Source organism: Plantactinospora sp. CNZ321, assembly GCF_004217235.1.
Genome location: NZ_SHKQ01000001.1, coordinates 4379532 through 4437044, shown reverse-complemented (window position 1 = coordinate 4437044; position 57513 = coordinate 4379532). Strand labels below are relative to the sequence as shown.

Sequence of the window (57513 nt, the reverse complement as noted above, 5' to 3'; positions counted from 1 at the left end):
TGGCTCATCGCAGTGCCTCGGTCGGCTGCCAGACGCTGCCCCGGACACCCTGGAACGATCCGACCGGCGGGGTGACGCCATGTTCCTCGCACCAACGGCCCGGCGGCTGCTCGGCGGGGCGGGGCCGACCGTCGGTGGGGGCGAGTTGCAGCGGGATCGGTGGCAGCGGCGGCAGTTCCACGCCCGCTTCCGCCTCGGCCCGCAACTCGTCGGAGTCCTTCTCCTCGGCCATCCCGATCGGGCCGATCCGCTGCGCGTTCAGGAACTGCCGGACCACCGGCTCGGTGCTGGAGAGGAGCATCTCGCGCGGACCGAACATGGCCAGCCGGCCGTGGTAGATCAGACCGATGTTGTCCGGCACCGTACGGGCGGTGTTGATGTCGTGCGTGACGATCAGGAACGTCGCCCCGGTCTGCTGGTTGAGGTCGATGATGAGCTGGTTGAGGTACGCGGTGCGCACCGGGTCGAGCCCGGAGTCCGGCTCGTCGAAGAGGATGATCTGCGGGTCCAGCACCAGCGCCCGGGCCAGTCCGGCGCGCTTGCGCATGCCACCGGAGATCTCGCCCGGCAGTTTCCGTTCCGCGCCGAGCAGCCCGACCATCTCCAGCTTCTCCTGCACCACCGCCCTGACCTCGGACTCCGACCTGCGGGTGTGTTCGCGCAGCGGGAAGGCGACGTTGTCGTAGATGCTCATCGAGCCGAACAGCGCGCCGTCCTGGAACAGCACCCCGAAGAGCCTGCGAACGTCGTACAGCGCGCGTTCGGAGAGCCGGGTGAGGTCCCGGCCCTCGATCCAGATTGCTCCACGGTCCGGTTTCAAGAGCCCGACCAGGGTCTTCAGGAACACCGACTTGCCGGTGCCGGACGGGCCGAGCAGCACCGAGATCCCGCCCGCCGGCAGCGTGAGGCTGACGTCGGACCAGACCGGTTGGCCGCCGAAGGACTTCGTCAGCCCTTCGACCCGTATCTCGACGCCCATCCGTCCACCGCCCGCCGCCGCTCCCGGTGGACTCCGCCCACCGCCGTCTCTGGTGGACATCGCGGCGGGCACCCCGGGCGTAACAGCGAAGTCCGGTAATTCTTCGACCACTTTCCGTGGTGCGAGTTTCCGTGGTCCGACGTCGAGCCGTCCCGCGGTGCCGGCGGACCGCCCCCGTCGGTGGTGCGATCCGACGGCTCCCGATACGGTGCCGTTGACCCGCCGGTAACTCCGGGCGTGGTGCCGGACGAAGGCGTGCCCCGACGAAGGTGTGCCCGACGAAGGTGCGACCGCATACATGACCGCAGCACCAGAGAATGAGCTCGTCGCCCGCGCGGCCCGACGCGACCCCGAGGCGACGGCGGCGCTGCTCGCCGAGGTCCGCCCCGGCCTGGTCCGGTACTGCCGCGCCAGGCTCGGCCGGGTCGGCGGCGCGTACGCCACCGCCGACGACGTGGCCCAGGAGGTCTGCCTGGCGGTGCTCCGGGCACTGCCCCGGTACCGGGACCAGGGCCGGCCGTTCGCCGCCTTCCTCTACACCATCGCCGCGCACAAGGTCGCCGACGCGCAGCGGGCCGCGATCCGCGACTCGGCCGTCACCACCGACGGTCCGCTGCCGGACGGGCCGGACTCCGCCCCCGGTCCCGAGCAGCGGGCCGTCGCCACCGACCTGGCCCGGCGGCTCTCCGCGCTGCTGGCCCGGCTGCCCGAGGTACACCGGGAGATCGTCCTGCTCCGGGTGGCGGTCGGCCTCACCGCCGACGAGGTCGGGGTCATCGTGGGGATGTCGGCCGCCGCCGTCCGGGTGACCCAGTCCCGGGCGCTGGCCCGGCTCCGCGCCCTGGCCGGCACGGCCCTGGACGAGGTTGCCGCATGAGTACCCTGCGAGGCGGAGCAGAGCGAGACGACGACACGGACGCGCGCGGCGACGCCGTACCGGGGCGGGATGGGGTGTTGACCGGCCGGGAGGACCTGAACCCGGATCCGACTGCCGAGCCGGATCCGGCGGTGGTCGCGGCCGACGACAGGTTGCTCGACGCGTTGGGTCGGGCCGAGTCGGCACCCGGTGACGACCCGCTGGCCGGGCTGCTCACCGCCTGGCGGGCGGAACTCGACGCCGACCTGCCCGGCTTCGACGTCGATGCCGCACTCGCCGCGACCGTGCCGCGCCAGCCCGCGGCGATCCCGCGCCAGCCCGCGACGATCCCGCGCCAGCCCGCGACGATCCCGCGCCAGCCCGCGACGATCCCGCGCCAGCCCGCGGCAGTGCCGCGTCGGCCCGCGGCCCCGAATCAGCCCGCGACATTCCCGCGTCGGCCGCGCGCCGGCCGGCTCGTCCGCCGGCTCGTCCTGTCCAGCGTGGTCGGTGTCGTGCTGACCGCCCTGCTCGGCCTCGGCGTCAACCATGCCGGGCCGACCAGCCCGCTCTGGCCGGTCGCGACGGCGGTCTATCCGGACCGGTCCGCGGTCCGCGCCGCCGAGCACACCATCCAGCTCGCTCGGGAGGCGCTGGCGGATCACCGCCACACGCAGGCGCGGGCGGAACTGGACCGAGCAGCCGTCCAGGTGACGGCGATCCGTGACCCGGCAGAGGCTGGCCGGCTGCGTGCCGAGATCGAGCGGCTCCGGCGCGGGCTACCCGGATCGGCGGACCGCTCCGAGGTACCTGCCGGCGAGCAGGCGCCCCCGGTCCAACCGGCCCCGACCACCCCCACCGCGCCGCGTACCCCTGGCGTTGCTCCACCGCCGACGGTGGGATCCGATCCGGCGCAGCCGGCACCGGCGACGCCGGCGGACCAGGACCTGCTCCCGGTGCCGCTACCCGTGTTGCCGTCGCTGCTGCCGTCCGGGCTGCCGCTGCTGCCGAGCGGCGGCTGTGTACTGCTCTGCCCGCCAGACTGACCAGGGGCACGTGCCACTCGTCCGGCGGACCGCCATAAGCAGTGTGGCGCGGCGGCCGATGGGCCGCCGCGCCACTGGGGCGATGCTTCAGGTGTTCGGGTCAGTCCGCGCCGCGAGACACTGTCGGCACCGCATCCCACCCCACCCAGGGTTAGCCGGTCGAGCAGCTCGCGGTGGGTGTGGTGTTGTTACCGTTCTTGTAGAGCGTGATCCCGAAGTTGTTGCCGTTGCCGTTCGGGCGGGCGGTGAGCGTGCCACTGCTGCCGCTGATCGAGGCATTCCAGCTGTTCTGCAGGCTCTGGCCGCCGTTGGTGCGGATGGTGACGACCCAGTTGTTGGTGCCGCTGACCGAGAAGGTCGTGTTGAACCGGTCGTTCCACTCCTCGGCACGGCTCACGCTGACGTTGCAGCTGCCACCGGGCGGGTTGGTCGGGCCGGTGGTGGGGCCGGGGCCAGGGTTCCCGCCGCCGCCTTCCCGGACGGTGATGTCGGAGCTTCCCTGGCTCTGGTAGCCCTCGGTCGCCATGACCTGGTAGGCCCAGCTGCTACCGAGGTTCAGGCCGGCGCGCGCCCAGGCGTCCATGTGGTTGCCGAAGGTGATCGTGCCGCTGCTGCGCTTCTGCTGGCGGACGCTCCAGAACTGGTAGAACGTCGCGGTGCCGTCGATCGACGGCTGGTTGACCCGCTGGCTGCGCAGGATGTCGTAGGTGCCACCGTCGGTGGTCACCGTGCCCATCCGGGTGGCGCCGCTGCTCGGGTTGTAGCTGCCGAAGTTCTCCACGACGTAGTACTCGATGAGCGGGTTCCGCGTCCATCCGTACAGGGCGAGGTAGGTGTTGTTGTTGCCCGGGTTGTAGGTGCCCGAGTAGCTGACCGTCCGCCGGCTACCGCTGGACCAGCCCTTGCCGCCGACCCAGTTGTTGGTGCTCCTACTCCACGAGCTGGAGTACCGGCCGTTCTCGCGCAACACCATGCAGGCGTCGCCACTGTCCTTCCAGAACGAGAAGTAGAACCCGTTGTGCGAGCCGGTGGTGTTCGAGCAGACTTGCCGGTCAGCCTCGGCGTAGGCGTTGGGGGCCAGCGCGGTGCCGCTGACCGCCAGCACCACGGCGCAGGCTGCACCGAAGAGCAGCCGTATGCTGCGTTTTCTCGATCTGGTGGGGGTGTGGTGCGTGTCGTTCATCTAGCTGCTTCCTCCTCGTGGTGGCTGGCGGGGGCCAGCGGCGCGGTACGACCCGGCAGGGCTGTCAGCCCCCGGTAACGGGCACCGGGCGCCAGCGTCGTACGGCGCGGTGGTGGTGGGCCGGTCGTCGCGCGGTCGACAACCGGAGGAGCGGAACGTGGTGGTAAGCCATCGACAGTGGTGGAGGTCTGCCGATGGCGACAGTATTCGTCGGGTTCCGGTCACATGTCAACGCTTCCCGGAAATATTGCGGAAACCGTCTGCTGGTAGCGATTCGCTCCGAGGTTGTTTCCGCAGGTCAGTGTATTGACTGACCGGTCGGGACGGCGGCTCGTCGGCCGGAATGACCGCTGGGTACCCGAGATCCGGAGGGACGTGACCGAAAGTTACGGAGAACTTCCGGACCATCTCGGGGGTCGGACGGGGGCCGGGAAGGGCTCGGAAAGGACCTCGCGGGTGGCGGCCCGGCCGCCACCCGCGAATGCTGGTCAGGATCGACGATTGCGCGGTCAGCCCCAGTTCTGCGGGGCCGGCTGCCGGGTGGTGACGTTGATCCGGTTGAAGAGGTTGGTGGTGGCGATCCAGAGTACGAGGGCCGCCAACTCCCGTTCGTCGAAGTGCTTGGCCGCGTCCGCCCAGATCTCGTCCGGCACGCCGTCGGCCCGGTCGGCCAGCCGGGTGGCCGACTCGGCGAGCGCCAACGCCGCGCGCTCGGCGTCGGTGAAGTACGGCGTCTCCCGCCAGGCCGCCACCGCGAAGAGTCGCTCGTCGGTCTCGCCGTTCTTCTTCGCGGCCCGGGCGCCGCTGTCCACGCACGCACCGCACCCGTTGATCTGGCTGGTCCGCAGGTGTACGAGTTCCAGCGTGGACGCCGGCAGTCCGACGGAGTGGATCTCCTTGTAGAGCAGGTTGACCGCCTTGACCGCCTCCGGCAGGAGCGCGGCGGGGTTGTTGATCCGTGCCTGCATGACTGTCTCCCTTGCGATCTTGAGTTCGGGCCGGTGTCGTTGTCACGCCGGCCCGTCCTCGTCCGTCGCTGTAGTGACGATCCCGGTGACGATGCTGTGACAAAAGTGGCATAGCTCACAATCTGGACAAGGACGACGAAGTGAGGGTTCTACCGTGAGTGACAAGGACCTGCTGGCCGAGCGGTTCGAGCGGAACCGGGCCCAGTTGCGCGCCGTGGCGTACCGGATGCTCGGGTCGTCGACCGAGGCGGACGACGCGGTCCAGGAGGCGTGGCTACGGCTGAGCCGGACCGACACCACCGGAGTCGACAACCTCGGCGCCTGGTTGACCACGGTGGTCGGCCGGATCTGCCTGGACATGCTCCGGTCGCGCGGCTCCCGCCGCGAGGAACCGCTCGATGCCCGTACCGTCGAACCCGTCGCGACCGGCGAACAGGCCGATCCGGAGCGCGAGGCGATGCTGGCCGACTCGGTCGGGCTGGCCCTGCTGGTGGTGCTGGAGACCCTCACCCCGGCCGAGCGGCTGGCCTTCGTCCTGCACGACCTCTTCGCGGTCTCCTACGACGAGATCGCCCCGATCGTCGGGCGCAGCCCGGCCGCGGCCCGGCAGCTCGCCAGCCGGGCCCGTCGCCGGATCCAGGCGGAGGCCGCTACTCCGGAGGCGGACCTGCCGCGCCAGCGCGAGATCGTGGATGCCTTCCTCACCGCCGCGCGCGGCGGCGAGGTCAGCACGCTGCTCGCCCTGCTCGACCCGGACGTGGTGATCCGGGCCGACCGCGTCGCCGCCCGGCTGGGCGGCCGCGCCGAACTGCGCGGCGCGGAGCAGGTCGCCGGCTTCTTCGCCGGCCGGGCCCAGGGCGCGCGGACCGCCGTCATCGACGGCGCGCCGGGTGCGGTGGTGGTGGCCGGCGGGCGGGTCCGGATCGCCATCAGCTTCGTCGTCGGCAACGGTCGGATCATCGCGCTGGACGCGGTCGCCGACCCGGAGCAGTTGCGCGAACTCGACATCGCGATGGTGGGCGACTGACCCGAGCCCTCGGGCGGCGGGGATGTCGTCGCGGTGCGCGCGGGCTCACCCCGTCGAGGGTCGCCCTGAACACAGCCGGGTGCGGCCGGGCTCGGTGAGCGCGTAGGTTACCAACAGGGATCAACAGGGGAGCCGTGATGAGTCTGACCAGGCCGGAGGCGGAGTTGGCGGCAGCCGGGTCGGCCGCTCGACCGCCCGCCGGACCGGACGAACCAGGTGACGAGCCGACAGACCCGGCGCCGCTTCCGGCGGTACCGGGTCTGGTGATGCTTACCGCCGACGAGGACGCCCCGGTGTGCGCGGACGGAACCTGCCGGTAGAACCGAGGAGAAGATCAGTGCAACTCGAAGTGTGGTCCGACATCGTCTGCCCGTGGTGCTACCTAGGGAAGCGACGGCTGGAGACGGCACTCGGGCAGTTCGCGCACGCCGACGAGGTCGAGGTCGTCTGGCGCAGCTTCCAGCTCGACCCGTCGTACCCGAAGGGGAAGCCCCAGCCGGTGCCGGAGGCCCTGCGGGCCAAGCTCGGCGCCTCGCCGGCCCAGGTCGCCGCGATGCAGGAGCACGTGACCTCGCTCGCCGCCGAGGAGGGACTGGACTACCACCTCGACCGGTCGATCATGGCCAACACCTTCGACGCACACCGCCTGACCCACCTGGCCCGGCAGTACGGGCTCGGCACCGAGCTGCACGAGCGGCTGATGCGGGCGAACCTGGTCGAGGGGGAGAACGTCGACGACGCCGAGACCCTGGTCCGGCTCGCCACCGAGGTCGGGGTACCGGCCGAGGCGGCCCGTCGGGTGCTGGCCGGCGACGAGTACGCCAAGGACGTCGAGGCCGACATCGCGCAGGCCCGGGCGTTCGGTGCCAGCGGCGTGCCGTTCTTCGTGCTCGACCGCAGGTACGGCATCTCCGGCGCCCAGCCGGTCGAGGCGTTCCTCTCCGCGCTGCGTACCGCCCACCAGGGCTCGGCGGCCGGCAGCCGCTGACCCGACCGTCCGCTGACCCGACCGTCCGCGGATCGGATCGGATCCGGCCGGCGGTGGCCGGCCGGAGCGGCACGGTGCCCGTCGGTTAGGGTCACCGGGCATGGGCGCTCTCAAGCCGTGGCATCTTCTACTGACCCTCGTCTGCTGCCTGGTGCCGCTTGCTGCCGTGGTGGCCGGCGCGGCTTGGTACGCCATGCGCCGCCGCTGACCGCCGCACCCGCCGGGAGCCGCTGCCGCCGCGCCCCGCCGAGAAGTCGCCGCGGAGCCGTCCGGACGCCGTCGCTGGCGCGTCTGGCCCGCCGGGGAAGACCGCCGAGAAGGGTGGCCGGTCAGCGCGCCGGCGGCGGTGGCAGCGGGCCGACGATCCGCTCGTAGGTCCGGGCCAGCCCGTCGATCAGGGCATCCAGGCCAAGCGCGAACGCACCCTCGTCGACGCTGCGCTGATGCTCGGCGAGCCGGTGCGCCTGGCCGAGGTGTGGATAGCGGGCGGTGTAGAGCTGCGGATCCCCGACGAAGCCCCGGGCGAACGACCCGAGCGCCGAACCGGTCACGAAGTAGCGCATCAGCGCGCCGATATGGGTGGCCCGGGCCGGTGGCCAACCGGCCTTGACCAGCCCGCCGTAGACGGCGTCCGCCATGGCCAACGCCGCCGGCCGCCGCCCCGGCCCCTGGGCCAGGTACGGCACGATGTTGCTGTGTGCGGCCAGCGCCCGCCGGTAGGAGTGACCCCACAGCCGCAGGGCGTCCCGCCAGTCGTGGGTGGCGAAGTAGGAGACGTCCACCTTCGCCGTGATGGTGTCGGCGACCGCGTCGAGGATCTCGTCCTTGGTCGCGAAGTGGTTGTAGAGTGACGGACCGCGTACCCCGAGTGTGGTGGCGAGTCGGCGGGTGGAGAGCGCGTCCAGTCCCTCGGCGTCGATGATCGCGGCTGCGGCGTCGACGATCCGCTGCCGGCTCAACAGGGCCTGGCGGGGGCGGGGCATGCTCGGTCGTCCTCCTCCTCGGTGGCCGCGATCCGCCGCCGGACCGGACTCGTGTGCCTCCCGCGCCGATCGGGGGTGGCGGGGCAAAACTTCCAGCGATAGTTTAACGGGCAACGGCCGGGACACCCGCCGGCCCAGGGATCCGGGAGCCCCGTCCCGCGCGGAAGTCCTCCCAGGTCACCCGCATCCACCCAGCGAGGAGTGCAACGTGGGCAGATTCGCCGACCGGGTCGCCGTCGTCACCGGGGCGGCCCAGGGGATCGGTGCGGCCACCGCCCGGCGGCTCGCCGCCGAGGGAGCCGCCGTGGCCGTCCTGGACCTGGCCGCCGACCGGGCGCGGCAGACCGCCGACGAGATCGTCCAGGCCGGTGGGAAGGCCAGCGGGTACGGCTGCGACGTCACCGACAGCGCGGCGGTGTCGGCCACCTTCGACGAGGTCGTCGCGGCGTACGGCCGGCTCGACGTGCTGGTGAACAACGCCGGGATCACCCGGGACAACCTGCTGTTCAAGATGCCGGCCGACGACTGGGAGGCGGTGATCACCACCAACCTGACCAGCATGTTCCACTGCTGCCAGGCGGCACAGCGGCACATGGTGCCGGCGAAGTACGGCAGGATCGTCAACCTGAGCAGCCGCTCCGCGCTCGGCAACCGGGGCCAGGTCAACTACGCGGCGGCCAAAGCCGGGGTGCAGGGGCTCACCGCCACCCTCGCGATCGAACTCGGCCCGTTCAACATCAACGTCAACGCCGTGGCCCCCGGCTACATCGCCACGGCGATGACCGCGGCCACCGCCGAGCGGGTCGGCGCCACCCCGGCCGAGCACCAGAAGTACTTCGCCGAGCAGACGCCGCTGCGCCGGGTCGGCCAGCCCGAGGAGGTCGCGGCGGTGATCGCGTTCCTGGCCAGCGACGACGCCTCCTACGTCAGCGGCCAGACGCTCTACGTCAACGGCGGTGCGAACTAACCCCACCGATCCGACGGAAGGACGACACCGTGGACTTCTCGCTCGGTGAGGAGGAGCGGGCGATCCGGGACACCGCCCGGGCCTTCATCCGCAACGAGGTGATGCCGCTGGAGTCGGAGGTGCTGCGCCGGGAACGGGCCCACCAGCCCGGGCTGCGCCGCGACGAGCTGCGGGAACTCCAGCTCAAGGCGAAGGCGTTCGGCTTCTGGGGCCTGGACACCCCCGAGGAGTACGGCGGGATGGCCCTGCCCGCCGTCACCCAGTCGCTGATCTGGACGGAGACCGGACGCAGCTTCGTACCGTTCCGGTTCGGGGGCGAGGCGGACAACATCCTCTTCGAGGCCGACGCCGCCCAGCGGGAGGAGTTCCTGATCCCCACCATCCAGGGTGACCGGATCTCCTGCTTCGCCATCACCGAGCCGGGGGCCGGCTCGGACGTGGCCAACATCCGGTTGCGGGCCAGGCGCGACGGCGACGACTGGGTGCTGAGCGGCGAGAAGACCTTCATCACCAACGGCAACGAGGCGGACTTCGCCATCGTCGTCGCGGTGACCGACCCGGATCGCGGGGTGCACGACGGCGGAGCGACCGCGTTCCTGGTCGACCGGGCGATGGGCTGGAAGTCCGAACCCATCCAGACGATGGGGGAGGGCGGACCGGCGTCGCTGGTCTTCGACGACGTACGCGTGCCGCACCGCAACGTCCTCGGCGAGCTGGGCCAGGGCTTCGCCCTCGGCATGCGCTGGATCGGCAAGGGGCGATACCTGATCCCGTCGCACGCCCTCGGCATCGCCGAACGCGCCCTGGGGATGGCCATCGAGTACGCCAACACCCGGCAGACCTTCGGCCGGCCGATCGGCGCCAACCAGGCGATCGGGTGGATGATCGCGGACTCGGAGACCGAGCTGGAGGCGGCCCGCTGGCTGGTGCTCCGGGCCGCCTGGACGGTCGACACCGGACACGACGCCCGGCACGCCACCTCGATGGCGAAGCTCTACGGCGCGGGCATGGTCAACCGGGTGGTCGACCGGGTGCTGCAGATCCACGGCGGCATGGGTTACACCCGGGAACTGCCGATCGAGCGCTGGTACCGACAGGTCCGGCTGCTGCGCATCTTCGAGGGCACGGACGAGATGCAACGACTGATCATCTCGCGGGACCTGCTCCGCGGTTACACGAAGCTCGGAGGCCACCTGGAATGAGAACGTTCGCCTCGCTCACCGAGCTCGCCGGGGCGGTCGGCGAGCGGCTCGGCCCCGGCCCGTGGCATCGGATCGAGCAGGACCGGGTGAACGCGTTCGCCGACGCCACCGGTGACCACCAGTGGATCCACGTCGACCCGGAGCGCGCGGCCGCCGGCCCGTACGGGACGACGGTCGCACACGGCTTTCTCACGCTGTCCCTGCTGCCGGTGCTGGTGCGCGACCTCTACCGGGTCGAGGGGATCCGGCTGGCGATCAACTACGGGCTGAACCGGGTGCGGTTCCCGGCGCCGCTGCGCACCGGTGAGGCGGTCCGGGTCGGCGCGGAGCTGCTCGAGGTCGCGCCGGTGTCGGACGGCGCGGTGCAGGTGCTCACCCGGGTCACCGTCGAACCGGAACGGGCCGGCAAGCCGTGCTGCGTCGCCGAGACCGTCACCCGGCTCTACAGCGAGGAACCACCGGGTTGAAACACCGGGGATCACTCCAGGATCACGACCTCCAGTGCCCGCAGTCGGGCGGGGTCGCCGAGGATGTCGATCGTCCGGATCCGTCCGTCCCGCACCGCGAAGAGCATCGCGATAGCGAGGCGCCCGTTCGGGACCACGGCGATGGCCGCCTGCCCGCCGACCCGGGCCACCCGGGCGAGCGGAGTGCGGTGCGTGAAGGTGAGCGCCTGCCGGGCGACGTCCCGGGCGCCGTGGACCTGCTGCGCCGCCCCCTCGGGCACCAACCCGGCGTCCGCCCTCGCCGTGACGTCCGGGTCGAGCACCGAGAGCAGCGTGTCGAGGTCACCACCGCGGGCCGCGGCGAGGAACGCCTCGACGATCTCGCGCTGGCGGGCGAAGTCGGGGTCGGGCACCTGAGCCGCCTGGACCCGGCGACGCGCCCGGCTGGCGAGCATCTTGGCCGCGCCCGAGGAGCGGCCGAGAATCGTGGCGATCTCGTCGAACGGTACGGCGAACATGTCGTGCAGCACGAACGCGATCCGTTCGGCCGGTGCCAGCGTGTCGAGCACCACGAGCAGCGCGACGCCGACCGAGTCGGCCAGCAACGCCGTGCGCTCAGGGTCGGGTACGTCCTCGTCGACCGGTAGCGGATCGGACCCGTACGCCTCCAGCGGTTCCTCCCGGCGCGCCCGACGAGCGCGCAGCATGTCCAGGCACACTCGCCCCACCACCCTGGTCAACCAGGCACCGAGGTTCTCGACGTCCCTCCCGTCCGAGCGGGCGAGGCGGAGCCAGGCCTCCTGCACGGCGTCGTCCGCCTCGCTCCGCGAGCCGAGCATCCGGTACGCCACCGCGCGAAGATGACCGCGATGCGCCTCGAACCGCTCCGCCAGCCGTTGATCGTCCATGGTTACCTTTCCGCTCCGCCAGCCGTCATAGCACCGACGGACGAGACCGAGCCAAGGTAACGAGGAGGCGTTGTGGCGGCAATCCTGTCCACGATTGAGATCGAGCGGCCACCGGACGCGGTGTTCGGCTACGCGACCGATCCCTCGCGATTCCCGGAATGGCAGCGGGACGTGCTCAGTGTGCACCTGGACCAGGAAGGTCCGATCGGCGTCGGGACGCGGTTCACGACGATCCGTCACATCGCGGGCGCGGAGCGCGGGCAGATTCAGGAGGTCACCGAGAGCGACTTCCCGCACCACTGGGCCTCGCGCGGCATCGACGGCCCGATCAGGGCCCACGCCAGCATCACGATCGAACCGGTCGACGGCGGCGCCCGGTCGCGGGTCACCTTCGCCCTCGAATTCGAGGGGCACGGGGTCGGTGTCCCGATCCTTCCACTCGTGCGGCGGCAGTACCGCAGGGCGTCACCCCGGAGTTTCCAGAATCTCAAGGACCTGCTCGAAGGCGGTCGCGTGCGGTAACCCAGGCCCGTCGGAAATGGGTGACCGGAATCAGTCGGACTCCGCGAGCAGATGCACGATACCGGCCGGATTCTTGATCCAGTGGGTTCTGGAGCCGGGGTTCTCCAGCGGTTCCACCTCGTCACACGGCTGAATGCCGATGTCGGCCAGCCTGCCTGTCGCCGCGTCCAGATCGTCGGTGTGGAGTTGCAGCCACAGATCGGGCTGACTGTAGTTGTCGACACAGTCGAGCCAGAGGGTGTTGGGACCGAACCGCACCGAATGGGTCCTCGAAACGGTCGGCGCGGAGGAGGCATCCTCCTCTTTGACCTCGAAGCCAAGGGTGTCGCGGTAGAAGTCCACCGTGGCCTCGTACTGCGCCTTGGGGATCTTCATGGCGATGTTGACTCCGGCGGTGATGGCGGGCTTGGTCATTCGACTCCTTCCGTGGATACCCCCGCAGGATCCGGGTGGCGTCCGGCGGGCTGTCGGGCCGTCGGGCGGTCGCGTTTCGGCAGCCTGGCGACGATCGCGGAATGGGAGGCGTCGACCGCCTTCCGGTTCGGGCCGCACTTGACGCCGACGCTCGACCGCGACTCCTGGCCGAGAAGGGCGAAGATCCTCGGCCCGACCTTGACCACCACGTCGCCCTCCCACGGCTCGCCCTGCCAGGCGCCCGGCTTGGCAAGGCAGTAAGCGAGCATCTCCGCCCAGGTCACCCGGCGTCCCCCTGTGCATCGGTCGGGTGTGACGGTCCCATCTTGGCAGACGGCCTGGCCGTACCTGCTCCTCGCGGTCGAGGTGACGGATGGCGCGGCGACCGGGCGGCCGGCTGGTCGCGCCCGCCGCCGTCCCGGTCGGAGGTGCCGACCTCAGTCGAGGAGCTTGTCCAGCGTGATCGGCAGCTCCCGGATCCGCCGCCCGGTGGCGTTGTAGACGGCGTTGCCGATCGCGGCGGCGACCCCGACGGTGCCGAGTTCGCCGATCCCGCGCGCGCCGAGCGGGTTGAACAGCAGATCCGGGTGGTCCAGGAAGTGCACGTCGATCGGCGGGATGTCGGCGTTCACCGGCAGCAGGTAGTCGGCGAAGTTGGCGTTGGCGATCCGGCCGGTCTCCGGCTCGACGATGGCGCTCTCCAGCAGTGCCTGGCCGATGCCGAAGATGACCCCGCCGATGATCTGGCTGCGGGCGGTCTTGGCGTTGATGATCCTGCCACCGTCGACCACCGTGGTCATCCGGTGCAGCCGGGGCTCGCCGGTCCACCGGTTGACCCGTACCTCGCAGAAGTGCGCGGCGAACGAGGTGAAGGCGTGCTGACGGTGCTCCGGGCCCGGGCCCGCGCTGCCGGTCGCCTCGACGCCCGGCGATCCGACCGCGCGCAACAGCTCCGGGAAGCCGATCCGCCGGTCCGGGGCGACGAGATCACCCCGGTCGTACCGGACGTCGGCGGCGGGCAAGCCGTGCAGGGGCGACCGCTCGTCGGTCACGGCGAGCGTGATCAGCGCGTTCGTCGCGGCCTCCGCGGCGGCGGCCACCGCCGGGCCGGTACTCGCGGTGGAGGCCGAGCCGAACGAGCCGATGTTGGCGGCGAGGCTGGAGTCGCCGAGGTCGCTGCGGATCCGGGAGACCGGCAGGCCGAGCGCCTCAGCGCCGAGCACGGCCAGCACGGTCCACATTCCGGTGCCCAGGTCGGCGGTGGCGCTGGCCACCGAGACATCCCCGTCGGGCTGGAACCGGACCGTCACCGAGGCCGGGAACCGCTCGCCGGGATAGTTGGCGGTGGCCATCCCCATCCCGACCAGCCACTCGCCGCGTACGACGGCTCCGGGTGTCGGGTTGCGGCGGGCCCAGCCGAATCGCCGGGCGCCGACCCGGTAGCACTCGTCCAGGTGCTTGCTGGACCACGGCACGTTCCGGCCCGGGTAGACCGTGGCGTAGTTGCGCAGCCGCAGCTCGACCGGGTCCATCCGCAGTTCGGCGGCGAGTTCGTCGAGCGCGGTCTCCACGGCGAACGAGCCGGACTCCTGGCCGGGCGCCCGCATCCAGGTCGGCGGCGGCACGTCCAGCGTGACGATCTTCTGGTCCAGGTGCAGGTTCTCCGTCTTGTAGAGATAGCGCGAGGTGGCGTGCGCCGAGCCCTCGAAGATGCCGCCGGAGGCGGACTGGCTGGCCCAGACCTGGTGCTTGAGCGCGACCAGGGTGCCGTCCCGGCGGGCGCCCAGGCGCACCGTCTGGCGTACGGCGGAGCGGTTTCCGGTGATCGTGAAGGTCTGCTCCCGGGTCAGCACGACCTTGACCGGCCGGCCCAGCGTGCGCGCGGCGGCCGCGGCGAGCAGCGGATGTGCCCACGTCGCGATCTTGTTGCCGAAGCCGCCGCCGACGTGCGGGCTGACCACCCGGACCCGGGCGGCCTCGACGCCGAGCGCCGCCGCCATCGCGCCGACGGTCAGCGACGCGCTCTGGGTGCCGGTGTGCAGGGTGAGCGCCCCGTCCTGCCAGACGGCGACGCAGGAGTGCGGCTCCATCGCGCTGTGGTGCTTGCCCGGCTGCTGGTAGGTGCCGGAGATGGTCACCTCGCTGGCCGCCAGCGCCTCGTCGATCGAACCGACCCCGTCGGCCAGGAACTCCAGCCGGGCCGGCTCCCCCGTGATCGGGCCCGGGTCGGTGGCCCCGGCGATGCCATCGGCGAAGGAGATGGCCGCCGGCCGTACCTCGTAGTCGGCGGTGACCAGTGCGGCGGCGTCCCGGGCCTGCTCGAACGTCTCCGCCACCACCAGCCCGATCGCCTGGCCGTGCCAGCGCAGCTCGGCGTCCTGCAACGGCAGCCAACTGTGCCCGACGCTGAACGGCGTGCCGGTGCCGACCAGCGGCAGCGGGTGGAACGGGGTGTAGACCGCCAGTACGCCGGGGGAGGCTTCGGCGGCGGCCACGTCCATCGCCCGAATGGTGCCCCGGGCGACCGTACTGAGGAGCAGGTAGCCGTGTGCGAGCCGCTCGACCGGCTGGTCGGCGGCGTATCGCGCGCCGCCGGTGACCTTGAGCCGGCCGTCGACCCGGTTGACCGAGACCGTTCGTGCCGCGCCGCTCATAGCGACTCCACCAGGTTCGTCAGGGCGCGCACGATGGTGCGCCGGACCAGCGTCGTCTTGAACCGGTTGTGCGCCAGGGGCCGGGCGCCCTGGACCGCCAGCTCGGCGGCCGCCTCGAACACCTCCGGCCGGGCCGCCCCGCCGCGTAGCGCGTCCTCCACCGCAGGCAGGCGCCAGGGCCGGGTGCCGACCCCGCCGACCGCCACCCGTACGTCCCGGACCACGCCGTCACGCAGGTCCAGCGCCACCGCCGCCGAGGCGAGGGCGAACTCGTACGACTGCCGGTCCCGGATCTTCAGGTATCCCGACCGCCTGGCCCAGGGCAGCGGCGGCACGGTGACCCGGGTGACAAGTTCGCCCGGCCGCAGGTCGTGCTCCCGGTCCGGGGTGTCCCCGGGCAGCAGGTAGAAGTCGGCGAGCCGGACGTCCCGGGTACCGCCCCGGCCGACCAGCCGGACCCGCGCGTCCAGCGCCACCAGGGCTACCGCCAGGTCGCTGGGGTGGGTGGCGACGCAGGAGTCGCTGGTGCCGAGGATGGCATGGCCTCGGTTCTCACCCCCGATCGCCGGGCAGCCGGAGCCGGGCCGGCGCTTGTTGCAGCCGGTGCCGGTGTCCCGGAAGTAGCCGCAGCGGACCCGTTGCAGCAGGTTGCCGCCGATGCTCGCCATGTTGCGCAGTTGTGGCGAGGCGCTGCGCAGCAGGGCCTGGGCGAGCATCGGATATCCGCCGGTCACCAGCGGGTGTTCGGCGACCTCGCTCATCCGTTCCAGCGCACCGACGTGCAGCCCGTCCCGGTCGACGTGGACACCGCGCAGCGGCAGGCGGTTGATCTCCACCACCTGGCGCGGGGTCATCACCTCCAGCTTCATCAGGTCCACCAGGGTGGTGCCGCCGGCCAGGTAGGCCGTGCCGGCGCCGCCGCCGGCCAGCGCCTGCGCCACGCTCTGCGCGCTGGTGTAGCCGAAGGGCCTCATCGTCCGGCCCCGCCGCGCCGGGCCGTGCGGACGGCGGCCACGATGTTCTCGTACGCCCCGCAGCGGCAGATGTTGCCGGACATGTGCTCGCGGATCTCCTCGTCCGAGCCGGCGTGCCCCTCGTCGAGCAGCGCCACCGCCGACATGATCTGTCCGGAGGTGCAGAACCCACACTGGAAGGCGTCGCAGTCGATGAACGCCTGCTGCACCGGGTGCAGCCGGTCGCCGTCGGCCAGCCCTTCCACGGTGCTGACGCGGCGGCCCGCGGTGGTGGCGGCCAGGGTCAGGCAGGAGAGCACCCGGCGGTCGTCGACGTGCACCGTGCAGGCGCCGCACTGCCCCCGGTCGCAGCCCTTCTTGGAGCCGGTCAGCCCGAGCCGCTCGCGTAGCGCGTCCAGCAGGGTGACCCGGGCGTCGAGCCGCAGCCGCTCGGTGCGTCCGTTGACCACCAGGGTGATCTCGACGGTTGCCGCGCCGGCCGGCTCGGGTGCCGGCGCCGCCCCGGCCGGCTCGGCCAGCCCGGCGCCGATCGCGGGCCCGGCCGTCGCGCCGACGGCCAGCCCGGCGGACGCGACCGCCGTCCGGTGCAACATCCCGCGCCGGGACACCCCGCAGGGTGGGGCGTCGACGGGGGGCGAGTCCGATCCGGACCCACTGCTCATGACACACCTCCGGACGTGCCGCCGGCCGGCGTGGGGCGCGGGTGTGCGCGGTGCGGTGGGCACCGGAGCGCGGCCGGGGCCCTCCAGTAAACCAAAGAAGATCTTCAATGTCGATGGATCGCTGGCAACGCGTGTCGGTTGGGGCGGGTGGCGCTATTCATCGATATCTGTCATGCTCTTGCGCCATGGTCCGGCTGACGAAACGGTTCCCCCTGATCCTCCTCGCCACCGTCGCGGTGATGGCCGGCGGCGGCGCCGCGCAGGCCGGCGGCGGCCCGTCCGGGCACGGTGGCGGGCCCGCCGGCTGCGGTCCCCGTAAGCTGCTGTTCTGCGAGGACTTCGAGCGGCTGCCCACCGGCGGCGCCGCCTCGCTGGCCTGGGGCATCGACACCAAGGACGGGATGCTGACGGTCGAGCGGCACCGGCGCGACAAGGTGCTGCGGGTGCACACCGAGGGGAACGGCCGGGCCTTTCTCAAGGTCGACGACTTCACCGCACCGGGCAACAGCTTCTACGGCCGGATGCGGCTGAAGGTGGACGCCTTCCCGACCGCACCCGACTGGGCGCACTTCACCCTGGTCGAGGCGACCGGTCCGGGCAGCGCCGAGATCGTCCGGCCAATCGGCGGCCAGTGGGCGCCACCGCTGGGCGGGTCGTACTGGGGCGTCGGCGCCGACGGTGGCCCGACCGGCGACTGGACGAACTGGCGCGAGTCCGCGCCCACCGTGGAGGACCGCTGGCAGTGCTTCGAGTGGCAGTGGGACGCCACCGACAACCGGATCGCGGTCTGGATCGACGGGATCGCCCAGCCGGAGATGACGGTGAGCACCACCGAGCACGGCGGCAACCCGGTCGACTTCGTCCTGCCCCGCGCGGACACGGTGAAAATCGGCTGGCAGCTCTACCAGGGTGGCCCCACACCGGACCACTTCGACCTCTGGCTGGACGACATCGCCCTGGCGACGAACCGGGTGGGCTGCGGCCGCTGAGAGCGGCTCCCTCTGGGATCGCTCCCAGGGGAGGGTCGACGGAGCGCTACTCTGGTGCTCCGTCCCCTTGAGATGTACGGAGAGCTGATCACGTGACCGCGCCCCAGGACGGAGGCTACCCCGCCTTCCCGATCGACGTCCCGACCTCGGCCCGGATGTACGACTACTCGCTTGGCGGCAAGGACAACTTCCCGGCGGACCGGGCGGCCGTCCAGTTCGTCAACTCGCAGTACCCGGCCAGCCTGGACGTCACCCGGGAGAACCGGCTCTTCCTCTACCGGGTGGTCCGGTTCATGGCCCGCGACCTGGGCATCCGGCAGTTCCTCGACCTCGGCAGCGGGCTGCCGACCCAGGCGAACGTGCACCAGGTGGCGCAGGAGTTCCAGCCCGGCGCCCGGGTGATCTACGTCGACGTCGACCCGATCGTGCTGGCGCACGGGCGCGCCCTGTTGGCCAACGACGAGACGACCCGGGTGATCGCCGCCGACGTCACCGAACCGGAGCAGATCCTCGCCGACTCCGACGTCCGCGAGATGCTCGACTTCTCCCGGCCGGTCGGGGTGCTGCTGCTCTCCGTCACCCACTCCATCGTGGACGACGACAAGATCCACCACCTGCTCGCGGTGCTGCGCGAGACGATGGCCCCGGACAGCTATCTGGGCTACTCGCAACTGGCCGGCACCGACCGGGCCGGGGTGGACGCCGGTAACGCGATGGTGGAGAAGATGGGCATCACCTGGAAGAACCGGATGGTCGACGAGGTGGCGGAGTTCGTCCGCGACTTCGAGCCGGTCGAGCCAGGGCTGGTCAACGTCAAGAACTGGCGCCCGGACCCGAGCCAGCCGCCACTGGCGCCGGTCGACGAGGCGCTGCGGCCGTACCTCGGCAAGGGCGCGGACGAGACCCGGTTCTACGAGTACGGCGGCGTACTGCGGCGACCCTGAGTCCGCCGCGTCTCGTAGACTCCGGTGCCGTGACGGCCCTCAGCTTCGCGCTCTCTGTCGACTACGGGACCTCACACACCGTCGGCATGCTGCGGTGGCCGGACGGCCGGGTCCGGCCACTGGTGTTCGACGGCTCGCCGCTGCTCTCCTCCGCGGTCTTCGCCACTCCCGACGGCCGGATACTCGTGGGGCGGGACGCGGAGCGCAGCGCGCGGATCGACCCGTCCCGGTACGAACCAAACCCGAAGCGGATGGTCGACGCGGGTGAGTTGCTGCTCGGCGAGCGGGCGTACCCGATCGCCGAGCTGGTCGCGGCCGGTTTGCGGCGGGTCTACGCCGAGGCGGTCCGGGCGGCCGGGCAGGCGCCGGCGACGGTGACGGTCACCCACCCGGCGACCTGGGGGCCGGCCCGCCGGCAGGTGCTGCACTCGGCCGCCGCTCTCGCCGGGCTGCCCCGGATCGGGCTGGTGGACGAGCCGTCCGCCGCCGCCGCGTACTTCGTCCGGGTGCTCGGGCGGCAACTCGCGCCGGGCCAGGCCATCATGGTTTTCGACCTGGGCGCCGGCACCTTCGACGTGAGCGTCGTACGCCGCACGCCCCGCTCCTTCGAGACGGTGACGACCGGCGGCCTGGACGCGTTCGGCGGGGTGGACCTGGACGCGATCGTGGTGGAGCGGATCGGCGCCGCCGTGGCGGCGGGCGATCCGGAACGCTGGCGTCGGCTGACCGTTCCGGCCGGACCGGAGGACCTCCGCGACTTCCGGCTCTTCTGGGACGACGCCAAGGCGGCCAAGGAGATGCTCTCCCGCCAGCCGACGGCCTCGGTCCACCTGCCCATCCTCAACCGCGACGTGCACGTGACCCGGGAGGAGTTCGAACAGGCGGCCCGACCGGTGCTGACCCGAGCGGTCCGGTTGGCCGTGGAGACCCTCGACGGCTACCACCGGGATCACCAGGTGCGGGTCTGCGCCGTCTTCCTGGTCGGCGGATCGACCCGGATCCCACTGGTGGCGACGTTGCTGCACCAGCGGTCGGGGATGGCGCCGGTCGCGATCGAGCAACCGGAGTTCGTCGTGGCCGAGGGTGGGCTGCACCTGCCGGCGACGACGACCGGCGAGCCACCGGGCGTCGCCGGCCCCGCCGTGGCGGCGGAGCCGCACGCCAGGGTGACTCCGCCGGAGGCGCCCGCGCCGCTGCCCGCCGGGGCCACCGCGCCACCCGGTGCGTCCGCGCGGGTGTCACCGTCGCCCGGTGCGTCCGCGCCGGTGCCGGGTCCGCCCGCTGCGTCCGTGCCGTCGCGGGGTGCCGGCCCGATCGGGCCGCGGCGACGCCGCCGGGTCGTGGTGGCCGTCGCCGCCGCGGCGGCGGTGCTGGTGCTGGCCGCCGTCGGCGGCGTGACCTGGTGGCGGGCCGCCGCACCCGGACGCGCCTTCGGCGGCGACGACGACCTGCGCGAGTTCGCGGGACGGTTCGTCAGCGCCGCCGACGGGTGCGAGCGGCTCGACGACGCGGCGCGGCACCGGGACGAGACCGGGCTGGCGATGCCCGACGAGAAGTTCCGAGCCGTCGTGCGTTGCCAGGGCGGCGACTGGATCGGCTACTTCTACAACTCCGGTGCGCCCCGTGGGCTGCCGGGCGGGTCACCGGACGACCACCGGACCCAGATCTCCGAGGGCGTCATCGACCGGTACAGCGGGGTGGCGGAGCTTTCCGGCGAGGTGACCCAGCTGGCCCGCAGCGGCGCGTTGCAGGCGTACGTGGAGTTCCGGGCCGCCGACGACCGGCCCGGCATCTACTGGGAGCCCACCGACCGGTACACCTACCGACTCGGTGCCGTGGTGCTCAACCTCGACCCGGCAGCCGGGATCGAGCCGCTGCGGAAGATCTGGCGCGACCACGCCTGACGGCACGCCCGACCACCGGGCGGTGCTGGGGGAACAGCACCGTCCGGAGCGGGTCCCGGGCCTTGCCGCCGTCTACCATCTACCGGTCGAGCGTGCGAACCGCCGGAAGGACAGATGAGCCAGTACGCATTGTTGATCTCCCCGTCGTCGAACCGGGTCTACGCGGACGCCTCGGTGACGCTGACCCGGGCCGAATTGGCGATCTTCGACCGGGCCGTGCTCGGCGGCCGGCTGCACGACATCACCGAGACCGTGTTCGGGGGCGTCCGCTACGTCACCTTCACCGCCGACCAGCTCGACGGGCGTGACGTCGCGTACCTGGCCAACCTGTCGTCGGTCTACGTGTTGTTCGAGGTCGTCGACGGGCTGCTCCGGCCAATCGAGCTGCGCCGGCTGGACCGGTTCGACGACGACCTGCTGACCATCCCGAAGTATCCGGGCAAGACGAACGAGCAGTTCACCAAGCTGCTGCTCAACGTGACGATGCTTGCCTCGGACTTCGCCCCGCAGATGCTGGACCGCAAGTTCCGGGTGCTCGACCCGCTCTGCGGCCGGGGCACCACCCTGAACCAGGCGCTGATGTACGGGTACGACGCCGCGGGGGTGGACCACGACCGGACGGACTTCGAGGCGTACGCGACGTACATCCAGACCTGGTTGAAACGCAAGCGGGTGAAGCACCGGGCCGAGTTCGGGCCGGTACGCCGCAACCGGCAGGTGGTGGCCCGGCGGTTGCAGGTCGACCTCGCCGCCGACAAGGAGTCCTACCGGGCGGGCCTGACCCAGCGGCTGGACGTGGTACAGGCGGACACCGTCCGCAGTGCCGAGTTCTTCCGGCCCGGCACCCAGGACCTGTTGGTGACCGACGCCCCGTACGGCGTACAGCACGGTAGCCGCAGCGCCGGCCGAGGGCTGGCCCGGAGTCCGCTCGCGCTGCTCGCCGAGGCGGTGCCGGTCTGGGTCGAGCTGCTCCGGCCCGGTGGGGCGCTCGGCATCGCCTGGAACACCCAGGTGGCCCGCCGGGACACCGCGGCCGAGATCCTCGCCGATGCCGGCCTGGAGGTGCTGGCCGACGGCCCGTACCTGGAGTTCACCCACCGGGTCGACCAGGCGATCGTCCGGGACGTGCTGGTAGCCCGCAAACGCTGAAGGGATGTGCCGGTCGCCCCAGAACGCTGAAGGGACGTGCCGGTCGCCCGCGACCCTGCGGGGGTGTGCCGGTCGGGCAAGGGCCCCGGCTCCACCGGGAACTGTGGAGCCGGGGCCCTTGCCCCCTGGTTCAGTAGCTGCAGCCGCTGGTGGGCAGGCTGCTGGCGGCGGGCGGGGTGACGCCGTCGTAGAGGGCGAGCAGGAAGGGCTGCGGGCAGCGGCGGGTGCTGCCGGTCCGGATGCCGAAGTGCAGGTGCGGACCGGTCGAGTTGCCGGTGTTGCCGGTCGAGCCGATCCGCTGCCCGGCGGTGACGGTGGCACCGGTCGACACCGACCAGGCGGAGAAGTGGCAGTACGTGTAGATCGCCCCGTCGGTGCCGGTCAGGTTGATGCCCCGGCCACAGCTGCTGTCGTCGATCCGGACCACGGTGCCGGCCCGGACGGCGTACGCGGCCGTACCGGTCGGCACCGGCAGGTCGATCGCCGCGTAGTCGTGGTGCGGGTCGTCGTACTCGCTGCGCGGCAGCGCGGTCCGGGGCAGCGGCAACGAGAAGCTGGTGCCGCCATCGGTGGCGGTGGTGATCCGGACCGCGTCGGCGACGACGTATCCGGTGCCGCTGGTCCACCGGCTGACCCCGACCGCGTTGTAGTCCCCGGCGGCGAGCGAGAAGGTGCCGAGGCTGACCCACTGGCCGCCGTTGACCCGCTGGTTGACCGGGACGGTCTGGTTGCCGCTGGTCGTGGCGACGACGAACGGGGTGGCGTTGTTGTAGCCGGGGTCGGCCGGGTAGAAGACCTCGACCAGGTAGCTGCCGGCGCTGGGCACGTCGACCTTGAACCAGGCGGCGTCGCTGGCGGTGGTGTCGGGGGTGGCGTACCGGTAGTCGGGGCCCTGCCGGTCGGCGGACCAGGTGGAGGTGCCCCAGTTGGCGCTGGCGGTGAAGCGGTCGGCGCTGGCGTTGTCGACGGTTACCGTCGCGGCGCTGGCGGGGGTGGCCGTCAGCAGGATCGGGGCGGCGAGCGCGGCCGCGGCAAGGCTGGCCAGGCTTCGTACGTATCCGGTCTTCATCGAAGAGTCCTTCGGCGCAGGCGGGCGAAAGTTGAAGGTATTTAACCAATCACGAGCCCTCTTGGAAAGACTTCTACATCGATGTGCGGCTGTGTCCTTCGATTCGGTGGCGACTGGTCCGGTGATGTCCAGGTAAATCCGGCTATTCAAGCATTCAGCCCAGTAGTTCGGCTTACAGTGGCGGGGTGGTCGAGCCGGTCGCCGGCTCGACCGGCCGGTGTGCGGGCGGGCCACGGGGGGTGCGGATGAGCGACGAACTGACCAGCGACGAGCCGCTCGGCCGACTGGAGACGGTGCACACCTTCTCCGGTGCCATGCCGACCGGGGTGACCGTCTCCCGGCAGGGAAGGATCTTCGTCAACTTCCCGCGCTGGGGAGACCAGGTCGACGCCACCGTCGCCGAACTGCGCGAGGGCACCTGCGTGCCCTATCCGGATCGGGACTGGAACAATCCGGCCGGCGACGACGACGCCGGCTCCTTGGTCTCGGTGCAGAGCGTCGTCGTTGACCCGACCGACCGGCTCTGGATCCTCGACACCGGCAGCCCGAAGTTCCAGCCGACCCGCCACGGTGGTCCCAAGCTGGTCTGCGTCGACCTCGACACCGACCTGGTCACCCAGACGATCGTCTTCTCCGCCGACGTGGCGCTGCCCACCTCGTATCTCAACGACGTCCGGTTCGACCTGCGCCGCCGCTCAGCCGGCGCGGCGTTCATCACCGACTCGTCCACCTCCGGCCCGAACGGGATCGTGGTGGTGGACCTGGCCAGCGGGACGGCCTGGCGCCGGCTGCACGACCATCCCTCCACCAAGGCCGAACCGCTGACCACCTTCCGTCCCCTGGTCGAGGGGCGGCCGTTCCTGGTCTGCCCACCAGACGGGCCGCCGAGCCCGGTCGCCATGGGCTCCGACGGGATCGCGATCTCGGCCGACGGCAGCCGCCTCTACTACTGCCCGCTCGCCTCCCGCCGGCTCTTCAGCGTCTCGGTGGACGCACTCGTCGACCGGTCCCTGGACGACGCAGAGGTGGCGGCGACGGTCCGCGACGAGGGCGACAAGGGGTCCGGCTCCGACGGTCTGGAGAGCGACGACGCGGGCCGGCTCTACCTCACCGCCTACGAGCAGAACGCCATCCTGCGCCGGCACCCGGACGGCCGGTTCGAGACCGTGGTACACGACCCGCGCCTGCTCTGGCCGGACACCCTGTCCGTTGGCGCCGACGGGTACCTCTACGTCACCGCCAACCAGCTCCACCGCCAGCCCGACTACTCCGGCGGGGTGGACCGGCGCCGCCGTCCGTACGCCCTGCTCCGGATCGGTATCGACGCCGGTCCGGTGGCGCTGCTGCCCATGCCGACATGAATCCGATCAGCTACGAGTGATCAACGACAATGTCTGCCGCCGAACCGGCCATCATCCGACGCCGAAAGATCGTCCGGTGACGATATGAAGTTTTCCGTTCCCTGCCGACCTGATCGGGTTGCGGTAACGAGCTGTTCGGTTGGCGTGAACAAGCTATTCGGTCGCATCTCCAGCGATTCCCGCGTCGTTTCCTTCCTGGAAAACTTCACTGTGAGCCCACCCGCAAGTTCCACGAAACGTGGCGAGCGGTGATCGGGAAGGGAGCCGGACTTGGCGCAGCGAGACAGGGTGTCGACCGCCGTTCTGCGGGACCTGGCGGCAGAGATCTTCGAGGTCGACCCGGACGAGATCACCGAGGGCGCGGCCTTCTACGAGGATCTCGGAATCGACTCCGTGCAGAAGGTCGAATTCGTCGTGCGGATCGAGCGGCAGCTCGGCGTACGGCTGACCGACGAGGAGGCGGCCGGACTCCAGGACTTCGGTGACACCCTCGCCGTACTCCGGGATCGGGGCATCTCCGTTGGCCCGTGACCGGACCCGGCCCGGACGCCCGGCCGTGGTGATCTCCGGAGTCGGTGCGGTCTCCGCCGCCGGCCTCGGCGCGGACGCGCTCTGGACGGCGGTGACCGAGCGGCGGGTGCTGACCGGCCCGGTGGCCCGGTTCGACATGTCCCGCTACCCGGCCCGATGCGGCGCCGAGGTGCCGGCCGGCGCGGTCGTGGACCTCGACGCGATGGTTCCCGGCCACGAATCCCTGGCCGCCCGGTTCCTCGCGGTCGCCGCACTGGAGGCGCTCCGGAATGCCGGAGTGCCGGAACGGAGCCGGGCGCACCGGTTGGGCGTCTTCGCCGGCACCGTGATGGCCACCCGGCCGATCCTGGACCGGGGGATCGGGACGCGCCGGCTCGACGTGCCGGGCCAGGGCTGGGCCCGGCCGGACACACTGCTGGACATCCTGCGCGAGGTGGTCACGGTAACCGGCCCGACGGCGCTGTTCGCACCCGGCTGCGCGGCCGGAAACAGCGCGATCGCCGCCGGAGCCCGGGCGGTCGCGGCCGACGAGGTCGACGTAGCGGTCTGCGGCGGCGTCTCCGAACTCTCCCTGGAGATCCTCGCCATGTTCACCTCGCTGCGCGCGCTCGCGGTCGACACCGTGCGACCGTTCGACGTGCACCGCCGGGGCACCATCCCGGGCGAGGGCGCCGGAGTGCTGGTCCTGGAGCGGGCCGACCGGGTGGCGGCCCGGGGCGGGCGGGCACTGGCCCGGCTACTCGGCTGCGCCGCCGCGGCCGACGCGCACAACCCCACCCAGCCGCACCCGGACGGCAACGGCCTGGTGTCGACCATCCACGGTTGCCTCGACCGAGCCGGGCTGACCAGCGACGACGTCGACTGGGTCTGCGCACACGGCACCGGCACCCAGGCCAGTGACGGGATCGAGGCGCGGGCGGTGGCCAAGGCGCTGGCCGGCCGCCGCCGACCGGTGGTCTCCTCGGTGAAGGGGCAGCTCGGGCACGCCGAGGGGGCCGCCGCCGCCCTGGAGGCGATCGTCGCGGTGCACGCGCTCGGCGCCGACCTGGTGCCGGGCAACGTCACCCTGATCGAACCCGACCCGGCCTGCGGCGGCATCGACCTGGTCGAGCCGGCCGGCCGGCCGGCTCCGGTCGGGGTCGTGCTGAGCCAGGCGTTCGGCTTCGGCGGCGGCGTCTCGACCGTACTGCTCGGAAAGGCCGACCGTGCCGCCGGTTGACGCCTGTCTGGCCGTACGCGGCCTGGGGCTGCGGCTGCCCGGCGTGGCCGACGCGGCGGAGCTGGCCCGGGTGGTCGACGGCGCACCCCTGCCGCCGGCGCCGGTACGCCGCTTCACCGCCCCGGACACCGACCTCGCCCCGCTCGACCGGCGGACGCACGCCCCGGTCCCGCCCCGGATCCCGACCGCCGTCGCCGGGCGGGGCCTGCGGGCCGTCCCCGCCGAGTCCCTGCTCGCGCTGGCCGCCGCCGCCGAGGCATATCCAACCCCGCCCGACCATCCGCCCGACCCGTGGCTCGCGACGTCGCCGGACGACCCCGTCCAGACCGGTCCGGCCGCGGTGCTCTGGGCCAGTTCGAGTGCGGGACTGGCCGAGTACGCCGCCCTCTGCGTCGAGGCCGCCACCCTGGACCCGGGGCTGACCAGCCCGACCCTCGGTCCCGCCTCGGCGTTCAACGGGCCGGCCGCGACCGTCTCCATCCGGCTCGGACTCGACGGGCCGAACGAAACGACGACCGGCGGTACGGCGGCCGGCCTGACCGCCCTGGTCGAGGCGACCCGGCTGCTCGCCGACGGCGAGGCGGCCCGGGCCCTGGTCGGCGGCTCGGCGACGGTGAGCCGGTGGACTCTGCCCGGGCTCGCCGACGCCTTCGTCGCGGCCGAGGGCGCCGCCTGCCTGGCGGTGTCGCCGTGCCGGGACGATGAGCCGGGCATCCGGCTGGGGCGGTTCCACCGGATCACCCTCGACCGCTCCGACCTGGCGGCCCAGTGCCGCGCCCTGGTCCGCGCCGCCCGCCCCGCGGGATCGGGCAGTGCGGCCGGACCGTCCGCCGGTGCACCGTCCGTCCGCCGCGCCTCCGAGCGGGACGCGGCGGCCGGCGGTACCCCGGCCGGAACGGTCGGCACCATCGTCTCCACCGTGGACACCGAGCTGGCCGAGGCACTCGCCGAGGTCGGCGGCCGACCGGCCTGGCACCTGGAACGGTCGCTCGGCGACTTCGGGGCGGCCGGCGGCCTGCTGGCGGCGGCCTGCGCCGTCGCGTACTGCGCCAGCGCCTCGGCCCCGACCAGCCTGCTCGCGCTCGCGATCGAACCATCTGGCAACGCAGCCATCCTGGAGGTCTCATCATGGGGAGCGCCAACCTCGTCGAGCGGCTGGTGGGGCGAGCGCTCGCGTCCGGTCGGGGCGAGCGGGTCGCCTACCTGACCGGCGCGGGCGGGCAGCTCAGCTACACGGAGCTGTACCGGGCGGCACGCGGCTACGCGGCGCGGCTGGCCGAGGCGGGGGTCGGCCCCGGCACCCGGGGTCTGGTGGTGGCCGACGACGACCTGCCGACCGCGGTGGCGATCCTGGCACTGTGGTGGCGGGGCGCGGTGGCGGTACCGGTCAGCCCGATGCTGACCGAGACGGAACTCGGGTTCATCGCCGAGGACTGCCGGGCCGGATTCCTGCACGCCGACGAGGCGGGCGGCGCCCGGGCGGACCGGGCCGGCCTCGCACTGCCCCGGGGCGGCCCGGAGTGGCTGGTCCCGGGCGCACCACCGTCACCGCCGCCGGTGAGCCAGCCGCCGTCCGAGGTGGTGGTGATCCAGTACACCTCGGGCAGCACCGGCAGGCCGAAGGGGGTACTACACACCGGGACCGGCGTGACCGGGGTGCTGGAGGGCTTCGGCCGGATCCTCGACCTCGGCCCCGACGACCTGGTGCTCTCCACCGCCAAGCTCTCCTTCGGGTACGGCTTCGGCAACTCGCTGATCTTTCCGCTCGCCGCCGGCGCCGGGGTACTGCTCAACCAGGGACCGCCGGACGTCTACCGGCTGGCCGCGACGATCGCCCGGCAGCGCCCGACCGTGCTCTGTGCGGTGCCCCGGGTCTACGCCGCGCTGCTCGACCGGGCCGGGCAGGGCGACCCGAGGGACCCGACCGGCGTACCCGACCTCACCTCGCTGCGCCTCGCCGTCTCGGCCGGGGAGCACCTCCCGGCGTCGCTGTGCGCCGACTTCACCGCGACATTCGGGGTGCCGCTGGTCAACGGCCTGGGCGCGACCGAGGTGTTGCACATCGTGCTCGCCACCCGGGGTAGCCAGCCCGGCTCGACCGGCCGGCCGGTACCCGGCACCACGGTGACCGTCCGGGACGACATCGGCCGGCTCGTGCCGGACGGGACCGAGGGGCGGCTGCACGTGGCCGGCCCGTCGGTGGCCGCCGGATACCTGGACCGTCCCGAGTCGGCGGCGCGGACCTTCGCCGACGGCGGGGCGTACACCGGCGACATCGTCCGGCGGGAGCCGGACGGCGAGCTGCGGTACCTCTGCCGGCACGACGACCTGATCAACATCGGTGGCTACAAGGTCTCGCCGCTCGACGTCGAGGCGGCGGTCCGGGACCTCGACGGCCTCGCCCAGTGCGCGGTGGTCGGCGGCCGGGACCGGGCCGGGCTGGAACAGGCGGTCGCCTATCTGGTGCCGGCCGCCGGCGTCGACCCGGGGACGCTGCGCCGGGCGGCCCGGGCGGCGTTCCGGGCCGGGCTGCCGCCGCACAAGCGTCCCGCCGTCGTCGAGGTGGTCGAGGCGTTGCCGACCACCTCGACCGGCAAGCTCGCCCGGTTCCACCTCCGGAACCGGGCCAACGGGCCGGCGGCGGTCCGGATGCGGGTACTGCGCGACGGCCCCGGCCGGACCCTGATCTGCATCCCGTACGCGGGCGGCTCCTCCGGGGCGTTCACCCGGCTCGCCCGACACCTGCCCGGCTCGTGGCGGGTGGTGGCCGGCGAGGCGACCTACTCCGACGGCGCCACCATCGTCGACGCGGCCGACGCCTGGTGGCGGGCGGGCACGCCGTACCTGTCGGACGGGGCGGTGCTGTTCGGACACAGTCTCGGTGCGGTGCTGGCCGCCGCGGTGGCCGACGCTGCCGGGGACGGGCTGGACGGCACCCAGGTGGTGCTCTCCGCCCCGCCGATGGTGCCCGGCGCGCAGCGGTCGGCGCTGGTCTCCGACGACGACGAGACGCTGCTGGCCGGGCTACGCAGCACCGGGCTGCTGCCGACCAGCGGGCTCACCCCGGAGGAGATCACCCGACTGCTGCTGCCCCGGTTCCGCCGGGACATCGCACTCGCCCCGGACGGTTTCCAGGGCGTACGGTCCCGGGCCGTGCACGTGCTGCTCGGCACCGACGACGGGCTCTGCACCCGGGACGCGGTGACCGCGCGGATTCCCGTCGACCGGATCGCCAGCCTGCACATGGTGCCCGGGGACCACTACTTCGTCGCCACCAACCCGGCCCGGACCGCGGAGGTGCTCGCCGGGATGTTCCGGGACTGACCGTCGCGGTACCTCAGACGTCCTCCCTGACCCGGGCGACGAGCTGGGTCGGATTGACGAACCGCAGCGCGATCACCAGCAGCACCAGCATCATCGTGGTGTACATGACCGCCATCGCGTCGATGGACTGCTGGGCCCGGATACCGGCCGCCGACATCGAGTAGTACAACGCCACCACCAGGGTCTGCGAGTCCGGGCCGGCGGTGAGGAAGGTCAACTCGAACATCCCGACCGTCCGCACCAGCACCAGGATCGAGGCGGCCAGGATGCCCGGGGTGAGCAGCGGGGCGAGGATCCGGACGAAGATCTGCCGGATGCCCGCCCCGCACATCCGGGCGGCCCGCTCCACCGCCGGGTCGATCTGCTCGATGAACGGGGTCATCGTGAGGATCACGAACGGCACCGACGGCACCAGGTTGGCCAGTACCACCCCGGAGAGGTGCCCGGCGAAACCGTACTTGTAGAGCACCGTGGCCAGCGGGATGCCGTAGGTGATCGGCGGCATCAGGATCGGCAGCAGGAACAGCAGGTAGAGCAGTCGCCGGCCGGGGAAGGAGCGGCGGGCCAGCACGTACGCGGCCGGCACCCCGATCAGCACCGAGATGCCGACCACCAGCAGCGACACCTCCAGGGTCACCACCAGCACCTGGAACAGGCCGAACTCCTGCCACGCCTGCCCGTACCATCCGGTGGTGTAGCCCTGCGGCAGCCAGCTGTCGTACCAGCGGTCGCCGAAGGAGCTGACCAGCACCGAGCCGATCACACCGGCCAGGTTGACGAAGAAGAACGCCACCACGCCCCAGATCAGCCAGGCCGCCGGCCGGGCGACCAGGCGGCGCCGGCGAGGCGCCGGGATCGTCACCGAGCTCATCAGCCCTTCCCTGCCGCCGTCGATCCGGTGTAGAGCAGGGTCCGCCAGCCGAGCACGGCCGCGATCACCAGCAGCTCGACCAGCCCCATCAGCATCGCGATGGCGGCGGCCAGCGGATAGTCGTACCGGACGTACGCGGCCTCGTAAGCGGCGATCGAGATCACCCTGGTGGTACCGGCCGGATCACCGACCAGGATCGCCGACGGGAAGACGCTGAACGCCAGCACGAAGGTCAGGCAGAACGTGGTGGCCAGCCCGGGTGCCAGCAGCGGCAGGGTGATCCGGCGGAACCTCTGCCACCAACCGGCGCCGAGCGTCGCGGCGGCCCGCTCCAGCGTCGGGTCGATGCCCGACAGGTACGACAGCACCAGCAGGAAGGCGAACGGGAAGCCGGTGATGACGATGGAGAAGAACACACCCCAGTAGTTGTTGGTCAGCCGGACCGGTTCGTCGGCCAGCCCGACGCCCAGCAGGATCCGGTTGAACCATCCGGTGGGGCCGAGGAAGTTGAGCAGCCCCTGCGCGGTGAGCACCGTGCCGAGGGTGATCGGCACCACCAGGACGGTGGTGAGCAGCCGCTTTCCCCGGAACCGCCCCCGCATCCGGTACGCGATCGGCACCGACGCGGCGACGTTGAGCAGGGCCGCCGGCAGGGCCAGCTTCAGCGTCGTCCAGATGGTGTCCCGCTGGTACGGATCGGAGAAGAACTCCTGGTACGCCGCGAACGGACCGCCCTCGGTCGGCTGGAACGACAACCCGGCGCCGTATCCGAAGGGATAGATGAAGAGCACCAGGACGAAGAGCGCGGCCGGGACGAGCAGCAGGAGCTGCTTGTCGATGCCACGCTCGGCCAGCCGGTGCCGCAACGCCACCCGGGTCCCGCCCGGCGGACGCGGCTCGGCCGGCCGGTCGCCGACCCGGGGTGGACTCGCGGTGGCGCTCACCGGGAGCCTCCGGCGGCCGGTCCGTCCAGCGGGAAGACCAGCAGCCGGGCCGGATCCACCCCGATCCCGATCGGGTCGCCCGGCACCGGACGCTGGTCGGTACGGAGGTTGAACTGCACCCCCTCGGCGGTACGTGCCTCGACCGCCACCTCCCGCCCCTGGTATTCGACCACCTCCACGACGGCCGGTACACCGTCAGTCGGCCCGGTTATCCGCAGGTCCTCCGGGCGCACCCCGGCGACCACCTCGGCACCGGGCGGCACCGGCCCGACCGGGGTGCCGGCCAGCCGCAGGCCCTGGCCGGTCACCACCACCTCGTCCGGGCCGCCGCCCCGCTCGGCCCGCAACCGCAGCAGGTTGCGGTAGCCCATGAAGTCGGCGACGTGCCAGTTCGCCGGTCGGGTGTGCAACTCCTCCGGGGTGCCGACCTGCTGCACCCGGCCCTCGCGGAGCACCACCAACCGGTCGGCCAGGGAGAGCGCCTCCTCCTGGTCGTGGGTGACGTAGACCGTCGTCAGCCCGAGCGACTGGTGCAGCCGGCGGATCTCGGTACGCATCTCCAGCCGCAGCTTCGCGTCCAGGTTGGACAGCGGCTCGTCCATCAGGACCAGCACGGGCTCCAGCACCACCGCCCGGGCGATGGCGACCCGCTGCTGTTGTCCGCCGGAGAGCTGCCCGGGCAGCTTGCCGGCGTGCTCCTCCAGCCGGACCAGCCGGATGGCCTCCTCGGTGCGCCGCCGGATCTCGGCTCGGGGCAACCGGCGCATCTGGAGGCCGAACGCGACGTTGCGGCGTACCGACATGTGCGGGAAGAGGGCGTAGTTCTGGAACACCATGCCGAAGCCGCGCTTCTCGGCCGGTACGGTGTCGAGCCGGCTCTGGTCGGCCCAGATGCTGCCCCGGGTCAGCGGGAGCAGACCGGCGAGGCAGTTCAGCGCGGTGGACTTGCCGCAGCCGGAGGGGCCGAGCAGGGCGATGAACTCTCCGCGCCGGACCGTCAGGTGCAGGTCGGTCAGCGCGTCCTGGCCGGCGAAGCTCCGCGTCACGCCGTCCAGCCGCAACTCGACGAAGCTCCTCGCACTCGCACTCACTGGTACGTCTTCCGTTCGTGACTGCGGGGCTCGCAGACCCGGCTCACTCCTCGCACTCACTGGTACGTCTGCCGTTCGTGACTGCGGGGCTCGCAGACCCGGCTCACTCCTCGCACTCACTGGTACGTCTGCCGTTCGTGACTGCGGGGCTCGCAGACCCGGCTCACTCCTCGCACTCACTTGCGCACCTTGGCGCCGCCGATCTCGCGGTCCCACCGGCTGAACGCCTCGACCAGTGCCTTGGCGTCCAGCGGCACCTCCAGCGGGTTGTTCGCGATCAGTTGCTCGTACTCCGGGCGGCCGTACCTCTCGATCGCGTCCCGGCTGGCCTGCGGCGCCATCGACAGCGGCACGTCCCTGATCGCCGGGCCCGGGTAGAAGTAGCCCTGGTCGTACGCCTTGGCCTGCTGTTCCGGCGTCAGCATGTGGTTCAGCAGGGCCAGGATGGCGGCCTGCTTGTCCGTCGAGACCCCCTTGGGCACGACCGCGTAGTGCGCGTCGGTGACCCAGTGGAAGCCGTCCAGCGTGCCGATCCTGGCCTCCTCGGGCACGGTGCCCAGCACCCTCGGGTTGATGTCCCAGCCGGTGGTCGTGACGATGATCTTCGCCGACCCGTTGGCCAGGTTCTTCATCGTCTCGCCGGTTCCGGACGGGTAGAGCCGGACGTACTTGTTCAGCTCGGCCAGGTAGGCCCAGGTCTTCGCCCAGCCGTTGACCGGGTCCTTCGGGTTCGAGTCGCCGAGCAGGTACGGCAATCCCATCAGGAAGGTGCGGCCGGGGCCGGAGTTGGACGGGCGGGCGTACTGCACCGCGCCGGGATTGGCGCTGGCGTAGTCGAGCAGCCCTGGGCCGTGGTCGGCGGGTTCGGCACCTTCGACGGCAGGTATTCGATCAGCGGCCCGGACGGGTAGTAGGTGATCGTCACCCCGTGGTCGCCGGCGAGTTCCTGCATCGCCGCCGCGCCCGGCAGGTAGTTCGCCATCCCCGGCAGCCGGTCGGCGTGGGTGGGCAGCAGCGGAGTCCAGAGGTCCTGGTCGATGCCGGCGGCGAGCCCGTCCACCCCGGTCAGCACCAGGTCGATCTCGACCCGGTTGGCGTCCTGCTGCGCCTTGACCTTGCCGACCAGTTCCGGCGAGGGCGACTTCGAGTACGTCACCCTGGAGACCGTGTCGGAGTTCTTCGCGACGAAGTCGTCGATCATCGACTGGGTGAGTTGCAGGTTGCCGGCGACGTCGAGGATGTTCAGTACGACCGGCGAGCCGGGTTTGTCCGGCACCGCACCCCCGGTCGGGCCGGGCCCGGCGGCCTCCGGCGCACCGCAGGCGGCGGCGACCAGACTCAGCGCGGTCAGGGCGGTGGCGGCGAACCGTGGGCGTTGGCTTCGGCGCATGGGCATCCCTCTCTGGGTTCGAGCGCGTCCGTCGTGCCGTCGGAGTTGAAAAGTTTCAATATGTCGGCCGGTTCACCCCGACCCGTCCGGGCCGGGGTGAACACCGATGGCGCGGCCTCGCGACCGCCCGCGGTCTCAGCGGCCGGTCCGCCGGCTCTCCGGCGGACCGAGATAGCTGTACGGCAGCTCGGCGGTCTCCACCACCAGGTGCTGCACCACCACGGTCGGGTCGACCATCCAGAACTTCAGGGTGTGCACCCCCGGCCCGTCGACGGGGTGCGTGGTCGTGGTGACGTTGACGTTCTGCGAGGTGTTCCGCTCCCACTGCCGGTTCATCGAGGTGTCGTTCGCGCCGGTGGCGGTGGTGACGTTGACGACCTGCGGAGCGGCGCCGTCGATCGAGACGGCGTAGCGCAGCCCCTCGGTCGGCAGCACGTTGTTGCGCGGCGACAGGTACGCCGACACCTTCACCGGGCCGGCCGAGGTCAGCGTCAGCTCGTACTCCAGGCGCGGGCTGCTGTCGCCGGGTGTCCGGCTGGCCGCGGTGACCGGGAACGGCGTCAGCCCGTCGCCGGTAGGGCCGAGGTCCGGAATCCGCTTCCAGTGCACCCCGCCGCCGTGCACCGCCCGGGTGTAGTGCCCGGCCGGGATCGACACGTAACCGTTCGCCTCGACGTGCCCCCTCGGGCGCAGACCCCGCGGATTGTCCACCCTGGCCCGCACCACGACGCTCTCGCCGCCCGGGCCGGTGACCGTGATCGGCACCGTCGTGTCGCCGTGCGGCGCGTGCCGCCAGTCGACCCGGACCTCGATCCGGACCTGGTCGGTGACCCGGCCCGCCGTCCGGCTGAGCCTCAACCAGGGCGCGCCGGCCCGGACCGTGTAGTCGAACGGCACCGAACCCCGGTTGAAGATCTCCAGGTACTGCCCCGGCTGGCTCTGGTACGGGCTGAACGTCGGCAGCACCGCCGGTCCGGACTCGGCCGGCCAGTACTTCTCCGAGCCGTCGATCGCGACGCCCAACTCGGCGGTGGCCGGCAGCTCGATCCGGCGCAGGTGCGGGTAGAAGGCGTCCGGCAGCGCCTGGTGGTTGAGCTCGGGCTGCTGCCACGGCGCGTTCGGGCCGTACCGCTCGACGTCGCCGTACCCGATCTTGGGTTGGGTCTGGAAGCCCCGCCACTTCCCGCCGGCCAGCGTGTTGTTGTAGTAGTCGGACATCGCCTGGTCGGTGTCGAAGTACCGCTGCGCGAGGTCGGCCATCGCGTTGGTGGCGGCCCGGCCCTGCGCGGCGTAGAGCAGGTTGGTGAACTGCGCCTCACGCAGCGCGTAGAGGTTCGCCGTCGCCGCCACCTGGTAGTGGACGAGTTGGTAGTAGGCGTCGTCGTAGCCGTCCGGAAGCCGCGCCCGGACCCGCCCGGCCCGGTCGGCCAGCTCGGCCCACTCCCGCACCACCCGGCGCATCTCCTGGTAGGCGGTCAGGCTGTACGGGTTGTCGTCGGTGTAGACCACCGCCGAGGAGTCGGTCGCCGGGTCCTTCGCCGGGTCCAGGGTGATCCGGCGGTTCAACAGCTCCGGCTTGCGCCGCGCCTGGAGCCGGCCGTACTCGTGCAGGATCTCGCCGATCTCGGCGGCGTACCGGTCGGGGAAGTTCTGCGCCGCGTACGCCCGCTGCCAGTCGTCGAGCCGCTCGATCGGGATGGCGTCCGGATCCCAGGCGTAGTCGAGGAAGAGCTGGAGCGGCAGCTCCTCGTTCTTCATGTCGCCGACGTTGACCACCCAGAGCCGGTCCACTCCGTAGCGGTAGCTCAGGTGGAGCTGCTCCCAGGTACTGGCCAGGTTGATCGTGTCGACCCACTTGTAGTTGCGGCCGCCGCCGACGTAGTCGAAGTGGTAATACATGCCGTACCCGCCGGGGCGGGCCGGCAGGCTCTGGTCCGGCAGCCTCCGCAGGTTGCCCCAGTTGTCGTCGCAGAAGACCACGGTGACGTCGTCCGGCGGGCGCATGCCCCGGTCCCAGTAGCGCTGCACCTCCTTGTAGAGCGTGAAGACCTGCGGGATGTCGGGGAGTTCGCGGCCGCTTTCCTCGGCGAGGATCTGCCGCTGGGCGGCGATGATGCTCTCCATCAGCTCGATGCCGTCGCCGTCGGGCAGGCTCACGTCGCCGTTGCCGCGCATGCCGAGCGTGACCACGCCCTCGAAGTCCTGCTCCGTCATCCGCTCGATGCCGTCCCGCCAGTACTCCTGCAGCGCCGCCGAGTTGCGCCGGAAACTCCACTCGCCGTTGCCGCCGTACGGGTCCGTGCCGCCCCGGGCGTGCCGGTTCCACTCCTCGATGCCGCGCATCATCGGCGCCTCGTGCGAGGTGCCCATCACCACGCCGTACTCCTTCGCGGTGGCGTGGTTGGCCGGGTCGTCCTCGGCGAAGGCGCGGCCCCAGACCGCCGGCCAGAGGTAGTTCGCCTTCAGCCGGAGCATGGTCTCGAAGACCTTGGCGTAGAAGTGCCGGTTGAGGCCGCCCTGATAGCCGGGAGCCAGCCCGGGGCCGAAGAAGTTCGGCGCCCAGGTGCCCAGCGCCGGGTTCTCGTCGTTGATGAAGAAGCCCCGGTACTTCACCGCCGGGGTGCCCTGGCCGTGCCGGCCCGGCAGCAGGTGCAACTCGGCGCTGTGTCGGGCCGGCACGTCGTCCCACCAGTACCAGGGCGAGACGCCGATCTGCTTCGACACCTCGTACGTCCCGAAGATGGTGCCGCGCTGGTCGCTGCCGGCGATCACGAAGGCGCGGCGGACCCCGGGCAACGGGTTGGCGACGATCTGCTGGACCGAGGTCTCCCACCGGCCGGCGACGCCGCGTACGTCGAGCTTCCGGGCGGCGATCAGCCCGTCGATCAGCGGGCTCTTCCCGATGGTGCCGACCAGCACGACCTCGCCGCGTCCCGGGACCCGGTCGGTGTGTAGCGCCGGGCGTACCCCGGTGACCCGCTCGACGTCGCCGCGCAGGTCACCGACGGCGCGGACCACGCCGGGGTGGTCGCTGGCGCTGACCACCAGCGTCGCGGCCCGACCGCGTTCGACCAGCGGCAGGCTGCCCGGCTTCGACCGGGTGGAGACGAAGCCCGGCCGATCCTGCCTGGCTTCGCCGCCGTGCCCACCGGCCGTGGCCGAGGAGGGGACGAGGGCGGGTGCGGCCGCCACGGCGAGGGTGAGCGACAGCAGCGTTCGCCAGGCCTTCGGGCTGGTGCGTCGGCCGTGGACGGAAGCCGGTGGGTCGGCGGGACTGGTGAACCTGCTCATTTCGCGCTCCGGACCGTAAGAGGGTGGGCATGACCGGGTGCCTGCGAAACTCGTCGGAACCGTTCCGGAAAGGAAATCTAGACAGCCATCGATATCCGGTCAAGAGCGCGCGATCCGGAGGCGGGAGACCACCGTGCCGGCCCGCCCGCCTACCGCCCGGGCCGGGGCGGGTCAGTGAACCTTTTTCAACCTCCCCTTGCGGTCCGTCGGAGCGCGAGGTCGGACGCGGTGTGTGAGCGCCGCGCGGTTCAGGTTGAAAAAGGTTCAGTCGCTGCTGTTGGCGATCGCTTCCTCGAACTCGGCCCGGACCCGGTCGCCGCCGGTGCTCCGCCACTGCTTGAGCACCTCGCCCCAGGCCGAGACCGGCTTGCGCCCGCTGAGGATGTCCATCTGGGCGTCGTTGACGATGGTGCCGAGCTGGCCGGAGCGCCGGGACCAGGTGTCGGAGAAGAGCCCGAGGGTGGGATCCTTCACCGCCGTCGGAATGATCGACTTCTGGTACTCGTACGACTTGCGGGTCGCCTCCGCCGCACCGGGCACGAAGATCACGTCGGGCGCGTCCACGATGTAGCGGATCCCGAGCACCGTCTGGGTCACCCCGGCCTGGGTCAGCTCCGGCCCGCCCTGCCGCATCCGGTAGTGCACCCCGGCGACGCCGTACCGGCGCAGCAGCCACTCCTCGGTGCCGAACGGCGCGGCCAGCCAGTTGCAGACCCTCAGCAGTGCCCGGATCCGGCCCTCGTCGGCCTTCCTGAACGCGGTGAAGTTGTTGGTCGCCTGCGCCTGCCAGGTGGCCGCGAACCCGCCACCGCCGTGCCGGGGCGGCCGCATCCCGCCGATGTCGAAGTCCGGCCCGGCGATGTTCTCCGCGAAGAACTGCGGCCACGCGGTGTACCGGTCCGCGATCATCAGGGCGCTGCCCGCGTTGAACCACTTCTTCGTCGGCGCGTTGTTGCTGAAGCTGTCCGGATGCACCACGCCGTCCTTGACCAGCCGGGCGGTGTCGGCGAGCGCCTGGCCGAACTCCTCCCGCTCGTACGCGCTGACCAGCTGGCCGCCCTCCAGCTTCCACCGCCACGGGTTGCCGAGCATCTGCCGGACGAAGTCCAGCGGAGCCTGGGCCAGCGCCCAGCGGTTCGCCCGGGCGTCGGTGACCTGGCGGCAGAGGTCCCGGAACTCGGCGAAGCTGCCCGGCTGGGGGTCGGCGTCGAGCTGCGTGAACAGGTCGTCGCGGCGCATCATCAGGGTGCCGCCGATGCCCCGGGGCACCGGCAGGCCGTAGATGCCGCCGTTGTAACGGCAGTCCCGCCAGGCGTCGGTCGGCAGGTTCGCCAGGAACGGGTACTCCCGCACCGCGTCGCCGCTCAGGTACGGGCTGAGATCCTGGCACTTGGCGGCGAGCCAGGCCGGCAGGTTGGCCGTACCGGCGGGCAGGCCGTTCGGGGTGTACAGCGCCGGCACGATGATGTCCGGCAGGTCGTCCCCGGCGACCAGGGTGGCGAACTTGGTCGGCATGTCGGCGTTGGGCACGATGGTCAACCGCAGGTTGACGCCGAGCCGGCGGTTCATCTCCTGCCAGAACGGGTTCTGCCCGACCGCCGGCGGTACCGGCGAGTTGGTCAGGACGAAGGCGGAGAGCTCACCGCCGTCGCCGGGCGGGCCGTCGGTGGCCCGCACCGGCGGCTCGGGGTAGCTCAGGAAGGCGTCCAGCAGCCCTTGCCGGTTGCCCTTCAGATCCGGGCTGACCCCGGTGTACGGGAGGTAGCTCGGCAGCGTGGCCGAGTTGCTCGCCCGGTTCCGGTCGTCGCCCGCGGGGGCGCCGCCGTCGCCGCAGCCGGCGAGCAGGGCAGGGGTGGCGATCAAGGCGGCACTGCCGAGCGCACCGGTCAGAAACTGTCGGCGGCCGATCGGCGGATCACTGGTCATCGAGGCTCCATGAGGCGCTGCGGGATTCGGGGGAGGAGGAGCGATGTTTCAGCCCTTTACCGCGCCGATCAGGACGCCCTTCGTGAAGTGTCGCTGCACGAAGGGATAGACGACGAGGACGGGGACGACGGAGAGCACCAGGATGGCCATCTGGATCGCCTCCTGGGGCGGCAGTGCCGCGCCGGCCGAGCCGAGCTGGTCAACGCCGAGCTGGGTCTGGTTGACCACATACGTCCGCAGCACGAGCGGCAAAGGCCACTTCGCGGTGTCGTTCAGGTAGAGCAGGGCGTTGAAGAACGCGTTCCAGTACGCCACCGCGTAGAACAACCCGATGACCGCGAGTACCGCTCTGCTCAGCGGCAGGACGATCCGGAACAGCACGGCGACGTCACCGGCACCGTCGATCCGGGCGCTGTCGATCACCTCCTGGGGCAGGTCCATGAAGAACGCCCGCAGGATGATCACGTTGAACGCGTTGACCGCTACCGGCAGGATCAGCGCCCAGTAGCTGTCGAGCAGCCCGAGGCTCTTCACCACCAGGTAGCTCGGGATGATTCCCGGGGCGAAGAGCAGGGCGAAGAGCACCACCATCAGCAGCGGGCGGTGCGCCACCGACCGGGGGCGGCTCAGTCCGTACGCCAGCAGGATGGTGGTGGCCATGCTCAACGCCGTACCGGCGAGGGTGACGAAGAAACTGACCAGGGTCGCCCGGGTCACCACGCCACCGGAGAGGATCGCGGCGTACGCGGCGAAGCTGACCTCGTCGGGGACGAGCACGAAGCCGCCGTCCCGGGTGATCTGCTCGCGCGTGGCGAGGCTGGTGGAGACGATCCCGAGGAAGGGTACGACCACCGCCGCGCAGCAGACCGCCAGGATCAGGCCCTTCAACGCGCGTACCGGTCTCGACGCGACGGTGACGCCCGCGATGGTCGGTCGGTTCGTCATCGCCGGTAGACCCCCTGCGCTCCGAAGCGGTGCGCGAGCCGGTTGGCGCCGAGCACCAGCAGCAGCCCGACCAGGCCCTTGACCAGCCCGACCGCGGCGCTGACCCCCCAGTCACCGGCGAGGATGCCGTTGTTGTAGACGTACGTGTCGAGCACCTCGCTGGCGTCCACCCCGACCGCCGGCTGCTGGAGCACGATCTGCTCGAAGCCGACGGTCAGCGCGTCACCGAGTCGCAGGATCAGCAGCAGCACGATCAGGCCGCGCAGCCCCGGCAGGGTGATGTGCCACAGTTGCCGCCACCGGCTGGCGCCGTCCACGGCGGACGCCTCGTAGAGCGTGCCGTCGATCCGGGAGAGCGCGGCCAGGAAGAGGATCGTCGCCCAGCCGGCGTCCTTCCAGAGCACCTGGCCGGTGACCAGGGCGAAGAACGCCTCCGGATTGCTGACGATGCTGACCGTGCCGAGGTCGTGGTCCAGGAGGAACCGGTTGAGCAGACCGCCGTCGCCGAGCAACTGCATGAAGATCGCGACCACGATCACCCAGGAGAGGAAGTGCGGCAGGTAGAGGACGCTCTGCACCACCCGCCTGAGTCGCTGCGACATCAGGCTGTCCAGTAGTAGTGCGAGGGCGATCGGTGCGGGAAAGACGACGAGCACCTGGAGCAGGGTGATGATCAGGGTGTTGGCCAGCGCGTTCAGGAACGCCGGATCGCCGCTGACGATGATCCGGAAGTTTGCCAGCCCGCTCCAGGGACTGTCGACAATCCCGACGTACGGCTGGTAGTCCTTGAACGCGATCACGTTGCCGAGCCACGGTAGATAGTGGAACGTCAGCAGGAGGGCGACGCCGGGAAGTGCGGCGAGCAGCAGGATGTGATCCCGCCGTACCCGGTCCCACCACGACAAGCCGGCCTACTCTCCATCCACTCCCGCCGGATGCGCGCCGTGGACACACGGTGGATCGCGGCAGTTCCGGAGGTCGGCTGTTACATCGGGGTAAACCTAGGGTCACCCCTGATGAGCGTCAAGACACGAATCGATCCCGTCGGGATCCCCTCGGGCGGTCAGTGCGGAAACACCCTCGGCGTACGGCTGGAGACGTCGCACCGGAACGCCTCGATGCGCGACGCCACCTGGCGGGCGCCCACGGTCTGCTCCAGTCGGTCGAGATAGAGCGACCGTCTTGCCAGGGCGGTCAGCTCCACGGTGAAGTAGATCGCCATCAGCGGGTTGACGAAGAGGGTGCTGCCACTGGTCCGCAGGGTGAACTGGACGTCGCCGACCTCGCCCCGGGTCGCCGCCGCGATCTGCCCGTTGACGATACTGGGTCGCAGCGGGGTGGCGGCCTGAGCCCGGGCCACCGCCTCCCGGTACAGCGTCGCCTCCCGGCTCCGCCCGGGGATCGACAGCGCGCCCAGGTAGGCGCCCTCGCGGTCCAGCGCCCCGAGATTTTCCAGCACCTGAACGTGGTTGACCCCGTGATACGCGTCGATGCCGAACCCGAGGCAGCAGACCAGCCGGACCGGCACCTCCAGTCCGGCGACCGCGCCGAGGCTGGTCATGTCCTCGACCGGGGTGCCGAGCCCGGCCTCGTCGCCGCGCAGCAGGATGTCGGTGCCCCCGTCGACCAGCACGATCGCGTCCACCTCGAACCGCCGCACCAGGTACCGGTACGCCTCGCGCAGCGGCGCCACCCCGGTACGGGGAAAGGCGTGCACCGTCGACGGGAACCCGTGCCCGGTCAGCCACTCCGCGAGCACCCGCTCCGGGAAGTAGTCGGCAGGTCCTTTGGTTTCCGGCGTGACCTCCGCGACGTTCTCGGCCAGCCAACAGTCCAGGTCGAGCAGCTCCAGTTGGCTGAAGGAGTAGTTGGCCAGGTGCACCCGGACCCCGGCGTCCCAGAGCGCGATCGCCAGCGGAAGTCCGGCGTACACGTCGAAACCGCCGCCCGCCCCGGCGACCAGGACGCTGCGCGCCCCGGCCAGCGCGGCGAACAGCGGCGGCGTCGGCAGTCCGGTCACCGGGTCTCCCACCCTCGTCGTCCCGGCCCGACGGACGGGCGGCGGTCCGCAGCGGACCGGTGCCGAATACTACTCAGCTCCGCCGGTCAGCACCGAGATCGCGGCGGTCGGCCTCGCCCGGGGGCGGATCAGGCGCGGAGGCCGCCGTCGACCGGCAGGCAGACGCCGGTGACGAAGGAGGCGCGGTCGCTGAGCAGCCAGGCCGCCGCCTCGGCGATCTCGTCCGGCTCGGCGGCCCGGCGCAGCGGGGTCAGCGTGTTGAGCCGCTCGACGGCGGCCGGTTCGTCGTCGGCCCACTGCCGGATCACCCCGGTCATCGTGGTACCCGGGGCGATGGCGTTCACCCGGATGCCCTCCGGGCCGTACTCGACGGCGGCGGTCTCGGTGAGGCTGTTCACGGCCCGCTTCGTCGCCGCGTACGGGCCGAGCCCCGGTGCGCCGCGCAGGCTGCCGACGCTGCTGACGTTGACGATCGCCCCCGACCCGGCGGTGGCCCGGATCGCCCGGATCTCCGCGGTCATCGAGAGGAACAGTCCTCGATAGTTGACCGAGGTGACCAGGTCGAACTTCTGCTCGGTCGCGTTCACCATCGGGGTGTGCGGGATCGAGATGCCGCCGTTGTTGAGGGCCACGTCCAGCCGGGCGTGCAGCCGGATCACGTTCTCCACCGCAGCCTGGATGCTTCCCCGGTCGGTCAGGTCGGCCAGCACGTAGTCGGCGGTCCCGCCGCCGTCGCGGATCTCTCCGACCACGTCGGCGAGTTCGGACTCGGTCCGGGCCGCCAGCACCACGGCGGCACCCTCGCGGGCGAACAGCCGGGCGGCGCTCGCGCCGATGCCGCGACCCGCGCCCATCAGCAGCGCGACCTTGCCGGCGAGCAGGCCGGCTCCGTTGCCCGGGGCCTTCGTTCCGGTCATGCACCCACTCTCCCGTCACGCGTGGCCCCTCGGCCAACGCCAGCCTAGGCAGCCTCGGGGTGGCGCCGATGCCGAACGCGGGAACCGACCTCCGCGACCTGTCCGGTCCGCTACCGGACCGGGGGATTCGCCGGGTCGGCCCGCGTCGTTGCCGTCGACCGCCCGGAACAGCCGGCCCGCCTCCCGGCTGACCGCCTGCGTCGGTCGACGCCGGGCGGGTGGTTCTACCCTGGCAGGCATGCGACCTGTCAGGCCGGTTCGTGTCGCGGGGGCTGAGGTGGACGTGGTGGTCCCGGCAGGTTCGGGCCCGATGGCCGGGGTCAGCATGGCCGGGTTCCGCGCTCGGGCGGAGGGTCGGGTCGAGCTTCAGGCGGTTCCGCACCCGGCACTCACGCTCTTGTTCGACTTCGGCGATGTGCTGCTCGTCGATGGCGCCGGCGGCGAGCGGAAGAGTGGCAGTGTCGTCGTCGGCCTGGCCTCGGGCAGCGTCCGAGGAAGCGGGCGCGAGGTCGACCTGCTGCAGGTACGGCTCTCGCCGGTGGTCGCGCACACGACGCTCGGTGCGGCGTTCGAGTTGGGTGCGACCGTGCTCGGTCTCGAGGATCTCTGGGGGCGGCGGGACACCGAGCGGATCGAGGGGCAACTGCGTGCCGCGGGATCCTGGAACGACCGCTTCGGGGTCGTGGCGGCCGCGCTCGCCGGCCGACGTGCGGCAGGCCGGGCGGTGGATCCGGAGGTCGCCTTCGTCTGGGGGCAGATGGTGACGCGCCGGGGGCGGGTCCGGGTGGAGCGCCTGGCGGACGAGGTGGGCTGGAGCCGCACGCGGCTGTGGTCCCGATTCCGGTCACAGCTGGGTCTCACGCCCAAGCGCGCCGCGATGCTGATCCGGTTCGACCACGCGGCACACCGCCTCGCCGCAGGGCACAGCGCTGCCCGGGTGGCGGCGGAGAGCGGCTTCGTCGACCAGTCCCACCTCTGCCGGGATGTGATGGCCCTTGCCGGGATGACACCCGCGACTGTGGCGGTCGCGCCCTGGCTCGCGGTGGACGACGTCGCGTGGCCCAGACGGTAACGGGCCCGCAGGGTACGCCCCGACCCGGCGCCGCGCCTGGCCGACCGGGCTGACCGGGCTGACCGGGTGGAACATTTCTCCAATACCGGCGGCGCCCGCGTCGACGATGCTGTCAGCCATGCCCGAGAGCGCACGATGGCCATTGAGCCACCTGACGGACGGTCGGACGATGACGACGCACACGCCCGGGACCGGGACGATATGAGCGGCAGGGCGCCACTGGGCACCCGCCTCCTGCGGGACGGCCAGGACTGGGAGGCCATGACCGAGGAGCAGGTGATCGCCGCGGGGGAGAAGGCCAACCGCGCGGCATTGTCCCGGGCCGCACGGATCGTCACCGGCCGGCCTGACCGGCACGCCCGGATCGAGGAGGCCACGATCGAGCTTCCGGGCCGACGCCTGATGCTGCGGGTGCACCGTCCGAAGAAGGCGGACCGGAGACTGCCGCTGGTCGTCTCGTTCCATGGTGGAGGCTTCATCGGCGGCACCGCCGCGCAGAACGACTGGCTCAACAGCCATCTCGCGGCCCGCTGCCCGGCCGTGGTGGTGTCGGTGGAGTACCGCCTCGCACCGCGGCACCCGCTGCCCCGGCCGATCGAGGACGGCTACGACACGCTCGTCCGGCTGGTCGAGGACGCCCCTGGCTGGGGCGTCGACCCCAGCGCGGTCGCGGTACTGGGGGAGAGCGCCGGGGGCATGATCGCCGCCCTCGTCGCGTTGCGGGCCCGCGAGGACGGCCCGCCGCTGCGCGCCCAGGCACTGAACTATCCGACCACGGACTGGACCGAGACCCTGACCGACTACCCCTCGGTCGCCGAGAACGCCGACAACCCCACGCTCTCACTGTCCCGGCTGCGGGTGAGCCGCAGGCTGAGCCTGCCGTCCACGCTCGACCCGCACAGCGTGTCCCCGGTGAAGTTCGAGAATCTCGGCGGCCTGCCACCGGCCCTGGTCGTCACCGCCGCGCTGGACCCGGTGGCCGACCACGGGCGCCGGTACGTGGAGCGGCTCCGCGAGGCGGGCACCGACGCGCGCCTGACGTGTTACCCGAAGGCCACCCACGCCTTCCTCAGCATTCCCGGGTTGGTACCGGCCGCCCGGCCCGCACGCCGGGAGATCCTCGACTTCCTCCGTGGCCACCTGCATCGCGCCGGGTGAGGATGACCAGACCGGACGGCCGGGACCCGGTCGAAGACCAACCGTCTGGAGCCGGCCGTCGCCGAGCCCGGCGGTCTAGAGCCGGCCGTCCGGGTAGCGGGTCAGGTAGCCACCCATGGTCCGGAAATAGTCGGTGGCGGCGTGCTCCTGGCCGTCGTCGGTGCGTACCCGGGTGATGGCCAGGCCCGGCCGGTGCCCCCGGCGCGCGTCGGCGCCGGCCACGATCACCACGCCGTCGCCCTCCCGGTAGAAGATCCGGCCGGGCGTGCCGCCGTAGCGACCCTGTGAGACCCGTGCGGCCAGGATCCGCAGTCGCGCGCCGTCGTGGTGGGTGAAGGCGTTCGGGTACGGATCGGACTGCGCCCGCACCAGCCGTTCGATCTCGTCGGCCGGCCAGTTCCAGTCGATCCGGCTCTCCTCGATGGAGCGCTTGTGGAAGAAGCTCGCCTTCGTGCGGTCCTGCGGGGCCCAGTCGGTGCGGCCGGAGGCGATCAGCGCCAGCCCGTCGACGGTGATCGGGCCGAAGAGTTCCAGCGTGCGGTGGAACAGGTCGGTGGCGCTGTCGGTCGGGCCGACCGGTATCGCGCGTTGCAGCACGATGTCACCGGCGTCGAGGGTCTCGTCCATCAGGTGCGCGGTGACCCCGACCTCGCGCTCGCCGTTGAGCAGCGCCCAGATCAGCGGGCTGAACCCGGCGTACGCGGGCAGCAGCGAGTCGTGCACGTTCAGCGTCCCGTACGGCGGCAGGTTGAAGATCTCCGGCGGGAGCCAGGTACGCCAGTTGGTCGCCACGATCACCTCGGGCGCGGCCTGCCGGAGCCGCTCCATCAGCTCGGGGTCACCGGGACGCTTGCGGAGCAGCACCGGTACGTCGTGCTTCTCGGCCAGTTCGGCCACGGAGTCGTCCCAGATCTTCTCGTACGCGTGTTCACTCTTCGGGTGCGTGACGACCAGGGTCACCTCGTGCTCGGAGTCCAGCAGCGCCTGCAGGGTGCGGTGCCCCCAGGTCTGGTAGCCGAACATCACAACCCGCATCGACGGTCTCCTCTACGGTTGGTTCGTCTTGCCCCGGTCGCGCGTTCCGATCAGCCCTTTCGGGCCTGCGTTCCCGTGCGGTTCGCACTGGTCAGGTGGTCCATATTGTCCTTGACCATGGTGTAGGTTAGCCTAACCTAAATGCTGCGGATGGTCGACCGTCCGCGCCAGCCGCACCTCGTCCGCACGGATCCACGTCCTCCGCCACGCCGCCGACCGGCCGGCAGACTGATGGGACAGGTATGTCACGAACCAATCGCAGCGACGACTCCCAGGTCCACGATCTCCTCGGCATCGGCTTCGGTCCGTCGAACCTCGCCCTGGCCATCGCCATCCGGGAGGCCGCCGCCGGCCCGGGCCGGATCGACAGCGCGGTCTTCCTGGAGCGCCAGGCCGGCTTCGGCTGGCACCGGGGGATGCTGCTCGACGACGCCACCATGCAGGTGTCGTTCCTGAAGGACCTGGTGACGCTGCGGAACCCGGCCAGCGGGTTCAGCTTCCTCTGCTACCTGCAGAGCCGGGGTCGGCTGATCGACTTCATCAACCACAAGAACCTCTTCCCGTCCCGGGTCGAGTTCCACGACTACCTCGAATGGGCGGCGGCGCAGGTCGACGACATGGTCCGCTACGGGCACGACGTGGTCGACGTACGCCCGGTCTGGCGGGACGGCGAACTCGACCACTTCGAGGTGCTGGCCCAGGCCGGCCCGTGCTCCGCCGCCCCGGTCGGCTACCGGGCCCGCAACCTGGTGCTGGGGGTGGGGCTGCGGCCGTACCTGCCGGAGGGCATCACCCTGGACACCCGGGTCTGGCACAGCCGCGACCTGCTGCCGAACCTACGCGGCCTGGTGCCGGCGGCCCCGTCCCGGTTCGTCGTGGTCGGTGCCGGGCAGAGCGCGGCCGAGGCCGTCGACCACCTGCACCGCGAGTTCCCCGCCGCCGAGGTCTGCGCGGTCTTCTCCCGGTACGGCTACAGCCCGGCCGACGACAGCTCGTTCGTCAACCGGATCTTCGACCCGGCGGCGGTGCAGGAGTACTTCACGGCACCGCCGGAGGTGAAGGAGTCGATGCTCGCCTACCACGGCAACACCAACTACTCGGTGGTCGACGCCGAACTCATCGACGAGCTGTACCGACGCGTCTACCAGGAGAAGGTCCGGGGCATCGAACGGCTCCGGGTGCTGAACCTGTCGCGGCCGGTCGAGACGGTCCGCACCCCGACGGGGGTGCGGATGGTGCTGGAGTCGCTGGTGACCGGCGAGCGGAGGGTGCTCGACGCCGACGTGGTGGTCTTCGCCACCGGATACCGGCCGGTCGACCCCTTCGAGCTGCTCGGCGAGGCGGCGCAGGTGTGCCTGCGGGACGACGCCGGGCGGCCCCGGGTGGACCGCGACTACCGGCTGCGGACCCGACCGGAGGTACGGGCCGGCATCTACCTCCAGGGCGGTACCGAGCACAGCCACGGCATCTCCTCCTCGCTGCTCTCCAACACCGCCGTGCGGGCCGCCGAGATCCTCGACTCGATCTGCGTCCGCTCCGCCGTGTCGACACCCGACCGCGAACCCGAGTACGCCGGTGCCTCCGGCCCCGCCTGACCCGGTACGGCTTACCCCTCGCCGGCTGACCGGGCCGGGTCAGCCGGCGGTGGCCGACGGGTCCGGGCCCGCCGATGGGTCCGGCGAGTGGTCCGGCTCTGCGGTCGACCCGTCCGGGGCGCCCTCGTCCGGCTCGGCCGTGCCGGGTTTCGGTCCGGTGTGGCGGTTCCACTCGAAGGTGACCTTCATGTGAGCCTCGCCGGTGGTCTCGGCGACCACGAAACCGCCCTTCGCGGCGACCTTGAGACCGAATTCGATCGCCACCCGGTCGGCCCCGCCAGCGTCGCGGGCCCGTGCGGCGGCGCTCTGGGCCAGCCGGTGGAACCGGTCGAACGCCTCACCGAACGTCTCCGACAGCCGGGCCACCACCTCGCGGGGGCGACCGGCCGGAGCGACCCCGGTGACCTGGTGGGTCACCTCGACGAGCACGCTGCTGTCGTCGTCGACCGGAATCTCCACGTAGTAGGTCATCGCCGTCCTCCCCGTCGACGAACCGCGGCCGGCCCAGTCTAATGGCGGATCATCAGCATTCCGGACCGTCGTCCGGTCATCGGTGCCCGCCGTCTGCCCGGCCCCTTGTCCGACGTCGATACCTTCGAGGTCCACTACAAAATCGTCAGTTCAGACCGGGAGGCTCGCACATGCCCCACCTCACTCCGTCGGACATCCGCAGCGTCGCCTTCCGGAAGCCACCGCTCGGTCGACGCGGCTACGACGAGCAGGAGGTCGACGAGTTCCTGGACCAGGTCGAGAGCACCATCTCCGCACTGACGGAGGAGTTGGCGGCACTGCGTGGGCACCGGGCCCCCGCAGCCGCGCCGCCCGCAGCTCCGGCCGGTACCGCGTCCAGTGCGGTGGCCGAGCCGCAGGTGGCGATCCTCGCCCAACTCGAAGAGATCCGGGCCCGGCTCGACTGCATCGAGGCCGCGGTCGCCGGTGGTGGCCCGAGATCGTCCTTCGGCGATCCGATGTTCCGAAGTTGACCCCGTGAGTGACGCGTCGCGCCGGGCCACTGGCCCCGCTTGGCCGGAGTGCGGGGTGTAGGACGGAGCCCGGTAGGCCATCCACCGCGCTGGTCGCCCGGAGGTCATGCGGGCCGTTCGCACCCGCGACCGGCCCGCGTGCTATGCCTTCCCGTCCAGGGGCGGCTTTCCATCTGGACATCGAGGGATCTTATTGTGCTGAGCCGCCCCGAGTTTGTTTAATTACCCAACGATCCCGTCATCGATGGGAGTGCGGAAGGGGAGGATCCCATGAGGAAGTTCGCCACCCGGATCGCGGTGGTCGCGATCGTCGGGGCCGGCGCGGCGGTCGGGCTCACCGTCGTACCGGCCCAGGCCGCACAGGCCCAACCATGCAGTGCCGACGGTCTTAAAATGTACGGCCGCTACCCGATCGAGCACGACCAGAGGATCTACCACTGCGCGCCGGATCCGTTCACCCCGCGCTGGGTCTTCTCCGAGACCTGCCCGGCGGGTACCCGGCCGGCGACCACGCTCGCGCTGTACTACCCGCACAGCAACACCGGGCCCTACCTCGCGACGACGACCTGCGCCAGCGCCTGAACCTGTTTCAACCTGAACCGCGCGGCGCTCACACACCGCGTCCGAACCTTGCGCTCCGACGGACCGCAAGGGGAGGTTGAAAAGGTTCACTGATCACCGCCGGTGCGGGGACGGTGGCCGCCGGGTCGTCTGCGGGGTCCTGACCGGACCATCAGGCGCCGACGGCCACCGGCACCAGCGGCCGGGGGTGGTGCCGGCTGGTCGGGATCACCAGCGGAGTGCCGGTCAGCGGGTCGATGCTCACCTCGCACCGCAGGCCGAAGACCTCGTCGACCACCTCGGCGGTGACCACCCTCGACGGTTCGCCCTGCGCGACGATCCGGCCGCTCTTCATCGCGATCACGTGGTCGGCGTACCGGCACGCCTGGTTGAGGTCGTGCAACACCATCACCACGGTGCGGCCGTCCCGCCGGTTCAGGTCCACCACCAGATCGAGTACGTCGACCTGGTGCGCCAGGTCCAGGAACGTGGTCGGCTCGTCCAGCAGCAGCACCGGGGTCTGCTGGGCCACCGCCATGGCGATCCAGGCCCGTTGCCGCTGCCCACCGGAGAGTTCGTCCACCGGCCGGCCGGCCAGCTCGGTGACCCCGGTCGCGGCGAGCGCATCGGAGACCGCCCGCTCGTCGTCCAGCGACCACTGCCGCCACCACGTCTGGTGCGGCGAGCGGCCCCGACCGACCAGGTCGATCACGGTCAGACCGTCCGGGGCGATCGGGGACTGCGGCAGGATCCCCACCTGCCGAGCCACCTGCCGGGTGGGCAGGGAGTGGATCGCCCGGCCGTCGAGCTGGACGCTGCCGGCCGTCGGGTTGAGCAGCCGGGCCAGCGCCCGCAGCAGGGTCGACTTGCCGCAGGCGTTGGCGCCGACGATCACACTGATCCGGCCCGCCGGTATCACCAGGTCGAGATCGTCGACGACCACCCGGTCGCCGTACGCCAGGCGCAGCCGTTCGGCCCGCAGCTCGGGTTGCCCGGCGGCGCTCGACGGCGGGGCGTCGAGGGTGGCGTCGGCGATGGTCAGGTCCACGGTCATCTTCAGCCTCCAGAACCGGCGCGGTTGGTCCGGACGAGTAGCCAGAGCAGGAACGCCGCGCCGAGCGCCCCGGTGACCACGCCGACCGGGAGGTCGACGTCGGGGATGAGCCAGCGGGCCACCAGGTCGCTGGCCGAGACCATCAACGCCCCGGTGAGCGCCGACGTCAGCAGCGGTGGCGCGGGGAGCCCCGCCAACCGCTGGGCGACCTGTGGTGCGGCCAGTGCCACGAACAGCACCGGCCCGGTGGCGGCGGTGGCGAACGCGACCATCGCGACGCCGACCAGCACCAGGCAGAGTCGAGCCCGTTGCACCGGGATGCCCAGGCCCTGCGCCACGTCGTCGCCGAGGTGCAGGGTCCGGCTCCACCGCCCGAGCAGCATCCCGGCGGGCAGCAGTACCAGCACCGCGGCGGAGAGCGGGCGGACCGTCTCCCAGCCGCGGCCGCTGAGGTTGCCGACCAGCCAGCCGAGCGCCGCCTGTGCCTCGGCCAACTGGGCCCGGGTCAGCAGGTAGTCGGTGGCGCTGGTGCACATCCAGGAGACGGCGATGCCGACCAGGACGATCCGGTAGCCGGTGGCGCCGCGCCGCCAGGCCAGCAGGTAGATCAGCGCGGCGGTGGCCAGCCCGCCGATCAGGCCCAGCGCCGGCAGGCTCAGTCCGGCGCCGCCGAGCACGATGGCGGCCACCACGGCGGTGGTGGCACCGGCGTTGATGCCGATCATGTCGGGGCTGGCCAGTGGGTTGCGGGTGATGGTCTGGAAGATCGCCCCCGAGACGGCGAACGCGGCACCGGCGAGTACGGCGGTCAGCGCCCGGGGCAGCCGCAGCTCCCGCACGATGAAGACCTGGCCCGCATCGCCGGAACCCCAGAGCGCGGGGACCACCTCCAGCGGGCTGACCGGGTAGTCGCCGGTGGCGATGCCGACGCAGAAGACCACGAACGTCAGCACGACGAGCCCGAGGCAGCAGAGCAGCAACCGGACCAGGAGCACGCCGGAGACCGGTGGCCGGTTGATCCGGAACGCGGTACGCCCGCCGGTGCGGCGCAGGTCGAGGAGGGTCACCCCGATCAGAGCTCCGCGAGCCGGCGGCGCCGGACCAGCATGATGAAGAACGGACCGCCGATGAACGCGGCGATGATGCCGACACCGACCTCGCTCGGTCGGGCGACGACCCGACCGACGATGTCGGCCAGCAGCAGCAGGCTCGGCGCGAGCACCATGGTGAACGGCAGCAGCCAGCGGTGGTTGGGGCCGGTGATCAGGCGGGCCACGTGCGGCACCACCAGGCCGATGAAGACGATCGACCCGGCGACCGCGACCGCGGCCCCGGCGAGCAGGGTCACCGCCAGGGTGCCCTGCAGACGTACCAGTCCGACCCGGCGGCCCAGCGCGGCCGCGACGTCGTCGCCGAGGGCGAGGCTGTTCAGCGCCGGTGCGGCGGCCAGCGCGAGGATGGCGCCGACGGCCAGGAACGGCAGCAGTTGGGTGATGGTGCCGAAGCCCGGCCCGTTGAGCGAGCCGGCCGCCCAGAACCGGTAGCGGTTCAACGCCTCCGGGTCGCGCAGCACGACGGCGCTGGTCACCGAGTTGAGCAGGAAGGTGATCGCGATGCCGGCCAGCGCCACCTTGACCGGGGTCGAGCCGCCCCGGCCGAGTCCGCCGAGCAGGTAGACCACCACGCTGGCCAGCAGGGCACCGGCGAAGGCGAACCAGATGTAGCCGTAGAGCGTGGCGATGCCGAACCAGGCGATCGCGACGACGATGCCGAGCGCGGCACCGGCGCTGACGCCGAGCAGGCCGGGATCGGCGAGCGGGTTGCGGGTCAGCCCCTGCATCAGGGCACCGGAGAGGCCCAGGGCCATCCCGACCAGCAGGCCGAGCACGGTGCGCGGCAGGCGTACGCCCCAGACGATCGCCTCGATCTGCGGGGCGCCGACCCGCGCGCCGGCCCGGTCGAGGAGGGTCTGCACCACCTGGTCCAGCGGGATCTGCCGGCTGCCCACCGCCACGGAGAGCAGGGAGAGGGCGATCAGGACGATCGTGGCGACCAGGAAGTACCCGACCGGGCGAGCGGGTCGGTGACCCGCCGTCCGGGCGGGCGCGGGTCGGCGCACCGGTGGCGCCTGGTCGATTGTCACACGGTCCTCGGGATTCGTTCGGCGCAACGTGCAGGGCGTTCGCTTCTTAGGGTAGGTATACCTTAGTTCACGGCTTCGATGGTTGGGGAGGTCCATTCCGGCGAAGCTGTTGAGGTTAGGTAAGGATTACCTTACTATCACCGTCATCGGAACCAGGCGCCGATGCCGTTCCCTGACCATCCGGCAACCGTCGTGCGACCCCGCATTCCGAGCCGGCCCGGCGCGCCCGGTCCGTCGACCGTACTTCCACCCGTTCGCCGAGGGCGCGACGGGACCCGAGAGACCGAAGAGGAGCCGATGTCCACGACACCTGCCCGCCCGATGGGCCCACGCCCGGTCGTCCGACTGGTGGCGGCGCTGGCCGTCCTCGTACTCGGCCTGGCCGGCTGCGGCGGTGGCGACGACGGCGCCGACCCGACGCCCTCGGCGAACGCCGGTGGCACCTTCCCGGTGACGGTCGAGCACAAGTACGGCAGCACCGAGGTCACCAAGGCGCCCACCCGGGTGGTGACGCTCGGACTCAGCGACCAGGACCCGGTGCTCGCCCTCGGTGTCGTGCCGGTCGGTGCGATCGACTGGTTCCTGGAGCGGCCGTACGGCAAGTGGCCGTGGGCGCAGCCGCTGTGGGGCAGCAGCCCGCCGGAAATCGTCGGTGAGCGGGACGACTACAACCTCGAGAAGATCGCCGCGCTGCGTCCGGATCTGATCATCGGGCTCTACTCCGGGATGACCCAGGAGCAGTACCAGAAGCTCTCCCAGCTCGCCCCGACCGTCGCCCAGCCGAAGGGCTTCGACGACTACGCCGCACCGTGGCAGGAGATGACCCGGCAGGCCGGCCGCGCGCTGGGCAAGCCCGAGCAGGCCGAGAAGCTGATCGCCGACGTCGACGCCCGGTTCGCCAGGGCCCGGCAGGAACACCCCGGCTTCGCCGGCAGGACGGTCGCGGTGGTCGACCCGTACGAGGCCGGCAAGTACGCCGTCTTCGCACCGAGTGATCCGAAGGTGGTCTTCATGACCCAGCTCGGCTTCACGGTGCCGGAGAACATCGTGCAGGCGATCGGCAAGGAGTACGCCGCCGAGATCGGCTCCGAGCGGCTGGACCTGGTCGACGTCGACAGGCTGCTCTTCCTCACCTCGGACGCCAGCGCCGAACCGCGGGTGAAGGCGGACCGGGTCTACGCCACTCTCGACGTGGCGAAGCAGAACCGGGCGGTCTTCCTGCCGTACGAGGACCCGCCGCTCGGTGCCGCGCTCTCGTTCAGCACCGTGCTCAGCGTCCCGTACGCGCTGGACCAGATCCTGCCGCTGCTCGGCGACGGCTGACCGCGCACGGCGCACGACCGACCGGCGCACGACTGACCGGCTGACGACTGACCGGCTTACGGCTGACCGCCGCGGCGAGCCCTGACACCTCCACCCGGACCGTTTCCACCCGCTCGCGAGAGGCGGTATCTCGTCGTGCCCAGAAGTGACCTGAACCGCGCCGCGGCCGGTCCGGCGCCAGCGGCCGGTCCGGCGACCCAGGCCGGGCCCACGGCGGCGGACCGGCACCGGATCCTCGTCGAGTGGAACTCCACGGTCCGGCCGGAGCCCTCGGCGACCTGGCCGGAGCTCTTCGCCGAGCAGGTCCGCCGTGCTCCCGGGGCGGTCGCGGTGGTCTGCGAGGACGTCGAACTGAGCTACGCGGAGCTGGACGCCCGGGCCGACCGGCTGGCGCACGCGTTGCGGGCCCGGGGGGTTGGGCCGGAGCGGGTGGTCGCGCTCTGCCTGCCCCGCTCGGTGGACATGATCGTGGCCGAGGTGGCGGTGCTCAAGGCCGGCGGCGCCTACCTGCCGGTGGACCGGGACTACCCGGCCGAGCGGATCGGCTTCATGCTCGCCGACGCCCGGCCGGTCTGCCTGGTCAGCACGGCCGCGCTCGCCGACGACCTGCCGGACACCCCGGACCTGCCGAGGCTGCTGCTCGACGAGCTGACCGACATCGGTCAGATCGGACCGGGCCCGGCCGGGTTCCCGGCGCTGGCCCCGGAGAACGCCGCCTACGTCATCTACACCTCGGGCTCCACAGGCCGGCCCAAGGGGGTCGTGGTCTCGCACGCCGGGGTGACCAAGCTGGTCGCCACCCAGCGCGCCCGGCTCGGCGTCGGGCCGCACAGCCGGGTACTCCAGTTCGCCTCGCCCAGCTTCGACGTGGCGTTCTGGGACCTCTGCCTCGGGCTGCTCTCCGGCGGCCGGCTGGTGGTGGTGCCGGCCGAGCGGCGGGTGCCCGGCCCGGCGCTGACCGAGTACGCCCACCGGCACGGCGTGACCTTCATGATCCTGCCGCCCGCGCTGCTCGCCGCGATGCCCCGGGAGCTGACCCTGCCGGCCGGGGCGACCCTGCTGGCCGGTACCGAGCGGGTCTCCCCGGAGCTGGTCGCCCGGTGGGCCCGGGACCGGCCGATGTTCAACGCGTACGGGCCGACCGAGGCGACGGTCAACTCCACGCTGGGGGAGTGCGATCCGGCCACCCCGCCCGGTGGCGTGGTGCCGATCGGCCGCCCCGACCCCGGCACCCGGTGCTACGTGCTGGGCGCCGCCCTCCAGCCGGTGCCGGTCGGCGTCACCGGCGAGCTGTACCTCGGCGGCACCGGCCTGGCCCGGGGCTATCTCGGCCAGCCGGGGCTGACCGCGCAGCGCTTCGTCGCCGACCCGTACGGGCCGGCCGGCGGGCGGCTCTACCGCACCGGTGACCTGGTGCGCTGGCTGCCGGACGGGCGGCTGGAGTTCCTCGGCCGCGCCGACGACCAGGTGAAGATCCGGGGGTACCGGATCGAGCCGGGTGAGATCGAGTCGGTGCTCGCCCAGCATCCAGCGGTCAACCAGGTCGTCGTGCTGGCCCGCCCGGGACGCGCGGGTGAGCAGCGGCTCGTCGCGTACGTCGTACCGGCGCTGGACCGGCCGGCGCCGTTCCGGGACGTCACCGCTCTCCTGGCCGAGCTGCGCGGGTACACCCGCGGCTGGCTGCCCGACCACATGGTGCCGGCCGCCTTCGTACCGCTGCACGAGCTGCCGGTGCTGCCCAGCGGCAAGCTGGACCGGGCCGCCCTGCCGGCGCCGGACTTCGCGGCGCCGAGCACCGGAGCCCGGCCCCGGGACGCCCGCGAGGAGGTGCTCTGCGCCCTCTACGCCGAGGTGCTCGGGCTGCCGCAGGTCGGGGTGGAGGACGACTTCTTCGCCCTCGGCGGGGACAGCATCGTCTCGATCCAGCTGGTGATCCGGGCCCGGCAGGCGGGGCTGGTCGTCACGCCGCGCCAGGTCTTCCAGCGCCGTACCGTCGCCGAGCTGGCGCAGGTGGCCGAGTCGCTGTCCCGGGGAGTCGAGGACGACCCCGCGGCCGGGGTCGGGGAGTTCCCGCTCACCCCGATCATGCGCTGGCTGGACGAATGCGGTGGGTCGATCGACGCGTTCGCGCAGTGGCTGGCGGTCCGGGTACCGGCCGAGGCGACCGCCGAGCGGCTGGCCGCCACCCTCCAGGCGGTGCTGGACCGGCACGACGTACTCCGGTCCCGGCTGCACCGGGCCACCCCGCAGCGTCCGGGCCGGCTGGTGGTGCCGGCCCCCGGCACGGTGCCGGCGGCAGACCGGCTGCGCCGGATCGACGTCGCCGGGCTGACCGACGAGGCGATCCGGGACCGGATCACCGGCGCCGCCGACGTCGCGGGCGGCCGCCTCGCCCCGGAGGCCGGCGTGATGCTCCAGGCGGTCTGGCTGGATGCCGGCCCGGACCGGGCCGGCCGGCTGGTCGTGGTGGTGCACCACGCGGTGGTCGACGGCGTCTCCTGGCGGATCCTGCTGCCCGACCTCGCCGCCGCCTGGACCGACGTGCTGGCCGGCCGGACGCCCCGGCTGGAGCCGGTCGGCACCCCGCTGCGACGCTGGGCCGAGTTGCTGCACGCCGACGCCGAGTCGGCAGAGCGGACCGCCGAACTGCCGCTCTGGACGGAGCTGCTGCGCGGCGGCGACCCGGCACTGGCGGACCGCCCGCTGGACCCGGTCGGCGACCTCGGCACCGTCCGCCGGCTCACCCTGCGGCTGCCGGCCGAGCAGACCGTACCGCTGCTCACCAGCATCCCGGCGGCCTTCTCCGCCGGGGTGAACGACGTGCTGCTCACCGCGCTCGGTCTGGCGCTCGCCGACTGGCGCCGGCGGAGGGGGACCGGCGCACCCGGCCCCGCGCTGGTCGCGCTGGAGGGGCACGGCCGGGAGGAGCAGCTCGCCGACGGCGTCGACCTGTCCCGCACCCTCGGCTGGTTCACCAGCATCTTCCCGGTCCGGCTCGACCCGGGACCGATCGACCTCGACGAGGCGCTGGCCGGCGGCGAGGACGCCGGCCGGGCCCTGAAACGGATCAAGGAGGGGCTGCGGGCCATCCCCGACCACGGCCTCGGGTACGGGCTGCTGCGGCACCTCAACCCGGAGACCGCCGCCGTACTCGCCGGACTGCCGCAGCCGCAGATCAGTTTCAACTACCTCGGCCGGTTCGGCGTGGAGTCCTCAGTCGACGGCTGCTGGACCGCGCTGCCCGGACTCGGCCTGCTCGCCGGTGGCTTCGACGCGGGCATGCCGGTGGCGCCGTACACGCTGGAGGTGAACGCCTTCACCGAGGACCGGCCGGACTGCCCCGGGCTCGGCGTGACCTGGGCCTGGCCGGCGGCGCTGCTCACCGAGGCGGACGTGACGGAACTGGCGCAGGGCTGGTTCACCGCGCTGGACGCACTGCTCCGGCACGCCGCCCGACCGGGGGCCGGCGGACCGAGCCCGTCCGACTTCCCGCTGCTGGCACTGCGGCAGGAGGACGTGGACGCCGTCGCCGCCGCCGTACCGGCCGTCGCCGACGTGCTGCCGCTGACCCCGCTGCAGGAGGGGTTCTACTTCCACGCGGTCGCCGCCGGGGCGCGGCGGGACCCGTACCGGGTGCAGCAGGTGATCGAGCTGCGTGGACCGCTGGACGCCGCCGCGCTGCGCCGGGCCGGACAGGACGTGCTCGACCGGCACGCCCCGCTGCGGGCCGCCTTCCCGCAGCTTGCGGACGGGCGGCCGGCACAACTGGTCGCGGACGGGATCGCGCTGCCGTGGCGCGAGGTGGACCTGACCGGGTACCCCGAACCGGAGCGGACGGCCGAGTTCGAGGCGCTGGCCGAGGCGGAACGGGCCGCACCGTTCGACCTGACCCGGCCGCCGCTGCTGCGCTGCGTACTGGTCCGGT

The 57513-nt window shown here is 72.0% G+C and carries 51 protein-coding genes (1 of these 51 cut by a window edge); 24 read left to right on the top strand and 27 right to left on the bottom strand.

Annotation, left to right across the window (positions count from 1 at the left end; translation table 11 throughout):
* Positions 1-4: 4 nt before the first annotated feature.
* Positions 5-979, bottom strand: coding sequence for an ATP-binding cassette domain-containing protein (locus EV371_RS19400; protein WP_130463300.1), 975 nt, complete (start codon positions 977-979; stop codon positions 5-7).
* Between the two features lie 298 nt (positions 980-1277).
* Between EV371_RS19400 and shbA the strand changes: the two genes are divergently transcribed.
* Both shbA and EV371_RS19390 read left to right on the top strand, forming a co-directional pair.
* Positions 1278-1856: an RNA polymerase sigma factor ShbA gene (gene shbA, locus EV371_RS19395; protein ID WP_130463299.1), complete on the top strand. Its 579-nt coding sequence runs from the start codon at positions 1278-1280 to the stop codon at positions 1854-1856.
* On the top strand, positions 1853-2881 hold the full coding sequence (locus tag EV371_RS19390; RefSeq protein WP_130463298.1) for a hypothetical protein: 1029 nt from the start codon (positions 1853-1855) through the stop codon (positions 2879-2881). The genes shbA and EV371_RS19390 overlap by 4 nt, the downstream gene beginning before the upstream one ends.
* Before the next feature lie 151 nt (positions 2882-3032).
* On the opposite strand, the gene EV371_RS19385 is transcribed toward EV371_RS19390, so the two are convergent.
* Positions 3033-4064 carry a glycoside hydrolase family 11 protein gene (locus EV371_RS19385; RefSeq protein WP_130463297.1) on the bottom strand — a complete coding sequence of 344 codons (1032 nt, stop codon included), beginning with the start codon at positions 4062-4064 and terminating at the stop codon, positions 3033-3035.
* 509 nt (positions 4065-4573) lie between these two features.
* Positions 4574-5032 carry a carboxymuconolactone decarboxylase family protein gene (locus EV371_RS19380; protein ID WP_130463296.1) on the bottom strand — a complete coding sequence of 153 codons (459 nt, stop codon included), beginning with the start codon at positions 5030-5032 and terminating at the stop codon, positions 4574-4576.
* Between the two features lie 154 nt (positions 5033-5186).
* Here EV371_RS19380 and EV371_RS19375 point away from each other — a divergent pair, with 154 nt between their 5' ends.
* Positions 5187-6059 carry a sigma-70 family RNA polymerase sigma factor gene (locus tag EV371_RS19375; protein WP_130463295.1) on the top strand — a complete coding sequence of 291 codons (873 nt, stop codon included), beginning with the start codon at positions 5187-5189 and terminating at the stop codon, positions 6057-6059.
* A gap of 337 nt (positions 6060-6396) precedes the next feature.
* Positions 6397-7047 carry a DsbA family oxidoreductase gene (locus EV371_RS19370; protein ID WP_130463294.1) on the top strand — a complete coding sequence of 217 codons (651 nt, stop codon included), beginning with the start codon at positions 6397-6399 and terminating at the stop codon, positions 7045-7047.
* A gap of 329 nt (positions 7048-7376) precedes the next feature.
* On the opposite strand, the gene EV371_RS19365 is transcribed toward EV371_RS19370, so the two are convergent.
* Positions 7377-8030, bottom strand: coding sequence for a TetR/AcrR family transcriptional regulator C-terminal domain-containing protein (locus tag EV371_RS19365; RefSeq protein ID WP_130463293.1), 654 nt, complete (start codon positions 8028-8030; stop codon positions 7377-7379).
* A 208-nt stretch (positions 8031-8238) separates the two neighbouring features.
* On the opposite strand from EV371_RS19365, the gene fabG reads away from it, so the two are divergent.
* From fabG to EV371_RS19350, 3 genes are read left to right on the top strand one after another with little or no spacing between them, the layout of a single operon-like run.
* On the top strand, positions 8239-8997 hold the full coding sequence (gene fabG / locus EV371_RS19360; protein ID WP_130463292.1) for a 3-oxoacyl-ACP reductase FabG: 759 nt from the start codon (positions 8239-8241) through the stop codon (positions 8995-8997).
* A 29-nt stretch (positions 8998-9026) separates the two neighbouring features.
* A complete protein-coding gene (locus EV371_RS19355; RefSeq protein ID WP_130463291.1) occupies positions 9027-10199 on the top strand; it encodes an acyl-CoA dehydrogenase family protein in 1173 nt (390 codons plus the stop codon).
* The gene (locus EV371_RS19350; RefSeq protein WP_130463290.1) at positions 10196-10666 is read left to right on the top strand and encodes a MaoC/PaaZ C-terminal domain-containing protein; all 471 of its coding nucleotides are present in this window, start codon (positions 10196-10198) and stop codon (positions 10664-10666) included. The genes EV371_RS19355 and EV371_RS19350 overlap by 4 nt, the downstream gene beginning before the upstream one ends.
* An 11-nt stretch (positions 10667-10677) precedes the next feature.
* On the opposite strand, the gene EV371_RS19345 is transcribed toward EV371_RS19350, so the two are convergent.
* Positions 10678-11553 (bottom strand): sigma-70 family RNA polymerase sigma factor, encoded by an 876-nt coding sequence (locus EV371_RS19345; RefSeq protein ID WP_130463289.1) that lies wholly within the window; start codon positions 11551-11553, stop codon positions 10678-10680.
* 72 nt (positions 11554-11625) lie between these two features.
* Between EV371_RS19345 and EV371_RS19340 the strand changes: the two genes are divergently transcribed.
* A complete protein-coding gene (locus tag EV371_RS19340) occupies positions 11626-12075 on the top strand; it encodes an SRPBCC family protein (protein ID WP_130463288.1) in 450 nt (149 codons plus the stop codon).
* Positions 12076-12105: 30 nt separating this feature from the next.
* On the opposite strand, the gene EV371_RS19335 is transcribed toward EV371_RS19340, so the two are convergent.
* From EV371_RS19335 to EV371_RS19315, 5 genes are all read right to left on the bottom strand, one after another.
* A complete protein-coding gene (locus EV371_RS19335) occupies positions 12106-12489 on the bottom strand; it encodes a VOC family protein (protein WP_130463287.1) in 384 nt (127 codons plus the stop codon).
* Complete coding sequence (locus EV371_RS19330; RefSeq protein WP_130463286.1) at positions 12486-12773, bottom strand: MmcQ/YjbR family DNA-binding protein; 288 nt, start codon at positions 12771-12773, stop codon at positions 12486-12488. Before EV371_RS19330 ends, EV371_RS19335 begins: the two co-directional genes overlap by 4 nt.
* 153 nt (positions 12774-12926) lie before the next feature.
* Positions 12927-15143, bottom strand: coding sequence for a xanthine dehydrogenase family protein molybdopterin-binding subunit (locus EV371_RS19325; protein ID WP_130463285.1), 2217 nt, complete (start codon positions 15141-15143; stop codon positions 12927-12929).
* Positions 15140-16117 (bottom strand): FAD binding domain-containing protein, encoded by a 978-nt coding sequence (locus EV371_RS19320; protein WP_130463284.1) that lies wholly within the window; start codon positions 16115-16117, stop codon positions 15140-15142. Before EV371_RS19320 ends, EV371_RS19325 begins: the two co-directional genes overlap by 4 nt.
* Positions 16114-16575 carry a (2Fe-2S)-binding protein gene (locus EV371_RS19315; RefSeq protein WP_349340179.1) on the bottom strand — a complete coding sequence of 154 codons (462 nt, stop codon included), beginning with the start codon at positions 16573-16575 and terminating at the stop codon, positions 16114-16116. Before EV371_RS19315 ends, EV371_RS19320 begins: the two co-directional genes overlap by 4 nt.
* A gap of 389 nt (positions 16576-16964) precedes the next feature.
* Here EV371_RS19315 and EV371_RS19310 point away from each other — a divergent pair, with 389 nt between their 5' ends.
* From EV371_RS19310 to EV371_RS19295, 4 genes are all read left to right on the top strand, one after another.
* On the top strand, positions 16965-17768 hold the full coding sequence (locus EV371_RS19310) for a hypothetical protein (protein WP_130463283.1): 804 nt from the start codon (positions 16965-16967) through the stop codon (positions 17766-17768).
* Positions 17769-17860: 92 nt separating this feature from the next.
* Positions 17861-18712, top strand: a complete 852-nt coding sequence (locus EV371_RS19305) for an SAM-dependent methyltransferase (protein WP_207230541.1) — start codon at positions 17861-17863, stop codon at positions 18710-18712.
* A gap of 29 nt (positions 18713-18741) precedes the next feature.
* Positions 18742-20616 (top strand): Hsp70 family protein, encoded by a 1875-nt coding sequence (locus EV371_RS19300; protein WP_130463282.1) that lies wholly within the window; start codon positions 18742-18744, stop codon positions 20614-20616.
* A gap of 114 nt (positions 20617-20730) precedes the next feature.
* Entirely contained in the window at positions 20731-21765 is a 1035-nt protein-coding gene (locus EV371_RS19295; protein ID WP_130463281.1) for a TRM11 family methyltransferase, read from the top strand.
* Positions 21766-21895: 130 nt separating this feature from the next.
* On the opposite strand, the gene EV371_RS33465 is transcribed toward EV371_RS19295, so the two are convergent.
* Positions 21896-22834: a golvesin C-terminal-like domain-containing protein gene (locus EV371_RS33465; RefSeq protein ID WP_165436739.1), complete on the bottom strand. Its 939-nt coding sequence runs from the start codon at positions 22832-22834 to the stop codon at positions 21896-21898.
* Positions 22835-23079: 245 nt separating this feature from the next.
* Between EV371_RS33465 and EV371_RS19285 the strand changes: the two genes are divergently transcribed.
* The 5 genes from EV371_RS19285 (at position 23080) to EV371_RS19265 (ending at position 29269) form a co-directional block, all read left to right on the top strand.
* A complete protein-coding gene (locus EV371_RS19285) occupies positions 23080-24195 on the top strand; it encodes an L-dopachrome tautomerase-related protein (protein WP_130463280.1) in 1116 nt (371 codons plus the stop codon).
* Between the two features lie 288 nt (positions 24196-24483).
* A complete protein-coding gene (locus EV371_RS19280; RefSeq protein WP_165436738.1) occupies positions 24484-24726 on the top strand; it encodes a phosphopantetheine-binding protein in 243 nt (80 codons plus the stop codon).
* A 25-nt stretch (positions 24727-24751) separates the two neighbouring features.
* Positions 24752-25945: a beta-ketoacyl synthase N-terminal-like domain-containing protein gene (locus EV371_RS19275; RefSeq protein WP_165436737.1), complete on the top strand. Its 1194-nt coding sequence runs from the start codon at positions 24752-24754 to the stop codon at positions 25943-25945.
* On the top strand, positions 25932-27152 hold the full coding sequence (locus EV371_RS19270) for a beta-ketoacyl synthase N-terminal-like domain-containing protein (RefSeq protein ID WP_130463277.1): 1221 nt from the start codon (positions 25932-25934) through the stop codon (positions 27150-27152). Before EV371_RS19275 ends, EV371_RS19270 begins: the two co-directional genes overlap by 14 nt.
* Positions 27074-29269 carry an AMP-binding protein gene (locus EV371_RS19265; protein WP_130463276.1) on the top strand — a complete coding sequence of 732 codons (2196 nt, stop codon included), beginning with the start codon at positions 27074-27076 and terminating at the stop codon, positions 29267-29269. Before EV371_RS19270 ends, EV371_RS19265 begins: the two co-directional genes overlap by 79 nt.
* A 13-nt stretch (positions 29270-29282) precedes the next feature.
* Here the strand turns inward: EV371_RS19265 and EV371_RS19260 are convergent, their stop codons facing one another.
* The 11 genes from EV371_RS19260 to EV371_RS19215 form a co-directional block, all read right to left on the bottom strand.
* Positions 29283-30140, bottom strand: coding sequence for an ABC transporter permease subunit (locus EV371_RS19260; protein WP_130463275.1), 858 nt, complete (start codon positions 30138-30140; stop codon positions 29283-29285).
* Positions 30140-31084, bottom strand: coding sequence for a carbohydrate ABC transporter permease (locus EV371_RS19255; RefSeq protein ID WP_130463274.1), 945 nt, complete (start codon positions 31082-31084; stop codon positions 30140-30142). The genes EV371_RS19260 and EV371_RS19255 overlap by 1 nt, the downstream gene beginning before the upstream one ends.
* Entirely contained in the window at positions 31081-32175 is a 1095-nt protein-coding gene (locus tag EV371_RS19250; RefSeq protein ID WP_130463273.1) for an ATP-binding cassette domain-containing protein, read from the bottom strand. Before EV371_RS19250 ends, EV371_RS19255 begins: the two co-directional genes overlap by 4 nt.
* A gap of 176 nt (positions 32176-32351) precedes the next feature.
* Positions 32352-32984, bottom strand: a complete 633-nt coding sequence (locus EV371_RS34430) for an extracellular solute-binding protein (protein WP_486484697.1) — start codon at positions 32982-32984, stop codon at positions 32352-32354.
* Positions 32936-33565: a type 2 periplasmic-binding domain-containing protein gene (locus tag EV371_RS34425; RefSeq protein WP_486484696.1), complete on the bottom strand. Its 630-nt coding sequence runs from the start codon at positions 33563-33565 to the stop codon at positions 32936-32938. The genes EV371_RS34430 and EV371_RS34425 overlap by 49 nt, the downstream gene beginning before the upstream one ends.
* A 135-nt stretch (positions 33566-33700) precedes the next feature.
* Complete coding sequence (locus EV371_RS19240; RefSeq protein ID WP_130463272.1) at positions 33701-36856, bottom strand: glycosyl hydrolase 115 family protein; 3156 nt, start codon at positions 36854-36856, stop codon at positions 33701-33703.
* 264 nt (positions 36857-37120) lie between these two features.
* A complete protein-coding gene (locus EV371_RS19235) occupies positions 37121-38782 on the bottom strand; it encodes an extracellular solute-binding protein (RefSeq protein WP_130463271.1) in 1662 nt (553 codons plus the stop codon).
* Positions 38783-38830: 48 nt separating this feature from the next.
* The gene (locus EV371_RS19230; RefSeq protein ID WP_130463270.1) at positions 38831-39727 is read right to left on the bottom strand and encodes a carbohydrate ABC transporter permease; all 897 of its coding nucleotides are present in this window, start codon (positions 39725-39727) and stop codon (positions 38831-38833) included.
* A complete protein-coding gene (locus tag EV371_RS19225; protein ID WP_207230540.1) occupies positions 39724-40632 on the bottom strand; it encodes an ABC transporter permease subunit in 909 nt (302 codons plus the stop codon). Before EV371_RS19225 ends, EV371_RS19230 begins: the two co-directional genes overlap by 4 nt.
* A gap of 158 nt (positions 40633-40790) precedes the next feature.
* A complete protein-coding gene (locus tag EV371_RS19220) occupies positions 40791-41747 on the bottom strand; it encodes a DUF1152 domain-containing protein (RefSeq protein ID WP_130463269.1) in 957 nt (318 codons plus the stop codon).
* Positions 41748-41875: 128 nt separating this feature from the next.
* Positions 41876-42664, bottom strand: a complete 789-nt coding sequence (locus EV371_RS19215) for a glucose 1-dehydrogenase (RefSeq protein ID WP_130463268.1) — start codon at positions 42662-42664, stop codon at positions 41876-41878.
* A 238-nt stretch (positions 42665-42902) separates the two neighbouring features.
* Between EV371_RS19215 and EV371_RS19210 the strand changes: the two genes are divergently transcribed.
* Both EV371_RS19210 and EV371_RS19205 read left to right on the top strand, forming a co-directional pair.
* Positions 42903-43736, top strand: coding sequence for an AraC family transcriptional regulator (locus EV371_RS19210; protein WP_349340158.1), 834 nt, complete (start codon positions 42903-42905; stop codon positions 43734-43736).
* Between the two features lie 261 nt (positions 43737-43997).
* Positions 43998-44894: an alpha/beta hydrolase gene (locus EV371_RS19205; RefSeq protein ID WP_130466051.1), complete on the top strand. Its 897-nt coding sequence runs from the start codon at positions 43998-44000 to the stop codon at positions 44892-44894.
* Positions 44895-44969: 75 nt separating this feature from the next.
* Here EV371_RS19205 and EV371_RS19200 read toward each other — a convergent pair whose 3' ends face one another.
* Positions 44970-45929 carry a methionyl-tRNA formyltransferase gene (locus EV371_RS19200; RefSeq protein WP_130463267.1) on the bottom strand — a complete coding sequence of 320 codons (960 nt, stop codon included), beginning with the start codon at positions 45927-45929 and terminating at the stop codon, positions 44970-44972.
* 242 nt (positions 45930-46171) lie between these two features.
* On the opposite strand from EV371_RS19200, the gene EV371_RS19195 reads away from it, so the two are divergent.
* Positions 46172-47524 (top strand): lysine N(6)-hydroxylase/L-ornithine N(5)-oxygenase family protein, encoded by a 1353-nt coding sequence (locus EV371_RS19195; protein WP_130463266.1) that lies wholly within the window; start codon positions 46172-46174, stop codon positions 47522-47524.
* A gap of 39 nt (positions 47525-47563) precedes the next feature.
* Here the strand turns inward: EV371_RS19195 and EV371_RS19190 are convergent, their stop codons facing one another.
* Positions 47564-47995 (bottom strand): CU044_2847 family protein, encoded by a 432-nt coding sequence (locus EV371_RS19190; protein WP_130463265.1) that lies wholly within the window; start codon positions 47993-47995, stop codon positions 47564-47566.
* A 170-nt stretch (positions 47996-48165) separates the two neighbouring features.
* On the opposite strand from EV371_RS19190, the gene EV371_RS19185 reads away from it, so the two are divergent.
* Together EV371_RS19185 and EV371_RS19180 are read left to right on the top strand one after the other, a co-directional pair.
* The gene (locus EV371_RS19185; protein WP_130463264.1) at positions 48166-48507 is read left to right on the top strand and encodes a DivIVA domain-containing protein; all 342 of its coding nucleotides are present in this window, start codon (positions 48166-48168) and stop codon (positions 48505-48507) included.
* Positions 48508-48777: 270 nt separating this feature from the next.
* The gene (locus EV371_RS19180) at positions 48778-49089 is read left to right on the top strand and encodes a hypothetical protein (protein WP_130463263.1); all 312 of its coding nucleotides are present in this window, start codon (positions 48778-48780) and stop codon (positions 49087-49089) included.
* 151 nt (positions 49090-49240) lie between these two features.
* Here the strand turns inward: EV371_RS19180 and EV371_RS19175 are convergent, their stop codons facing one another.
* The 3 genes from EV371_RS19175 to EV371_RS19165 are packed head-to-tail and all read right to left on the bottom strand — an operon-like array spanning position 49241 to position 52265.
* Positions 49241-50122: an ABC transporter ATP-binding protein gene (locus tag EV371_RS19175; protein WP_130463262.1), complete on the bottom strand. Its 882-nt coding sequence runs from the start codon at positions 50120-50122 to the stop codon at positions 49241-49243.
* Between the two features lie 2 nt (positions 50123-50124).
* A complete protein-coding gene (locus EV371_RS19170) occupies positions 50125-51189 on the bottom strand; it encodes an iron chelate uptake ABC transporter family permease subunit (RefSeq protein WP_130463261.1) in 1065 nt (354 codons plus the stop codon).
* Between the two features lie 5 nt (positions 51190-51194).
* Complete coding sequence (locus EV371_RS19165) at positions 51195-52265, bottom strand: iron ABC transporter permease (RefSeq protein ID WP_486484695.1); 1071 nt, start codon at positions 52263-52265, stop codon at positions 51195-51197.
* A 297-nt stretch (positions 52266-52562) separates the two neighbouring features.
* Between EV371_RS19165 and EV371_RS19160 the strand changes: the two genes are divergently transcribed.
* Both EV371_RS19160 and EV371_RS19150 read left to right on the top strand, forming a co-directional pair.
* The gene (locus EV371_RS19160; protein ID WP_486484694.1) at positions 52563-53588 is read left to right on the top strand and encodes an iron-siderophore ABC transporter substrate-binding protein; all 1026 of its coding nucleotides are present in this window, start codon (positions 52563-52565) and stop codon (positions 53586-53588) included.
* 135 nt (positions 53589-53723) lie between these two features.
* Positions 53724-57513, top strand: partial view of a non-ribosomal peptide synthetase gene (locus EV371_RS19150; RefSeq protein WP_207230539.1) — the 5' portion only. 12365 nt of this gene lie beyond the right edge of the window; only the first 3790 of its 16155 coding nucleotides appear in the window; its start codon is at positions 53724-53726; the stop codon falls past the right edge of the window.

Bases quoted from the DNA above. Each gene is read 5' to 3' on its own strand.
- EV371_RS19400 (WP_130463300.1), bottom strand. From the start codon at position 979: ATGGGCGTCGAGATACGGGTCGAAGGGCTGACGAAGTCCTTCGGCGGC.
- shbA (WP_130463299.1), top strand. From the start codon at position 1,278: ATGACCGCAGCACCAGAGAATGAGCTCGTCGCCCGCGCGGCCCGACGC.
- EV371_RS19390 (WP_130463298.1), top strand. From the start codon at position 1,853: ATGAGTACCCTGCGAGGCGGAGCAGAGCGAGACGACGACACGGACGCG.
- EV371_RS19385 (WP_130463297.1), bottom strand. From the start codon at position 4,064: ATGAACGACACGCACCACACCCCCACCAGATCGAGAAAACGCAGCATA.
- EV371_RS19380 (WP_130463296.1), bottom strand. From the start codon at position 5,032: ATGCAGGCACGGATCAACAACCCCGCCGCGCTCCTGCCGGAGGCGGTC.
- EV371_RS19365 (WP_130463293.1), bottom strand. From the start codon at position 8,030: ATGCCCCGCCCCCGCCAGGCCCTGTTGAGCCGGCAGCGGATCGTCGAC.
- EV371_RS19350 (WP_130463290.1), top strand. From the start codon at position 10,196: ATGAGAACGTTCGCCTCGCTCACCGAGCTCGCCGGGGCGGTCGGCGAG.
- EV371_RS19345 (WP_130463289.1), bottom strand. From the start codon at position 11,553: ATGGACGATCAACGGCTGGCGGAGCGGTTCGAGGCGCATCGCGGTCAT.
- EV371_RS19335 (WP_130463287.1), bottom strand. From the start codon at position 12,489: ATGACCAAGCCCGCCATCACCGCCGGAGTCAACATCGCCATGAAGATC.
- EV371_RS19325 (WP_130463285.1), bottom strand. From the start codon at position 15,143: ATGAGCGGCGCGGCACGAACGGTCTCGGTCAACCGGGTCGACGGCCGG.
- EV371_RS19320 (WP_130463284.1), bottom strand. From the start codon at position 16,117: ATGAGGCCCTTCGGCTACACCAGCGCGCAGAGCGTGGCGCAGGCGCTG.
- EV371_RS19310 (WP_130463283.1), top strand. From the start codon at position 16,965: ATGGTCCGGCTGACGAAACGGTTCCCCCTGATCCTCCTCGCCACCGTC.
- EV371_RS19295 (WP_130463281.1), top strand. From the start codon at position 20,731: ATGAGCCAGTACGCATTGTTGATCTCCCCGTCGTCGAACCGGGTCTAC.
- EV371_RS33465 (WP_165436739.1), bottom strand. From the start codon at position 22,834: ATGAAGACCGGATACGTACGAAGCCTGGCCAGCCTTGCCGCGGCCGCG.
- EV371_RS19285 (WP_130463280.1), top strand. From the start codon at position 23,080: ATGAGCGACGAACTGACCAGCGACGAGCCGCTCGGCCGACTGGAGACG.
- EV371_RS19265 (WP_130463276.1), top strand. From the start codon at position 27,074: ATGGGGAGCGCCAACCTCGTCGAGCGGCTGGTGGGGCGAGCGCTCGCG.
- EV371_RS19260 (WP_130463275.1), bottom strand. From the start codon at position 30,140: ATGAGCTCGGTGACGATCCCGGCGCCTCGCCGGCGCCGCCTGGTCGCC.
- EV371_RS34425 (WP_486484696.1), bottom strand. From the start codon at position 33,565: ATGCGCCGAAGCCAACGCCCACGGTTCGCCGCCACCGCCCTGACCGCG.
- EV371_RS19240 (WP_130463272.1), bottom strand. From the start codon at position 36,856: ATGAGCAGGTTCACCAGTCCCGCCGACCCACCGGCTTCCGTCCACGGC.
- EV371_RS19235 (WP_130463271.1), bottom strand. From the start codon at position 38,782: ATGACCAGTGATCCGCCGATCGGCCGCCGACAGTTTCTGACCGGTGCG.
- EV371_RS19230 (WP_130463270.1), bottom strand. From the start codon at position 39,727: ATGACGAACCGACCGACCATCGCGGGCGTCACCGTCGCGTCGAGACCG.
- EV371_RS19215 (WP_130463268.1), bottom strand. From the start codon at position 42,664: ATGACCGGAACGAAGGCCCCGGGCAACGGAGCCGGCCTGCTCGCCGGC.
- EV371_RS19210 (WP_349340158.1), top strand. From the start codon at position 42,903: ATGCGACCTGTCAGGCCGGTTCGTGTCGCGGGGGCTGAGGTGGACGTG.
- EV371_RS19205 (WP_130466051.1), top strand. From the start codon at position 43,998: ATGACCGAGGAGCAGGTGATCGCCGCGGGGGAGAAGGCCAACCGCGCG.
- EV371_RS19200 (WP_130463267.1), bottom strand. From the start codon at position 45,929: ATGCGGGTTGTGATGTTCGGCTACCAGACCTGGGGGCACCGCACCCTG.
- EV371_RS19195 (WP_130463266.1), top strand. From the start codon at position 46,172: ATGTCACGAACCAATCGCAGCGACGACTCCCAGGTCCACGATCTCCTC.
- EV371_RS19190 (WP_130463265.1), bottom strand. From the start codon at position 47,995: ATGACCTACTACGTGGAGATTCCGGTCGACGACGACAGCAGCGTGCTC.
- EV371_RS19185 (WP_130463264.1), top strand. From the start codon at position 48,166: ATGCCCCACCTCACTCCGTCGGACATCCGCAGCGTCGCCTTCCGGAAG.
- EV371_RS19180 (WP_130463263.1), top strand. From the start codon at position 48,778: ATGAGGAAGTTCGCCACCCGGATCGCGGTGGTCGCGATCGTCGGGGCC.
- EV371_RS19175 (WP_130463262.1), bottom strand. From the start codon at position 50,122: ATGACCGTGGACCTGACCATCGCCGACGCCACCCTCGACGCCCCGCCG.
- EV371_RS19160 (WP_486484694.1), top strand. From the start codon at position 52,563: ATGTCCACGACACCTGCCCGCCCGATGGGCCCACGCCCGGTCGTCCGA.